The organism is Kribbella sp. NPDC051952 (genome assembly GCF_040680855.1).
Taxonomy (GTDB): domain Bacteria; phylum Actinomycetota; class Actinomycetes; order Propionibacteriales; family Kribbellaceae; genus Kribbella.
In genome coordinates this window covers 54,956-103,919 of the sequence record NZ_JBFAXQ010000024.1, presented here as the reverse complement: position 1 = coordinate 103,919, position 48,964 = coordinate 54,956, and the positions used below count along the sequence as shown (strand labels likewise).

The window sequence follows — 48,964 nt, the reverse complement described above, 5'->3', positions numbered from 1 at the left end:
TTGTCTCTGGCGTTGAGGGCGCGGCGCATCGCGGGGGTGACTAGGCGTTCGGCGCGGCCTACGTCGAGGGGCTCGGAGTTGGAGCCGAGGACTAGCGGGATGATCTTGGCGTCGCACGCTAGGCGCCGGATGGTGGCGGCGGAGAGGGCGTCGCCGTACATGACGTGGCCGACCGCGTCCGCCGTGGCCGCCTTGAGATCCTCGAAGTCGATCGTCACGGTGATGTTGGCCTTCGCCCCGACCCCGGGGACTGCGCCGATCTCGGCGGCTGCCGCTGCGGTGGTCAAGCTGGAGGTGAGGGCGTCGGCCTGGCGCTTCTCGCGGGACCGGGGATCCAGCTCACCATCCACCGTCTTGTGCGGGCGCGCACCCGCATGGATCGAGGCGCGGAAGAGTTCAGCGTTCTCATTGGCCAGGAAGCCCTTGAATGCGACACCGTTGTCGGTGTCGGTCATTGTCAGCGACTCCCGCTGATAGGCCCTCTCTTCTGCGGGCTCAGGGCCGTCGGAGTCCAGGAGATCGCGGATCTCCTTGCCGGCCTTGCGGAGCTCGGTCGGGGTGAGGTGCTGGGCGAGGTTCACCAGTTGTCGTTCGGCCACCACGACGTCCTCGACCGGCACCCGATCGGGAACCGACTCGAGGGCGAACACGATCGCCTGAGCCTGCGCCGGTCGCAACGCCGGAGTCTGCAGGGGACCTGCCGGATCCGGGAGAGCAGCAGCGACAGCCTCATAGCGGGGTAGGACGCGGGCCAGCTTGACCTCGCGGTAGGCATCGCGACGGTCGATCCGGTACCTCATCACGATCAGCTCGGCGGTATCACGGGCACCGAGCTCTTGAGCGTGGCCCATCTCGTCGAGCCGGGCGACCATCTGCATCCGCCGGGTGAGGAGCCGGGCGATCTCGGCGTCGTCCGTATCGAGAGCAGACAACAGTTCGTCTCCACTCATCGACCAGATCGGCCGCTCCCCCAGGATCTCCATACCCACAACGATAAACACCCCCACCGACAGTTTCCGAACCCCAGAACCCCTTATCTTCAAGGCACTAGGACTATCCACAGGAGTACGGTGGTTGTCCACAACAAGAGCACCTGTGAACAACCCTCGTTTATTTGCTATAGGCAACAGTTGGAGTTGCGCACTCCGAGTAGCTTGGCGGCCGACTGCTGGATGATGCAGAGATGCACACCCACCCGTGCACAGTCCGTCGCGCTCACCACGAGACGATCTCCCGCGATCCCCTTCCCGGGCACACCCAAACCACTTCCCACAAGTCGACCAACTGCCAGCCCCACGAACCCCCGCCCGCCAGGCTTCCTCGCGTCCACCACGCCAAGCTTGACACGAGATACACACCACCGAGGGCGGCCAAGGACTGTCGCCGAGAAGCGGAGTCCTTTGGCGTGCACTCACTCGCCCACAGCACCTGGCGCAATACGCCGGCACGGCGCACACACGCCGGCGGCGGCCGATCGGACTGCCGCCGCGAGCGGTGTCCTTTCCTGGAGACGGGTAGCGGGCCGTGGTTGTTAGGCGAGTAGTTCTAGTTCGCTTAGGGAGGGGGGTGTTGTTGAGGTGGTGATTGATAGGCGGTAGTGCTGGTACTCGCCGGGCGTGGCGACGGTGAAGGGGCGGGTTTGGCGGCGCCAGGGGAAGAGTTGGTTGGTGCGCTCGTCCAGAAGAGACCAGGTTGTGCCGTCCGGGGAGCCTTCGAGGCGCCAGGCGGTTGGGTCGCCGGGTGAGTGGCCCGATGTGAGGGTGTAGATGGTGGCGGTCACCGGTTCCGGGAGGGACCAGGTGATGGGCCCGTCGATCACCGTCTCGGTTGACGAGTCGTCGTCGAAGAGTGGGTGATCCTGCCGCGGGATCAGATCCACGAGTGGGCGAGCGACCGCGTCGTCAGTGGTGAGAGCCGGCGGCGGGGTGAGGGTGCCCCAGTCGGACGGTTCCGGGCCGAGGACGAAGTCGATCTGTCGGGCGGACCGCAGCTCCGCGTCACCGATGGATGCTACGGGCAACTGCTTCCCATCGACCAGAACGTCTTGCACGTAAGGGTGTTCGTGGTTGGCGGCCGTAATCACGATCGGCTGACCGCCGGCAGGGGCGACTGTGACGCGAGGGAACAGAGGAGCACCGACGGCGTACTCGGGTGCACCGACCCGCAACGGATAGATGCCCAGGGCACTGAAGAGGTACCACGCCGACATCTCGCCGTTGTCCTCGTCACCGGGGTAGCCCTGGCCGATCTCCTCGCCGACGTACAGGCGCTGCAGGACCTCACGGACGATCGCCTGCGTCTTGTACGGCGTACCCGCGTAGTTGTAGATGTACGGGATGTGGTGGGCCGGTTGGTTGCTGAACCCGAACTGGCCCATCCGGACCGCCTGCGCCTCGAGCATCTCGTGGATGACGATCGAGTAGGTGCCCTTCTTCACCGCGAGTTCCGGGGTCGCGAAGAACTCGTCGAGCTTCGCTTCCAGGCCGCGCGGACCGCCGTACAGGTTGGCCAGACCGCGGCCGTCGTGGGCGACGTGGAAGGCGAAGTTCCACCCGTCGGTCTCGGTGAAGTCACCACCCCACTCGCACGGATCGAAGTCCGAAGGCGTCTTCGCGAATCGGCCGTCCGGCCGCCGTCCCTGGAAGAAGTTGATGTCTGGGTCGAAGAGGAGCACGTAGTTCAGCGAACGGTGGTGCAGGTACGTCGCTTCCTCCCGCAACTGCGCGCGCCGCTCAACGGGCACCGACGGATCGTCCGCCAATCGCGAGGCCATCAGCGCCAGACCGAAGTCGTTCAGATACGCCTCGAGCGCCCAGGACACGCTCTCCTCGGTGTCGGTGCTGACGTACCCGGTGAAGAACCCGGTCGCCACGCCCTTCCGCCCGACCTCGGTCGCCTCGGGTGCGACGGTCGCGTTGCGCAGACCAGCGTCGTACGTCGCCAACGGGTCAGGCAGCGGTACACCCTTGAGATAGGCGTCGGCGAACGCGACGTCGGAACTCGTCCCGGTCATGCAGTCGGCGTACCCAGGTGACGACCACCGGGCGATCCAGCCGCCGTCGCGGTACTGCTGCACGAAGCCGTCGACCAGCTCGGCGGTCAGCTCCGGGTAGAGGAACGCGTACGCCGGCCACGCGGTGCGGTAGGTGTCCCAGAACCCACTGTTCACATACATCTTGCCGGGCTTCACGACCGCACACCCATCCTGAGCCGGCAGCACCGGACTGGCGTAGTGGTACGCCGGCTCGGCAAGAGTGCCCGTGTTCTCGAAGTGCGAGTTCGGGTAGAGGTTGAGACGGTAGAGGTTGCCGTAGACCGTGCGCAGCTGCGGCTCGGTCGCACCCTCGGGGCGAATCACCGCGAGCCGCTCGTTCCACGCCTCGTTCGCCGAAGCCTGAATGTCTGCGAAGCTACGGCCGTCGAGCTCGAGCTCGAGATTGTGGCGAGCCTGGTCGACGCCGATGAACGACGTAGCGATCCGCAGCGTGACCTCACCATCCGCAAACGTTGCCGCCCGTGCGTTCTCACGACCCCGCACCGCGGGGCCGAAGGCAACAACATCACCTGAGAAGACGCCGTAGCAGAACATTCGCGTCCGGCCGGTCTCCGAGCCGTTCTCGACCCATCCGGTCAGCGCGGTTCCGTCGTACTCGAAGGCGCCGTTCTCGTCGATCGTGTCGAACACGAGGTGCCGACCGACCGCGTCGTCCGGGAAGGTGAAGTGGAAGATCGCGCCGTGGTCGGTGGGCGCCAGTTCGGCGCGCACACCGTTGGCCAGGGCAACGGAGTACAGGTCCGGCCGGGCGATCTCGTCATCGTGGCTGAAGGCAACGGCTCGCTCGACCGGATCCCCGAGCGGCTCGGCCGCGGCCACCGGCATGATCGAGAGCTGGTCCCGGTCCCCCATCCAGGGACTCGGCTGATGCGAGAACGTCAGGCCCTGCAGCTCCGGCCGGTTGTCCGCGTTGTTCGCCCGCTGGTACTCGTACGGCCACCGATGCGTCGACGCGTCGGTCACCGGGGTCAAGAAGTTGAACCCGTTGGGCCAAGCGGTGATCGGCAGCGTGTTGCCGCGCGAGAAGCCGTGACTCGCATTGGTCCCCCGCCGCGTATCGACGTACGCGACCAGGTCCGACCCGTCGAGCCGCGCCGGCGCCGGACCGATCTGGACATCGTCGACCCACCCCTGGAACGCACCGGGCGCGTCAACCACGAGCAGCACCTGCTCGACGGTCTTCCCGGCCACCGCCGTCAGATCGACCTGTACGTCGTTCCATTGGTCGGCGTACAGGATCTTCGCGGCGCCCTGCCCGGCCGGGCTGAACGGCATCCCGTACTGATCCACAGCCCCGATCTCGGACAGCCGGGTCCCGTCACCAAAGACCAGATCCACCACCGCGTACGTCGCTCCGTACGTCAGCTGCTCATCGAGCTCCGGATAGATCTTGTACCGCAGCCGGTCCCCCGACCGCACCACAGCGTCGATCCCCGGCAACGCCGCCTCGTCCCCACCGGTCCCCGAATACCGGGTCCCCGCGACGCTGGTGAACCCGGCCGTCGTACTGGTAGGCCCACCCGGGCCGCCACCCATCTCGATGATCACGGCCGCAATGGTACGTATCAATGCGGCGGTGCGGGAGGAATGTTTCCATCGTGGACCCAGGCCACGTAATCGCGGGCGCTCTCCTCGTCCGCCCGCAGCCGGAGGCCGGCCGCGACGGCTCGCGTGGTGTCCAGCTGGAAGAGGCCGTCGTCGGTGAGGTGAAAGCGGTCCACGGCCGGCGACCAGTCCATCGGCGCTGGATCGGGTACGACGGAACGCCAAGCGTCGGCCAGCTCCGCCATGGTCTGGGTCGGGCTGACCGCGTTGAACGGACCGCTCACCCGATTCACGGTCAAGAGCAGCAGGAAGTCGGCCAGATCCCGGGCGTCGATGTACTGGATCGGCTGGTCGGGCCGGGCGGCGCACTCCATCCGGGTGCCGTGAGCCAGGGCGGAACCCCAGTTGCCGAAGTCCGGGTTGTAGGGCCCGACGACGAAGCCGGAGCGGACGGCGGAGGTCCGGGATCCGAAGACGTCTGCCAGGAGAGACTCGCAGCGGACCTTGGAGGGGCCGTAGAGGTCCATCGTGAAGTGGTCTTCGGGAGCACCGGGTGGCCAGGGCAACAACCGGGCGGATTCGGTCATGCCAGGTGTGGACTTACCGGCGTAGACCGCGATCGACGACATGAACGTGTAGTGCCCGACCCGATCCCGGAGCACGTCCGCGGTCAACCCCACGTCGCGGACGAGGAAACCGGACATGTCGATCACGCCGTCCCACTCCCCCGTCGCCAGTACGCCGGGATCCGCGCGCTCACCGGTCAACCGGCGTACCGAAGGAAACAACGAGGGATTGGTGCGGCCGCGGTTGAACAGCGTCACCTCGTGACCGTCGCGTAGCGCGGCCGAGACGACGTGGCGGCCGAGGTTCTTCGTGCCGCCGAGGACTAGGAGCTTCACGAGAGCTGCTTCACGATGCCTTCGAGCTCGGCCAGCAACGGGTCGATCCAGTCCTCTGAACCCGGGATCGTCCGGAGACCTTCGGAGACGACGAAGTCCAGTGCACGCAGGCAGAAGCAGCCGCCACCGACCAGCACCTGACGGTCGACGAGGAACGAGTCCGCGCCGGCGGCCTCGACGTACTGCGCGACGATCGGACCACGGTCGTGGCCGAGGGCAACGGCATCGCGGACCAGCATGTAGAGGTCACTGAGGTGCGGCGCGAGATAGGCGAGCGGCCAGTCGACCGCGGTCCACCGCGACCCGTCCGTGACGAGGTTCTTCGGTACGAAGTCGCCGTGCACGACCCGCACCGGTGCATCCCGGTGCAACCCGGCCAGCGCCTCGGCCAACGGGTCGAGCTCGAACCCGATCCGGCCGATCCGCGCTCCGAGTTCCTTCACCAGCTCCGCAGGGAACTCCGATGACCCCGAAACCGCGGTCCCCCGGATCCGGGCCAGCAATGACGCAGCCTCCAGGAACCCAGCCGCCGACGGCTCCTGCTCCAGCGTCAGGCGTCCTACGTCGGCCAGCACCAGCACACCGGCCGCGCCGTCACGGTGGCCGTGAATCAGCCTGGGCGCCGGCAAGTCCAGCGGTACGACGAAACGCGCGTACGCCGCCGCCTCGTCCGCCTGACCGTCCGTCCCGCGCTTCACGATCACGCTGCGCAGGCCGTACGACAGCCGCCACACCTCGGACGATCCCCACTGCCGCAGCAGCTCACCGTGCAATGCCGAGACCGACGGCGCCTCGGTCGCCTCGAGCACCGGACCGGAGGGAAGCCAGGCGGGAAGCATCAGACGAGTAGATCACAGCGAGCACACCCCGGAAACTCAAATACCGGTCGGGGTCAGGGCGCCGGACCCGCGTCTGGCAGGCTTGAGGCCATGACCGAGAACGCCACGCATGCCTGGGGCTTCGGCCTCGCGACCGTCACCGCCGCCGGCGCCGTCCTGGACGTCTGGTACCCGGCCCCCGAGCTCGGCGAGCAGCCGGCCGACGCGCAGGCGCCCGCCGAGCTGATTGCGGCCGAAGGCAACGACGACCTGCGGCAGGTACGGCGCGAGGTCGTGACGACCCAGATCACGCTGGACGAGGCTCCGGCCGGAACTGCGGACGCGTACCTGCGGCTGCACCTGCTGTCACACCGACTGGTCCAGCCGCACGGCCTGAACCTGGACGGCATCTTCGCCGCCCTCCCGAACAACGCGTGGACGTCGCTCGGCCCGGTCCCGGTCGACGAGATCGAGCACGTCCGCCTGCGGGCGCGAGCGGCCGGCCAGCACCTGTCGGTGACGAGCGTCGACAAGTTCCCGCGGATGACGGACTACGTCGTACCGAGCGGCGTGCGGATCGGCGACGCCGACCGGGTCCGGCTCGGCGCCCACCTGGCCGCGGGGACCACGGTCATGCACGAGGGCTTCGTGAACTTCAACGCCGGCACGCTCGGTACGTCGATGGTCGAGGGCCGGATCGTGGCCGGAGTCGTGGTGGACGACGGCAGCGACATCGGCGCGGGCGCATCGATCATGGGCACCCTGTCCGGCGGCGGTACGCAGGTCGTCTCGATCGGCAAGCGCTGCCTGCTCGGCGCGAACGGCGGCACCGGCATCTCCCTCGGCGACGACTGCGTGGTGGAGGCCGGCCTGTACGTGACCGCGGGCACCAAGGTCACGCTCCCGGACGGCAGTGTGGTCAAGGCGCGCGACCTCTCGGGGCAGCCCGGTCTGCTGTACCTGCGCAACTCGGTCACCGGTGCGGTCGAGGCACGTCCGCGCAAGGGTGAGGGCATCACGCTCAACGAAGCCCTGCACGCCAACGCGTGACCCTCCGAAAGTATGACTTCGCCAACCGACGTGAGGCTGCACACGTCAACCAGTTCGTGACCGATCGACCGGAACCCCGCCACCGCCCCCGCACGTTGGGAGCGGTATGCCGATAAAGCGTGGAGCGGTGGTGGCCGTCAGTGCCGTCGGCGTGCTCGCGCTGGCGGTCGGCGCCGGCATCGCGTGGATCGGCGGGAAGAACCTCGGGTCGATCCTGCCGCCGCCGGAGCAATGCGAGGCAACAGTCAGCGGCCAGACCGTCGTACTGGACCTTGAGCAGGCCGAGTCGGCCGCGATCATCGCGGGTGTCGCCGTACGACGTGGTCTGCCGGCGCGGGCGGCGACGATCGCGCTGGCAACGGCGTACCAGGAGTCGGGGCTGCGGAACCTGCCGCATGGGGACCGGGACTCGCTTGGGTTGTTCCAGCAGCGGCCTTCGCAGGGCTGGGGTACGGAGACGCAGGTCCGGGATCCGCACTACGCGGCCGGGAAGTTCTACGACGCGCTGGTGAAGGTGAAGAACTACCAGAAGATCGCGGTCACGGTCGCGGCTGACGCGGTGCAGCGCAGCGCCTACCCCAACGCGTACGCCGATCACGAAGCAGATGCGCGCGTACTGGCTTCAGCGTTGACCGGGCAGTCGAAGAGTGTCTTCAGCTGCACGGTGAACCCGGCGTCGGTGCCGGCGGAGCAGATCGGTAAGAACGGTCTGACGCCGCGGGCGGAGGCGGTGCGGAAGGATCTGATCAAGACCTTCGGCAAGCTGTCGACCGGCGGATACGCAGCGGGTGGGGTGTCGACCGGGCACATGGCGGGGTCGGCGCATTACGAGGGGCGGGCGGTCGATGTGTTCGTCCGGCCGATCTCCACGGCGAATACGACCAAGGGCTGGGCGATGGCGCAGTACCTGGTCGCTCGGGCGGACCTGCTGAACATCAAGACGGTCATCTTCAGCGACAAGATCTGGACCGCTGGTGGGCGCTCGGACAACGGGTGGCGGGACTACACCCCGCCGGAACGCTCCGGCGACCCAGCAATCCTCCGACACCTCGACCACGTCCACGTAGACGTCATCGAGAAGTAGACCTGAAACGGGGCGCCCGCCAGGACGCCCCGCCATCAGTCTGTAGCCAACCGCTTACTCGCCGCAGCGGCTTCCTGCTCCCCAGCTGTTATTCGTCGTGCTCCTGCGGGGGCAGCGCTGCGATTTCCGCCACTCCCCAGCTTTTGCTTTCCCTTTATTCGTCGTGCTCCTGTGGCGGCAGGGCTGCGATGAACGGGTGGTCCTTGTCGATCTTGCCCATCTTGGAGGCTCCGCCCGGGGAGCCCAGGTCGTTGAAGAAGTCGACGTTCGCGGTGTAGTAGTCCTTCCACTGCTCCGGAGTGTCGTCCTCGTAGTAGATCGCCTCCACCGGGCAGACCGGCTCGCACGCTCCGCAGTCGACACACTCGTCGGGGTGGATGTACAGCATCCTGTTGCCCTCGTAGATGCAGTCGACGGGGCACTCCTCGACACACGCGAGGTCCTTCAGGTCAACACACGGCTGCGCGATGACGTAGGTCACTGCTACTCCTCCTATATGGCAGGCAAGCGCAGCTGGGACTGGTGTGCTGCGATGCGGTGATGCTGTGTTCAATTCGGGGTCTCTAGTATCACGGTAGTCCTTCGACCACTCTGCCAGGAGTCCGCATCGTGTCAGGCCTGCGTGCCCGTGATATCGGCCACCGTGTCGTCGTCCGGCACCGCATTCCGGGCGGACTGACCGACATTATCGGCGTACTGGCGTCCTGGGACCCCCAAACGCTCGCCGTACGGCATGCCGACGGCAATGTGCACGAGATCGCGGCCAGTGACATCACAGCCGCGAAAACGATCCCTGAGATGCCACTTCGGCCCGTGGACGTCGAACAGCTGTTCCTGACCACCGCACTGGGCCGCCCGGCCGCGGAGACGGCGTACGTCGGTCAGTGGTTGCTGCGGGCATCGTCCGGCTGGACCGGGCGGGGGAACTCGCTCCTGCCCACCGGCGGCCCGGGGATGCCCGTCGCCGAGGCCCTCAAGCACGCTGAAGCCTTCTACGAGGAGCGCGGCTTGCCTCCGCAGGCGCTCGTACGGCTCGGTAGTCCGGAGGCGGACGAGCTCCGGGCCTGTGGGTGGGTGGACGCCCGGCCAGAGCAGTCCGACGTACTCGTCATGCACACCACGCTCGATCACGTGAACGCTGCGCCGGAGTACGAGGTACTGATCGCAGAGCGCCCCGGTGAGGCCTGGTACGCGGCCGCTTTCGACGGACCGGTGCCAGGGCACGCACCAACGGTGCTCGAGGGCGCACCGAAGGCCGTGTTCGCCTCGATCGCGGTCGACGGGCAGACGGTCGCGGTTGGGCGTGGGTCCATGACCGGCCACTGGCTGGCCGTGGACGCGATCCGGGTCGCCGCGTCACACCGTCGCCGTGGCTTAGGCACCGCGGTAGTCCAAGGTCTGGCCCGATGGTCCGGTGCGCTGGGTGGCCGCCGTACCTATCTGGAAGTCCTGGAGGAGAACACGGCCGCACTGGCGACCTACACCCGCCTGGGCTACCGGGAGGCGTACCGCTACCGCTACCTGACCAAGCGGTGAGCCGCACCCGCCCCAACTAGCGTCAGCACGACAAACCCCGCCAGTACGACGCTCAGCGCCCGGCCGGGGTCCGTGGCGAGAGCGGCGTACGTCGAGCCTGCTAGCGCGACACCGAGTGCGCCGGATAGCTGCGCGTTGGTGGCGACGACACCGGACAGGTCAGCGGCGTACTGCGGGGACATGCTCGAGGTGACAGCGCCGATGAGGGTGTTCGCGCTGATGCCGAGGCCCAGGCCGCCAATGCCCAGCAGTGCGAAGAGGAGCGGTCCGGTGTGGCCGCCGAGCAGTAGGTACGCCAGGACGGCCAGGTAGCCGGCTGCGAGGACCAGGCAGCCGATGACCGGCATCGAGCGGATCTCCCGGGGCAGTCTGGGCAGGATCGGGCCGGCCAGCCCGAAGGCTGCCACCCAGATCACCATGGCGAACCCTGAGTACGCCGGGCCCTTGTGGAGGCCGTCCTGGAGGTAGAGGGCGAGTACGAACAGCAGGGCGAAGTACGTGCCCGACGTGCACCCGTGAGCGAGGAGACCGGCCCGGACCGACCGGTTGCCGAGTACCTGGCGAGCGATGAGTGGGCGGCCACCACGGGCGGCTGTCCGGCGTTCGCCGTACTCGAAGAAGACTAGGGTCGGGATGCTGAGGGCGAGGCAGATCCAGGACCACGTGGGCCAGCCGCGTTCGGAGCCGAGCAGGAGCGGGACGATGACGAGCAGGACTGCGGTGGACAGGGTGAGTACGCCGATCAGGTCCAGGCGGTCGCGTTCACCGGTCGGGTCGGCGGGGAGGACGCGGCGGGAGGCTGCGGCGAGGGCGATCCCGATCGGGACGTTGACGAGGAAGATCGGGCGCCAGCTGGTACCGAAGAGGTCAGCCGCGATGATGACGCCGCCGAGGAGCTGGCCGACGACCGCGCCGCCGGAGAGGGCGATCGAGAAGTAGCCGAGGGCTTTGAGACGATCGCGGCCCTGGAAGTGCAGCTGGATGCCGCTGAGCACCTGCGGGACCATCAGCGCGGCGCCGGCGCCTTGGATGAAGCGGGCGACGACGAGGGTGATGATCTCGGGCGCGATACCGCAGGCCAGCGAGGCGACCGTGAACACTGTCAGGCCGAGGAGGAACGTCGTACGGTAACCGAGCGAGGAGCCGAGTCGGGCGCCGGTGATCAGGAGTACGGCGAAGGCGACGACGTACCCGGAGACGACCAGGCCGACGGCCCCCTCCGAGGCGTGCAGGTCGGCGCCGATCGACGGGCCGGCGATGTTCGCCACCGCGGTGTCGATGTTCGCCATGAACTGGCCGGTGAGCAGGACGGCCAGGATCGCGGTCCGGTTGGTGGTCTTGGCTTGCAACGTGATGGGCACGTGAGTGGAACGGTGTGAGGCGGGTGTGATGTGAGGGGTTTACGCTCAGGTGCCATGGCGGATCACACGGTTGAACGCCCCGAGTACGCGGGGGACTTCGAGGGAACGGTGCACGTCGAGTACACGCCGCACCCGGACGACGGGGTGGCGGATCCGGGCGAGATCGTGTGGACCTGGGTGCCGTTCGAGGAGGACTACACCCGCGGCAAGGACCGCCCGGTGCTCGTGGTCGGGTCGGACGGTGAGTGGTTGCTCGCGCTGATCCTGACCAGCAAGGACCACGACCGCGACGCCGCCGACGAGGCGCGCTGGGGCCGGGTCTGGATGGACATCGGCGGCGGCCCCTGGGACAAGGAAGGCCGCCCCAGCGAGGTCCGCCTGGACCGGGTCCTCCGCATCGACAAATCCCACGTACGCCGAGAAGGCGCCGTAATCCCCGAAGACCTCTTCACCCAGGTAGCCACCAACCTCCACCAAACCCACCGCACCTAACCAACGCAACGGATAACCCGCGAGAAGTGGGTCCTCCCCCTCCCACCCCACCGGACAACCCACCACGCCACGGGATAACCCCTCAGGGCACGGGTTCTCCCCCTCCCACACCACCCGACAACCCACCACACCAGGGGACAACCCCTCAGGGCACGGGTCCTCCCGTCCCACACCACCCGACAACTGACAATCGACAACGCCACCGGTTATCCCCCGGCAGGTCGTCAGATGCGGTGGACAGGTGATGCTGGGGCCGGGAAGCCATCCAGCAGAGCCACGGGTTGCGCCGAGGGCGGGAAGCACGACCAGCAGGGCCACGGGTGTACCAGGTCGGGAAGCACAGCTGGCAAGGCTGCGGGTGTGCCGAGGGGACCGCGAGGGGATAACCTCTCGCGTTGCCGGTTCTCCTCCTCCCACACCACCACAGAACCGACAACACCACCGGACATCCCCCGGAAGGATCCAAGCCAGAGCCAGAGCGCCAGAGCACCAGCCCGCTGATGGGATATCCCCTCGGCGCGTGGGTTCTCCCCTCTCACAACCATCCGATAACCCGCCACGCCAGGGGATAAGCCTCGGGGCGTCGGTTCTCCCCCACACCACCGGACGACCCGCCATGCCATGGGATAACCACTCGGGGCGTGGGTTCTGCCCCTGACACCATCCGACAACGCGGCACGTCGGGGGATGTCGCCCGGGCGGTTGTTAGCTTGGGGGGCGGGTGGGTTTGCCTTGGGCGGGTGGGGTGGTGGTGGGGGGTGGGGTGGAGCCTGGTTTGGGGCCGCAGCGGATGTCGTCGGCGGGGTTGTACTTCGTGGTGAACGACTCGGTCTTCTTCCGTACGCCGTTCTGCGCGAAGTACCGGGAGACCGTGATGTCGAAACCGACGCTCGGCGCCTGCGTACGGCATTTCGCCGAGGTGTCGTAGACCACGTTCGGCTGCCGGAAGTTGCTGCGCTCCGACTGTCCCGCGGTGATCTGCCAGACCTTCGTACCCCAGATCTTCACCGTGATGCTGCCCTGGTTACCCGGCGTGGATGCGTGGAAGATCGTCTGCACCAGGATCCCGTGACCGGAGTCGTTCAGGAACTTGAGATCGACCGTCGGCCACGCCACGGTCGCCTCCCGGCCGACCGGGTAGCGGTTGATGTAGACGCTGTGCGCCTTGTGCTCGACATCCTTCAGCCCGGCGAAGAACGCGGCGTTGAACGTCGTGGTCGCCGACTGCGACACCCCGCCACCGAGCTCGAGTACGAACACCCCGCCGCTGATGATGTTGCCCTCGGTGAACCCGTTCTCCTTGGTCCGCTCACCGACGATCTTGTTCAGGCTGAACATCTCGTTCGGCTTCAGCAGCGTGCCGTTGATCTTGGCCGCCGCGGTGCCGATGTTGGTGTTGCGGTACGGCGCATGCGGGAAGCGGGTCGTGAACTCCCCCATCACTTCCTTGATCCCGAGTGCGGCCGCCGCCTCCGTGGTCACCTTCGCCTTGCTGTGCGCGAGCCCGACCGCGGCCCGGCGCTCGCCGCTCGGCTTGTTCAGCACCGACAGGATGGCCGGCCCGACCTTGGTCCGGTCGACCACCATGCCGTCGACGGCCGGGATGACCTGCGGCTTCGTGCCGACGATCTGGACGGTCGCGTCCTTCGGCAGCGTCTCCAGGGCCTTGAACCTGGTCTGGAACAGCGGCTCCAGCGTCTTCGCGTTCAACGACGGCGTGATGTCGCCGTCCTTCGCGGTCAGCGTCAGCGCCGGCGCGAACTCGGCCGGCTGCAGGTCGACCGACTTGGATCCGACCGTCAGCCGGATCGGGCCGGACATCGCGGGCTCGGCGTACTCCTTCATCGCCTTCTCGATCGCGTCGGTCCCGGCCTGCGGCTGGGTCACGCTGACCGGGAGGTCCTTCGCGTCCCCGTCGGCCGGGTAGGCGGCGATCACGGCGTCGGTGGCCTTCGCGGTGTCGAGCTGCAGCCCGTCGGCCGGCTCGTGCTGGACCGGCTTCGCGTTCTTGAAGGTGATCGTGCCTTCGGTGGCCGGCCGGTTCACCTGGGTGGCGAGCTTGTCGATGGCCGCCTTCAGCTTCGCGTCGTCCTTGGTGACGACCGCGTCGACCTCGGCGCCGCCGGTCAGGGCGTGCCAGATCCGGCCCGGGGCCAGGCTGCGGCCCGCACCCGCGGCGGCCACGCTGGCGTCGGCGTCCACGGCCAGCCCGGCGTCGGCCGGCTGCACCTGGAACTTGGACTCGCCCGCCTTCAGCGCGATCGGCGCTGCGACCCGGTCCTTGAGACCGGCCTCGAGCTTGGCCTTTGCGTCCTTCTCGGAGAGGCCGCCGACCGGGACGCCGAGGATGGTGGTGTCACCAGGGATCTTGTCGCCGGCGAACGCGAAGGCTGCTCCATAACCCACCACGAGCACACCCAGCCCCGCCGCGGCGATGATCCCCGCGAGCTGCTTTCTCCCCACCGGACAGAGTCCTCCTGCTCGAAGCCATGGACAGGCCGCGCGCACGCGAACAGAGCGCGGGCACAAGGGCACATCCTACGGGACGGGGCAGGCCGTTCTGACCGTCGGGGCAGAGCGTGCCCGGGGCTCCCGGCGGCAGGATCACGGTCAGGCGTCGGGCAGCTTCCGGTAGTGACCGGAGTAGTAGATCAGCGCGCTCGGGTCGGCCGGCTCGCCCAGCCCCAGACTCAGTACCTCACCGACCACGATCGTGTGATCGCCCCCGTCGTACGTCGCCCAGGTCCGACACTCGAGCCACGACAGGGCGTCCTCGACCAGCGGGCAGCCGGTCTTCGGGCCTGCCGCCGTACGGATGCCGTCGAACTGGCTGTAGAGGTCGCGTCCGGACCGGGCGAACCGGTCCGCGATCGCGCCCTGGTCCGCGGACAGCACCGACACGGCCCAGTAGCCGCAGTCCAGTACGGCGGCGTGCATCCGGACACCCTTGTCGACGCAAACCAGTACGAGCGGCGGGTCCAGCGAGACCGAGGTGAACGCGTTCGCGGTCATCGCATGCGCCACGCCGTCCTGCAGCGTGCTCATGATCGTGATTCCGGCCGCGAACCGGCCCAGCGCCGCGCGGAACTCCGCGGGCGCCACACTCCCGCTCGGCTCGGTTGAGGACACCCCAGCAGGTTATGCCCGCTGGAAGGTTGATGCCTCAACCGAGCGTGTGGGAACAGTCACCTACAGACCAGCGAAGAGGTCGTGCTCGAAGCCGTCGGGGCCGGGCGCGGCCGTGCCCTTGATCAGCCGGTACGGCTCCGTGCTCCAGATCTGGTTGCCGTTGTTGTTCGACAGCGCGAAGAACGGTCCGTCGACGGTGATCTGGGTCGCGTGCGCCTTCATCGCGTTCATCTTGCGGTCGAGGTAGCCCTCACCGTCGATCACGCAGTCGATGAACCGGTCCGGCGTGATCATCGGCCCGAGCGGACCCTCGGGGTCCATCCCCTCGAACGTGGTGGTGTCACCGGCGTCCCGCAGCTCCCGCAACTGCGCCCGCATCCGGGACTCGGCCATCGCGGTCCAGTAGATCTTCGGGATGTCCCAGGCCTCGCCGAGGTCCTCCCGGTACGAGCGTGCGCCGGCCAGGGCAGCGGCGTACGTCGCGACCCGGTGGGCCTTGATGTGGTCCGGGTGGCCGTAGTTCCCGTACTGGTCGTAGGTCACCAGGACCTGCGGGCGGATCTCGCGGATGATCGGGATCAGGTCGTCGGCCGCGGTCACCAGGTCGGCCTGCCAGAAGCTGTCCGGCCGGGTGTCCGGTGGGACGTCCGCGTTGCCTTCGTCGTTGTAGATCATCCCGGTGTCGCGATACTTGCCCGCGCCGCCGAGGAAGCGGTGGTCGGTCACGCCGAGCTCGGACATCGCGTCGGCGAGCTCACCGATCCGGTGCGGACCGAGCTGGTCGGTCTGGTCCGCGGCCAGGTGCTCGAGGTCCGGGACCAGCACCTCGCCTTCCTCGCCGAGCGTGCAGGTCACGAGCGTGACGTGAGCACCTTCGGCCACATAGCGCGCCATCGTCACGCCGTTGTTGATCGTCTCGTCATCCGGGTGGGCGTGCACCAGCAGCAGCCGGCGCTCAGGAAGCTCAACCATGCCGAAAGCCTACGTCGACCCCCGGACAGAAACCGGAGGACCGCTCAACCGAAGGACCGCTCGACCGAAGGACCGCTCGACCGACGGGCATCAGCCGAAAGGCCGCTCAGCCGAAGCGGCGGACCAGCAGGCAGCCCGCCTGGAAGCGGGACTTGGCGCCGAGACCGAGGATCAGCGCGCTGATCTCCGCCCGCACGGTGCGTAGCGACAGGCCCAGCTCGCGGGCGATCGCGGCGTCCTTCGCACCGGTCGACATCATCCGGCCGATCGCCACCTGACGACTGGTCAGCTCCTTGACCGTGGCCGGGGTCTGCCGCCGCGACCCGAGCTCGTAGACCTCGCAGACGACGTCCGGCGCGAAGTCCTCTCTGCGCACAGCTGGAACGGCCTGGTGGACCGACATTCCACACTCCTCCCCAGGAAGTTTTCAGAGCAAGGATTCTGTCGGGTGGTCTAATCCGCTACCAGGTACAACCCATACAAACGACCCATACAGTTTCGCTGGGTGAACCCGTGATGGCTCTCCGCAGGCTCGGAGGCCGTGTGACTTCCGCCACTCAGAGCCGCTCGCGCAGTTCCCGGACGAAGGGCCGATCCGGAACCAGCCAGCCCACTTCGGTCAGCTCTGCCGCCCCGAACCACCGGAGCTCGGCGTGCTCCCGCAGTACTGGTTCGCCGGCCACGATCGAGGCCAGATAGACGCGCAGCTGGTAGCGCTCGGAGATCGCTACCGCCGGCCCGAGCGAGGCTCCGACCTTGATCTCCAGGTCGAGCTCCTCGCGGATCTCCCGGACCGCCGCCTCCTCTTCGGTCTCCCCCGGCTCGACCTTCCCGCCGGGGAACTCCCAACCGCCCTCAGCCCCTGGCCGGTACGCCGCCAGCACCAGCCCATCCCGTACGACGGCCACTCCCACCACAACCTGCACTCTTTCATTCCTTCCCCGCGGTCAGGGCGACTCTGCCAGAAACTGTCGGCGATCAAAGGCAAGATGACTCGCATGCCGTTGCAGAACAGGGTTCTCCCCACTCAAGAGATCGTCGCCGACCCCGGCCGCGGCCTCCTGATGGGCAACCGCGGCAGCCTGCACAGCCCGGATCGCCGCCTCGGCACGACCCGCTGGCGCTCGAAGGCGTGGATTTGTTGCGTCCTTGACTGGAAGGGCGTTCAGCGCGATCCGATGCCACCCGGACGCTGGACCGCACTGTTCTTCTTCGACGAGGCCGTCGCCCTCGCGGCCGGCCATCGCCCCTGCCATTACTGCCGTCGCAGGGACTTCCTCCTGTACGCCGGCGCCTGGGCGAAGGCCCGCAATCTCGACGAGCGCCCACGCGCCGCCACGATGGACGCACAACTCCACAGCGAACGCGTCGAGCCCCGAACCCGGCAGCAACGCACGACCATCCAGGACCTCGCCGAACTGCCCGACGGAGCGATGATCCGGTACGACGGCCGCCCCGCCCTCGTCCTCGACCGGCACGTCCTGCCCTGGTCATGGGAGGGGTACGCCGAACCTCGCCGGCCACCCGGCCTGCGCGAGGTCGCCGTCCTCACACCACCGGCGAATCTCGTTGTACTGCAGGCCGGATTCGTTCCATTACTCCACCCGTCGGCAGGTCGCAACTGAGGCAACCCTAACTGGGAACACGCCGTACCGAGGGGTCTTCCGTTGGGCGCCGCGCGAGGGCAAAGTGTGCCCATACTGACAGCTACAAAACCATTACTGGAGTCGGCATGGGTGAGGGCAACAACAGCGTTGCCGCGGTCGTCCGCGCGCTCGAAGGGTTACACGCTGCCGTCGGCAAACTCAGCCAGGAGTACGGTGACACCCTCGGCATCCGCCGCCTGGTGTCCGACGTGGCCCGGCTGAACGACGATCTCGCTGAGCTCGGCCAACCCGACCCCCGGCACAGACCCGGACCCGTTCCGGAGGAACTCGAGGAGATTCCCGACGTGGAGTATGACGCGTCCATGTGGACAGACGCGGAGCACGAAGGCTTCGGCGCGCCCGATAGGCACGCCCCGTGACCGAGCGCAGCGAGAGAACCAATAAGCAGAGTGGCCACTCGCCAGCAGAATCGCCCGCAGCGAAGCGAGGACGATTCTGATGGCGACCGGTATTGAGGCGCCCGGGAGGGCGCAGGTCGGACTGAAGACGGCACGTAGTGATCGGTGGTGGCTCGCGCCGCTGCGGATCGGCGTGATCCTGCTCTTCTTCATCGTCTACGCGACGGTCCGGATCTTCATGAACAAGTGGTATTGGGTCGACGAGCACCACTACCTCACTCCGCTGTACTCGCCGTGTCTGAGTGACAGCTGTGTCCCCGGCTCCAGCCACCTCGGCACCTGGTTCGGCGGATTCCCGCGCTGGCTGCCGTTGAGCCTGATCACCTTCGTGGTGCTGGCCGGCTTCCGTGGCACCTGTTACTACTACCGCAAGGCGGGCTACCGGTCGCTGTTCTTCGCACCGGCCGCGTGCGCGGTCCCGGAGCCGCACAAGAAGTACACCGGCGAGCGGAAGTTCCCGCTGATCGCGCTGAACCTGCACCGCTACTTCTTCTACGGTGCGCTGGTCTTCGGTCTGCTCAACGTCTACGACGGCATCCAGGCCTTCCACGGTGACGGCGGCGGCTTCGGTATCGGCCTCGGCACGGTCATCATCTGGGTCAACCTGGTGATGCTGTGGATGTACACGCTGTCTTGTCACGCCTGCCGGCACATCGTCGGCGGCCGGCTGAAGAACTTCTCCAAGCACCCACTGCGCTACCGCTACTGGACCTTCGTGTCCAAGCTGAACCCGAAGCACGGCACGTTCGCGATGGCGTCGCTGTTCACCGTGATCCTGACCGACTTCTACATCATGGCGGTCTCGGCCGGCTGGTTCTCCGACCTGCGCTTCATCAACTGACATACGGGATCTGAAGACTTCATGACTGAGCTGGAACGACACTCCTACGACGTCGTCGTGATCGGGGCCGGCGGCGCCGGTCTGCGTGCGGCGATCGAGGCCCGCGAGCAGGGCAAGCGCACCGCGATCATCTGCAAGTCCCTGTTCGGCAAGGCGCACACCGTGATGGCCGAGGGCGGCTGCGCGGCCGCGATGGGCAACGCGAACTCCAACGACAACTGGCAGGTCCACTACCGCGACACCATGCGCGGCGGGAAGTTCCTGAACAACTGGCGGATGGCCGAACTGCACGCGCAGGAAGCCCCCGACCGGGTCTGGGAGCTGGAGACGTACGGCGCACTGTTCGACCGGACGCCCGACGGCCGGATCAGCCAGCGCAACTTCGGCGGCCACACCTACCCACGGCTCGCGCACGTCGGCGACCGTACCGGTCTGGAACTGATCCGCACCCTGCAGCAGAAGATCGTCTCGCTGCAGCAGGAGGACTTCCAGGCGACCGGCGACTACGAGGCCAACCTCAAGGTGTACGCCGAGTGCACGATCACCGAGCTGATGAAGGACGGCGACGCGGTCTCGGGTGCCTTCGGGTACTGGCGTGAGTCCGGCCGGTTCATCCTCTTCGACGCTCCGGCCGTGGTGCTGGCCACCGGTGGTGTCGGCAAGTCCTTCAAGGTCACCTCGAACTCCTGGGAGTACACCGGTGACGGGCACGCGCTCGCGATGCGGGCCGGCGCGACGCTGATCAACATGGAGTTCATCCAGTTCCACCCGACCGGCATGGTCTGGCCGCCGTCGGTGAAGGGGATCCTGGTCACGGAGTCGGTCCGCGGCGATGGCGGCGTACTGAAGAACTCCGAGGGCAAGCGGTTCATGTTCGAGTACGTGCCGGACGTGTTCCGGGCGCAGTACGCGGACACCGAGGAAGAGGCCGACCGCTGGTACAAGGACGCCGACAACAACCGGCGCCCACCGGAGCTGCTGCCGCGGGACGAGGTCGCTCGCGCGATCAACTCCGAGGTGAAGGCCGGCCGGGGCACGCCGCACGGCGGGGTGTTCCTGGACGTGTCGACCCGGCTCCCGGCCGAGGAGATCACCCGGCGGCTGCCGTCGATGCACCACCAGTTCAAGGAGCTGGCGGACGTCGACATCACCGCTGAGCCGATGGAGGTCGGTCCGACCTGTCACTACGTGATGGGTGGTGTCGAGGTCGACCCCGACACCGCGCAGTCCGTCGTACCGGGCCTGTTCGCGGCCGGTGAGGTCGCCGGTGGCATGCACGGCTCGAACCGGCTTGGCGGTAACTCGCTCTCCGACCTGCTCGTCTTCGGACGGCGCGCGGGGATGGGTGCGGCCATGTACATCGACTCCCTGCAGGAGCGGCCGAAGATCGACGAGGCCGATGTCGATTCGGCGGCGACCGAGGCACTGGCGCCGTTCGAGCTCGAGGGCGGCGAGAACCCGTACTCGATCCACCAGGAATTGCAGCAGTCGATGAACGACCTGGTCGGCATCATCCGCAAGGAAGAGGAGATGGAGCAGGCGCTCGGCCGGCTGGCCGAGTTCCGCGGCCGGATCGCGAAGATGACGGTGGAGGGTCACCGTCAGTTCAATCCCGGCTGGCACCTGGCGCTCGACCTGCGCAACATGCTGACCGTGTCGGAGTGCGTGGCCAAGGCCGCGCTGCAGCGGCAGGAGTCCCGCGGCGGTCACACCCGCGACGACTACCCGGGCATGAACGCGGAGTGGCGCAAGAAGCTGCTGGTCTGCGCGCTGGACGCCGACGGTGGCGTGAACGTGACCGAGGAGCAGCAGATCCCGATGCGCGAGGACCTGCTCGAACTGTTCGAGCTCGATGAGCTGCAGAAGTACCTGACGGATGAGGAGCTGCCGGCCAAATGAGTTACACAGGCAAATTCCGCGTCTGGCGCGGGGACTCCGACGGCGGTGAGCTGAAGGACTACGAGGTCGAGGTGAACGAGGGCGAGGTCGTCCTCGACGTCATCCACCGGCTGCAGGCGACCCAGACGCCGGACATGGCGGTGCGGTGGAACTGCAAGGCCGGCAAGTGCGGCTCCTGCAGCGCCGAGATCAACGGCATGCCGAAGCTGATGTGCATGTGCCGGATGAACACGTTCGAAGAGGACGAGGTCGTCACGGTCACGCCGATGCGCACGTTCCCGGTGATCCGCGACCTGGTCACGGACGTGTCGTTCAACTACCAGAAGGCCCGCGAGATCCCGGCCTTCACGCCGCCGGCCGACCTGAAGCCCGGTGAGTACCGGATGCAGCAGGTCGACGTGGAGCGCTCGCAGGAGTTCCGCAAGTGCATCGAGTGCTTCCTGTGCCAGGACACCTGCCACGTGATCCGCGACCACGAGGAGAACAAGGAGAACTTCTCCGGTCCGCGGTTCCTGATGCGCATCGCCGAGCTGGACATGCACCCGCTCGACGCGGCCGACCGGCAGCACGAGGCGCAGGACCAGCACGGTCTGGGCTTCTGCAACATCACCAAGTGCTGCACCGAGGTGTGCCCCGAGCACATCAAGATCACCGACAACGCGCTGATCCCGATGAAGGAACGCGTTGCCGACCGCAAGTACGACCCCCTGGTCTGGCTGGGCAACAAGATCCGCCGCCGCCCGGCCTGATCCACCCCACGAACCCCCTGGCCCCACCCGGAGCCAGGGGGTTCGTCGTACCCTCCCTCCCGATCTCGGGGGTTGTGGCTGGGTCCGGGGGTGGTCACTCGCGTGGGGGAGGTGGGTGGGACCTTCGGGCGCCTAGGGTTTCGGGCATGGGCATCGTTGTGGCCGGGTTGTTCAGTCTTGCGATCTTCATGGGGATCTTCGTCCCCGTGTCGCAACGGCTGCTGGGTGTGCGGTTCGGGCTGGTGCGGCTCGCGCTGGGGGCCGCGCTGACGCTGTCGGTGTTCAGTCCGATCGCCAACGCACTGGTCGGCCGGCTGCCGTTCGAAGGGTCCGACGCCGCCGCCGTGGCGTTCCTCGCGTTGACCGCGATCTGCTCGATGCTGGCCGGCCTGGTGTTCCTCGTGCTGGCGGAGGCGCTCGTACCCACCGGTTCCTTGCCCAGGGCCCGTGATCTGCGCCGCGACCTGACCGGCCGGATCGCGCGAACCAGGCGCTACCTGCAGATCCTCCGGATCGCCATCAAGCACGGCCTCGGCCCGTACCTGCGCGGCCGCCGTCGCCCCGGCCGGGAGAACGCCGCCGGTCAGGCCGAGCTGGCCCAATCCCTGCGCCTCGCCCTCGATGAAGCCGGCGTCACCTTCGTCAAACTCGGCCAGGTCCTCTCCACCCGCAGCGACGTCGTCCCCGCCTCGGTCGCCACCGAGCTCAGCCGCCTGCAGGACCAGGTCTCCCCCGCACCCTGGCCGCAGATCGAGCAGGTCCTCACCGAAGAGCTCGGCTCCCCACCACAGGAGCTGTACGCCGACTTCGACAGCGAACCGCTCGCCGCAGCCTCGGTCGCGCAGGTCTACACGGCCCGACTGCCAAGTGGGCCGCGGGTCGTCGTCAAGGTCCAGCGCCCCGGTATCGCGAGCATCGTCGACCAGGATCTCGACATCGTCCGCCGGCTCGCCCGCCTGCTCGAGAAGAACACCGACTGGGGCCGCTCGATGGGTGTCCGCGCCCTCGCCGACGGGTTCGCGGACGCCATGCGGGAGGAGCTCGACTTCACCGTCGAGGCCGGCAACATGACCACGGTCGCGGCCGGCCAGTCCATTGCCAGCAGCAACGACCTCGTCGTACCCAAGCTGTATCCGGACCGCTCCACCGGCAGAGTCCTGACCATGCAGCGGCTGGACGGTATCGGCCTCGGCAGTGCGGCCCAGGCGATCGCGGAGCGTGGTCTGGACGCTGCCCGGCTCGGCCGGACGCTCTTCGAGTGCCTGCTCGGTCAGGTCGCGATCGACGGGGTGTTCCACGCCGACCCGCATCCCGGCAACTTCCTGCTGCTGGCCGACGGCCGGATCGGCATGCTCGACCTCGGGTCGGTCGGCCGGCTCGACCCCGCGACCCGAGAGGCGCTGCAACGCTTCCTGCTAGCGATCGACCACGGCGATCCGGTCGCCGCGACCGACGCGCTGCTGGAGATCGTCTACCGGCCGGACGTGATCGACGAGCGTGCGCTGGAACGCGCGGTCGGCCAGTTCATGACCAAGCACCTCGCCGCAGGCGTAGCGCTCGGTCCGGCCATGTTCAACGACCTGTTCAAGATCATCACCTCGCACGACCTCGGCGTTCCGCCCGAGGTGGCCGCGGTGTTCCGTGCGCTGGCGACGATCGAGGGCACGATCTCGCGGATCTCCCCCGGGTTCGACCTGGTCGCCGCGTCCCGCCAGTTCGCGGCGGCCCACGTCACGGACCGCCTCACGCCGGACTCATTACGCCGTACGGCGACCGAGGAACTGGCCACGTTGTTGCCGATGTTGCGGCGGCTGCCACGGCGGATCGACCGGATCGCGGCCGCGGCCGAGAGCGGCCGGCTGGGGCTGAACGTCCGCCTGTTCGCGGACGAGCGCGATCGCCGCCACTTCACCGGCCTGCTACATCAGGCGCTGCTGGTGATCCTCGGCGCGACCGCCGGCCTGATGGCGGTCCTGCTGCTCGGTACGCCGGGCGGCCCGAAGGTGACCGAGTCGATCAGCCTGTTCCAGCTGTTCGGGTACAACCTGCTGGTGATCTGCGCGGTCCTGGTCCTGCGCGTTCTCGTCCTGATCTTCCGGCTCCCGGACAACAGGTCTGCTTGACTTCAAGTTGGCTTTAACTCCGACGATGGCGGGCATGACCTCCACCGTGTCCGTCGACGCCCCTCGCCCGCGGCTGTTCAGCGGCAACCATCTGCCGCTCGTGCTCGGTGTGATCGGCCTCGTCACCCTCGCCGCCCTGGAGAACCGGGCCGTCGGTACGGCGTTGCCGACGATGGTGCGCGAGTTCGACGCACTGGGCAGCTTCGGGCTGGCGAGCGCTGCCCCGAACGCGAGCTACCTGATCTCGCTCGCGATCGCCGGGCTGTGGTCCGACCGGCGCGGCCCGATCCCGACGCTGCGTGCGGGGGCGATCGCGTTCGCCTTGGCCCAGCTGCTGGTCGGCACCGCGGTGGGGATGCCGATGGTCGTCACCGGACGGTTGCTCAGCGGGCTCGCGGAAGGCCTCCTGGACGTCTCGTTGATGGTGCTCGTCGCCCGCACGCTGCCCGCCGTACTGCGGCCGCGGATGTTCTCGTTGTTCGCGGCGATGTGGATTCTGCCGTCGGTTCTCGGTCCGCTGCTGACCGGTGTGGTGACGGAGCAGTTCGGGTGGCGGTGGGTGTTCCTCGGTGCGGTCGTCCTCCTGGTGCCGAGCTGGCTGCTGCTCGGTCCGGCGATGCGCCAGTCGCTGACGTCGCCCGCACCGGAACGGAGTACCGAGGATGCGGCAGAGCTGGAGGCCTCACGGTCCGCGCTGCCGTGGGCGTTCGCCGCATCGGTCGCGCTGTTCTCGATGACGCTGGCCGGGGACCAGCTCGAGGGGCATCCGGTGATCGGCGGGATCGCTATCCCGGTGGCGTTGGTGATCCTCGGGTTGGCCGCCGTACGAGTGATGCCGAAGGGGACCTTCGTGGCGCGGCGCGGGTTCCCGGCGGTGGTCGCCGTACGCGGGCTTGGTGGCGCTGCCTTCGCCGGTGTCGGTGCGTATCTGCCGCTGCTACTCACGTTGCAGCATCACTTCAGCCCGTCGCGGGCCGGGGTGACGCTGTCGATCACCGGTGTCAGCTGGGCGTTCGGGTCGTGGTTGCAGGGTCGCGAGCACGGGATCGAGCGGGTCAACGTACTGCGGGCCGGCCTTGCGTTCATGACCGGCGGACTGGCCGTCACGTCCCTGCTGGCCTGGTCCGACGCGACCACCTGGTGGGGATTCATCGGCTGGGCATTCGCCGGGGTCGGGATGGGCCTGAGCTCGTCGAGCCTCTCGGTGCTGACGCTGGACCTGTCCGACCACAACAACTCCGGCCGGAACAGCAGCGCGGCCCAGATGGCCGGAACCATGAGCATCGCCACCGCCTTGGCAACCAGCGGCACCCTGCTCGCGTTCAACGCCGACAACCCACATCCCTGGGTTTTCGGCACGATCATCACCGCCGGTGCGGCCGTCGCGCTCCTGGGCCTACTGAGCGCCGGTCGGGTCAGCCCAGCGGCAGCAAGCTGACATTCGACCGATCGGGATCAGCCCGCCGCTAGGCTCTGGAGGCATGAGCCCCACGGGACGACGGGTGATCGCAGTGCTGGCGGCGATCGCGGTGGCCGGGATCGCGTTCCTCGGCGGGATCGCGTGCGTGATCACCGGCGGGGCGCAGAAGTCCGACGAGATCAACACCTACACCGGCCTCTGGGGCACCAAACTCCAGCTGCTCGGCCTGGCGATCTTCGTCGTCGGTGCGATCCTCACCGCGCTCACCTACCGCCTGCTCGCCCGCAACATCCCGCCGCGGCCGACGCACGTCTACTTCCAGCCGCCGTCCCACTGATCACCACCCCTGACCGGATTTTGCTTGCATGAGCTAAAGTTTGCTTGTGCGAGCAAAACGGACGATGACCGAACAGGCTCGCCGTACGCAGATCGTGGCGGCGGCGATCGAGGTGATTGCCGAGAGCGGACCGCAGGCGAGCTTCAAGGCGATCGCCGAGCGGGCCGAGCTCAGTAGCACCGGCCTGATCTCGTATCACTTCGCCAACCGGCAGGAGCTGATCGAGGAGGTCGGCCGGGAGATCCTCGCGGTCTTCGGCGGCTTCGTGCTCGACCGGACCTCGGGGATCGAGGAGCCGGCCGAGGTCCTGCAGGCGTTCGTGACGGCCAACCTCGCGTTCCTCGAGAACCACCGCGCCCATGCGGCCACCCTGGTCCGGATCGAGCCGGACACCGGGGAGCTGGCCCGATCCGATCAGGCCCAGTTGGCCGACGTACTGCGACGCGGGCAGGCCGACGGGAGCTTCCGGGCGTTCGACCCGCACCTGATGGCCGTGTTCATCCTGTCCGTCCGGGACGGCATCATCCGGCAGCTCGAACTCGACCCGGCCCTCGACTTCGACGCGGTAGCGCGTGAGTTCGGCGAACTCGTGAGCGCGGCCACCCGAAAGCCCTGACATGCGCCGGCTCCTCCTCGCCGCCCTCCTCCTCTCCCTAGTTGCCTGTAGCAAGGATGTGACCCCTTCCGTGAATGCGACCGTCCACACCGAGTCCGGCACCGTCCGCGGTGTCGTGCACCCCGATCACCGAGCCTTCGAAGGCATTCCGTACGCCGCTCCCCCGGTCGGCGACCTCCGCTGGGCACCCCCGCAACCCGCCCAGCCATGGACCGGCGAACGCGACGCCACCAAGCCCGGCAGTCCCTGCCCGCAGCTCAAGAACGCCATCGCCGACCTCTCCGGTACGAACGAGGACTGTCTGTTCCTCAACGTCACCACGCCCGCCACCGCGTCACCCGAACACCGCAAGCCCGTGATGGTGTGGATCCACGGCGACGGCGCGATCGGCTCCGGCGATCAGTTCGACCCGACCCGGCTTGCGGTCGACGGCGACGTCGTGGTCGTCACGTTCAACTTCCGCCTCGGCGTCTTCGGCGCCTTCGCCCATCCCGAGCTGAAGGATTCCGGCACGATCGGCCTGCAGGACCAGCGCGCCGTCCTCCGCTGGGTCCAGCAGAACGCGGCCGCGATCGGTGGCGATCCCGGCAACGTGACCCTCTTCGGTGTCTCGTACGGCGCCACCGCCACCAGCGCACACCTGATGTCGAAGGAGTCACACGGCCTGTTCCACAAGGTGATCATGCAGAGCGGCTTCACCCTGATGGACATGCCGGCCGGCGTCGTCTACCCCGGGATCCCCGCGCTGCCGTGGTACGGCTGGACCACAACGGAAGGCGCCCGGACCCAAGGCGTCGCACTCGCGCAGCAACTTGGCTGTGAGGACCTGGCCTGCCTGCGCAAGCTCCCGGTCGAGAAGATCCTCGCCGCACCGCAGGTGATGAACATCTTCCAGCCGTACGCGCTCGGCAACGACCAGCTCCCCGCGGATCCGGCCAAGGCCCTCGAGACCGGCGAGTTCGCCGACGTCCCGGTGCTGTCGGGTACGACGCGGGACGAGCACACCACGTTCGTCGCATTCTTCCGCGAGCTGGCCGGGAACCCGGTCACCGCGCAGGACTACCCGGAACTGCTGCGGACCGCCTTCGGTGACCAGGCTGCGACGATTGCCGCCGAGTACCCGCTGACCGATTACCCGACGCCCGCGCTGGCCTGGGCGTCCGTGATCACCGACCGGATGTGGGCCCGGGCCCAGCTCCGGCAGAACCAGTTGCTCTCGGCAAAGAACCCGTTGTGGTTCTACGAGTTCGCGGATCGTCAGGCGCCCGCGGACATCCCGTTCCCGCAGGGATTCCAGCCCGGCGCGTGGCATGCCGGCGATGTGCAGTACATCTTCCGCAACGACAAGGATGCGCTGACCGAGGAACAGGTGGAGCTGTCCGACACGATGATCCGGTACTGGTCCACGTTCGCCCACAACGGAGATCCCAACGCCGACGGGCTGCCGGAATGGCCGAAATTCAGTACTCCCGACACCGTCCTGTCACTGGCTCCGAAGGCGATCCGCACCGTCGACTACGCGCAGGAGCACCGGCTGGCGTTCTGGCAGCGGATTGGGGTCTAGAGTGAGCTCCATGGCTGAGCTGCTGACCGACGACCAGATCGACCTTGCGATCCGCGACCACCTGCCGGAGTGGAAGGTCGTGGAGAAGGAACTGGTCCGCAGCGTCAAGAAGGACACGTTCCTGGACGGCATCCGGCTGGTCGCGACGGTCGCCCAGCTGGCCGAGTCGATGAACCACCACCCGGACATCGACATCCGCTACACCACGATCACGTTCCGGGTCAGCAGCCACGAGGCCGGCGGCATCACCGAGGACGACCTCGTGCTCGCCCGGCACATCGACACTGCAGCCGGCTAACTGGCTTCTTCCCGTCATGGCGGTTGTCTGCCAGCGCAAGTGCTGGCAGACAGGCTCGGGAGGCCTTTTCACTTGAGGGCATGACCTCACGCCGCCTCGCCCTCGGTACTGCCGCCGCCCTCGTGATCGCTCTCCTGCCACTACCAGCCCAGGCCTCCGACCCAGGCTGGTTCTGGAACCGCCCACACTGCGACACCGTGTACGGCGATGGGTCCGTCACGATCACCGAGACCGACGGCGCGACGCTCGCGCCGACGACCGGCAAGCTGCGGCCGGTCACCTACGCGAAGGTTGCCGCACTCGCCGAGCCGAACACGCTGATCACGATCGGCCGCCAGTCGATCCAACGCTCGAGCGATGCCGGATGCAGCTGGCAGCTGCTCGACAAGGCCCCCGACGATCTCAGCACGTACGACGTCGAGCCGGGACCGGGCGACTCGGCGTACATCTACAGCGTGAACGACCAGCCGATCCACCGCGTGCACGGAAGCACCGTCACCACCGTCCAGGGACCGGTCAAGGACAGGGGTCTCGCCACGCTCGCGACCCGGCCTGGTCGGCTGCGGGTCGTCGCGGGCGGCGGGCAGGTGTACGACTCGTCTGACGACGGCGTGAGCTGGCAGCGTGCCGGCGTACCGGCGGATCCCAATCTCTTCCTGTACGACGCTGTCGTGGACCCGCGCAACCAGGACCACATCGTCATCGGCGCGTCGTCGAACGGCGTCTACGTGACGTACGACGGCGGCCGCAGCTGGACCCGATCCCGGCCCGTCGAGCGGGTGAACGCGTTCAGCCTGGCGATCTCGCCGACCGATCCGTCGAAGGTCTGGATGGAGGGGTACGACCGGGACCGGGCGACCCGGTTCATCTGGGAATCGAGCGACGGTGGGCTGAAGTTCCGCGAGGTACTCGACCAGAGCCGTGCCACGTTGATCAACGGCAACAAGATGTGGGCCAGCCCGGCCGACCCTGACCTGCTGTACTTCAGCTACGGCACGTCCTTCGCCAACTTCGGCGCCGACCTCTACCGCTTCCGCCCGTCGACCGGCGAGCTCAGCAAGCAGCACAACCGCAACGACGGCATCCCGTCGCTCGCCTTCAACCCGTCCAACCCGTCGATCCTCTACCTCGGGCTGGCCGAGGAACGCTGACGCAGTCCGATCAGTACGTCTTCGGTGTCGCGGACGTAGCAGAGCCGCCCGATCCCGGGCAGCTCTTGGACCTCGCCGACCTGGCCGCCGCCTGCCGCGCGGACGGCGTCCAGTGTCGCGTTCAGGTCGTCGACCTCGATCCACGCGATCGTGGGCTGCGATCCTCCAGGGCTTGGGCTCGACGCCGGCGTAACTCGACTACGTCACGCAGTTCCTCCGGTGGTGGAAAACGCTGGTAGCCCACGGAGTAGATCGTAAGTCTCTGGCACGGGACGATCGGTTACGGTTGACGAGTGACGACTGCTGATGAGTACCGCCTGCTGGGTTTCGCCGACGCCGACCGGGAGGCGGCCGAGGCATTCACCCCGGATCCGACCGTCGTGAAGAACCTGGCCGATCAGATCCGCGCCGAGATCGGGAAGCTCGGCCAGGAGCCGAAGCTGACGATGCCGGACGATCCGCGGAACTCGGTGCAGGCGTTCCTCGACACCCTGCCGGACATCCGCCGGTACCACCAGGAGCGCGGGATTCCCGACGACATCAGCTGGGCCAGCCTCGCGGACCTCGGGCAGCAACTGAAGGTGAGCCGCCGGACGCACGGCGAGTACAGCCTCGAGACGCACTGGTGGGTCACGATCGCGTGGACCGGGCAGCTGTACGCGCTCGGCCGGCTCCAGTACCTGCTCCACCAGGTCCCGGCGGACAACCCCGTGCCTGGTACTGAGCCGGGCGAGTGGATCATCGGCGTACACATCCCTGAGACCGGACCGCTGACGCCTGCGCTGGTGGACGACAGTCTGGCGCAGGCGCGTGAGTTCTTCCCGCGGTACTTCCCGGAGTTCCCTGTGAAGACGGCGAACCTGTGGTCCTGGCTGATCGATCCCTACCTGCTCGACAACCTGCCGCAGGACTCGAACATGGTGCGGTTCGGCCGCCGGTTCACGCCGTACGGCGAACCCACCGACAGCCAGGACGGCGCCATCTTCTTCACCTTCCGCCGCCACGGCACCGAGCACCTCGACGAACTCCCCCAGGACACCACCCTCCAACGCCTGGTCGTCAACCGAATCAAGTCCGGCGGCACCTGGCAAAGCGCCTTCGGCTACCTGCACCTGTAGCAGGCGGGGAGGATTCTGGTCCGCTTCGGGAGGAAGATCCTCCCCAGGGGCCGTCAGGACGGGCGGTTGCGGCCGGTTGGGGGGCCGTTCTTGGCTAGCCAGGTGGCTAGTTCTATGTTGCTTACGCAGCGGACGTCTTGCTGGGTGCAGGTTTCTTTGACGAAGGTGGTCAGGGCGTCTGAGTAGACGCTGTTGTTCCAGCGGTTGAAGTGGTTGCCCAGGAACAAGGGTGGGTTGCCGTTGGCTCGGGACTTTGCGAGGGCTTGACGGTAGGTGGCTAGGACCTGGGCCTTCAGCGCGGGGACCTGAGCGACTGGCGCGGTCTTGGCACCCGTCTGGCTGAACCACAGGTTGTAGTCCATGGTCAGCGTCGACTTGCTGGTGCCGGCGAGGTTGACCGACTGCAGCGGGAAGTTCCAGAGACCGTCGACCTTCTTCGGCCAGGTGATGTACCCGGTGGCGGACGCGTCGTACAGCATCCCGCGCTGGACCATCACCTGTCGGTACGCCGGTCGATTGCCCTCCAGGCACGGCGTACGCATGCCCTTCACAGTCGCCGGGTCGAACGGTGGCGCAACCGTCTTTCCCGCGGCCAGCGAAGGACCGGTCCGCACCATTTGGTCGAACGCGCCGAGTTCCGCAGCCCACTGCGCCGAGGTCCACCCGCCGATCCCGGTCCTGCCGCAGAAATGGCCGTTCGCGTGGGTGCCGATCTCGTGGCCCTCGGCGATCGCCTGCCGGAGGACCGTCGTACGCGCGAGGACGTTGCTCGGATCGCCCCACCCGATATCGGAGGCGCCGGGCTTGTGCAGCGGCGGCTTGTAGTCGGTGCGATGGTCGCCGGGGTAGAGGTACGGGCCGGAGAGGAAGAACGTCATCCGCGCGTTCACCTGCTTGGCGACGGCCCGCCAGCGGGACCAGAGCGCGAGATCGCCGGCACCGTCGAAGGAGACGACCACGAAGAGCGGCGGCTTCCCGCTCGGCAACCGCCCCGGGAACGATCGTGTCACCGGCGCGGCCGCCAACAGCTTCCCAGAAGGCGCAGGCGGCGCAGGCGTGGGCGTAGCAGAAGGCGTAGCAGAAGGCGTAGCAGAAGGCGTAGCAGAAGGCGTCACAGACGGCTTGACCGACGGCGAAGACGACGGCGACGGCGACGCTGACGGCTTACGAGTGGTAACCGTAGCGCTAGGACCAGGAGCACCTTCAAGGGGTACGTCGGCACACCCGACCACCACCGCCGCCACGACAAGCACGACGGCCACGAGGTTTGCCCCAGGCCTCACCACGCCTCTACTGACGCATGCGGGACCGGTCAGGTTGGCTCGGGACACGCAACCGGGCCGAAACCCGGGGGCCGATCGTTAACCGGCTGTGATCTTGGCAGCCCGGCGCTTGACCGCGATCCGGCGGGACGTCTCGATCGCCAGCCCGATCACCGCCGCGAGGCTCAGGCTGAACGCGAGCGCCTTCAGCGAGTCGTGCGCGAACGCGTCGCCACCCAGATAGCCGAGCAGAGCGACGTACGTATAGGCGATGGTCACGCCGGCGAAGGTGAAGACGATGAACTTCTTGAACGAGTACCGGGTCGCGCCCGCAGTCAGCGTCGCGACCATCCGTGCACCGGGGATGTAGCGGACCGTCATCAGGATCAGTCCGCCGCGGGAGTGCAACGCGCCGGACACCTTGTCGTACATGGCCTGCCGACGTTGCTGCCGCTTCATCCAGCGGTGCAGCGCCGGGCCGGAACCGCGGCCCAGGAAGTAGCAGGTGGTCTCGCCGATGACAGAGCCGAGCGTCGCGACCGCGATCACCAACAGCAGATTCTGGTGGCCGACAGCGGCGGCCATCCCCGCGGTCACGACCATGCCTTCGCTCGGTACGACGGGAAACACAGCGTCGATCGCGGCGGCGGCGAACAGGATGAGCAGCAGCCAATGCGAGGCCATCGCCACGGCGAGCAACTGTCGCGCGACCTCCATCAACTCTGTCATCTGGGCAAGGATGCCACCTCCGGGCGGATCCTTTGCAATCCCATGGGTGTGATTCGACCGTGATTCACCCGATGTTCAGCCCCAACCGCAGGCTGCACTCACAGCACTACGGGCAGTTCGCGGATCGCATTCATCAGCAGCCCCGGCGTCCGAGCCGGATCCCGCTCCGGCTCGGCCAGCCGCAGATTCGGGAAGCGTTCGAACAACAGGCCGAGTGCGATCCGGCCCTCCAACCGGGCCAGCGGCGCCCCGAGACAGTGATGGATCCCGTGCCCGAACGCGAGATGCGCGTTCTCGGTCCGGGTGATGTCGAGCTCCGCCGGCCGATCGATCCGGCGCGGGTCCCGGTTGGCCGGCAGCAACGCGAACACGATCACCTCACCGGCGTCGATCCGCTCGCCGGCAATCTCGATCGGCGCCTGGGCGATGTACGGGATCGCGGCCTGGAGAGGTCCGTCGTACCGCAGCAGCTCCTCGACCGCGGCCGGGAGCCGATCGGGCTCGGCCTGGAGCAGGGCGAGCTGGTCGGGATGCCGCAGCAGCGCGTGTACGCCGTTCGTGATCAAGCTGACCGTGGTCTCGTGACCGGCCGCGAGCAGCAGGAAGATCATCGAGGTGAGCTCGTCCTCGCTGAGCCGATCGCCGCCGTCCCGGGCCGTGATCAGGCCGGACAGCAGGTCGTCGGCCGGCGCGGCCGCCTTCTCCTCGATCAGGTCGTGCACGAAGCCGAGCATCAGCGTGGTCGCCTCGACGTACTCCTCGGCGGTGTGCATGGTCGCGTTCACGAACACCGAGGACCACTGCCGGAAGTCCTCGCGGCGGACCGGCGGGATCCCGATCAGCTCGCAGATCACCGTGATCGGCAGCGGGTAGCTGTAGGCCTCGACGAGATCGGTGCGGTCGCCGGCCGCCATCTCGTCCAGCAATCCAGAAGCGATCTCACGGATCCGAGGCTCGAGCGCCTCGATCCGGCGCCGGGTGAAGGCGGCCGTGACCAGCTTGCGCAGGCGGGTGTGGTCGGGCGGGTTGGCGCCGAGCATGTGCCGCTCGGTGCGGCTGATCAGCTCGTCCTCGACCGTGTCCCGGTGCGGGCCGTCCATCGGCGAGCGGACCACGTCCGGATGGGCGAGGAGTTCGCGGGTTTCGGCGTACCCGGTGACGAGCCAGACCGGGACGCCGGTGAACAGGGTGAGGTGCTGCAGCGGGCCCTTCGCCGCCAGGTCCTCGAAGCCCCAATGACGAGCGATCCCACTGGTTTCGGTGAACGGCTGCCTCATGCTTGCCAGCTTACGTTCGCAGGTGTTCAGCCAACTCGGCCCGCGAATGGATGCCGAGCTTCGCGTAGACCTTGCGGAGGTGGTACTCGACGGTCTTCGGACTGAGGAACAGCCTGGCCGCGGCCTCCCGGATGCTCTGTCCATCGGCGAGCAGTACGGCGATCTGCCGCTCCTGCGGCGTCAGCTCATCCACTGTGCTCGGCACCCTGCGGCGTGCGGTCTCCCCTGTCGCCTTGAGCTCCGCAGCAGCCTGATCCGCCCAGTCGGCTGCGCCTAACGCGTCAAACGCCGCCACTGCCTCCCGCAACTGCAGTCGCGCATCCACCCGTCGCCGTTTGCGGCGCAGCCAACCGCCGTACGCCAACCGCGTCCGGGCCAGCTCAAACACATCCAGCGTCTCCGCATGCCACAAGAGCGCTCGCTCGAAGTCCGTCTCGCTCTCGTCGACCAGCGCACGTGCCCGCGCAGCCCGCGCGAGCGACCACGGCTGCCCCTTCGCCTCCGCGAGTACGGCGTACTCCCGGGCCGTCTCGTCCGCGTCGTCAGACCGCCCCAACCGCAGGTACACCTCGACCAGCTCCGGTGCCGGCGACAGGTCCGCATCCTTGAGCCCGTTGGCCAGCAGTACGTCGACCAGCGCCTCGTACTGCGGTAGCGCGCCAGCCGGATCGCCACGCCCCAACTCGAAGTCCCCAAGCGCGAACAGCGACCAGACCGTGCCCAGATGGATCTGCCGCTCGGTGCAGATCCGCAGAGCCTCCGCTGCGAGCGTCTGACACTCCACACGCCCCTGGTGCGCAGCCAACCAGGCCTGTCCGGCCAGATTCATCACCAGCTCGCTCGTCTGACCGGTCTCCCGGGACAGCCGGATCCCTTCGTCGTACGACGTCGCCGCGTCGGCCCACCGGTCCGTAGTGGCATCGTCACGAGCCAGCACGAACAGGAGGCCCGGCAGCGCGCCCAGAGCAACCTCCTCACGCCGTTCGAGCATGACCTGCTGCAGCATCGCCCGACCGGCGCCGCTCTGCCGCAGGAACAGCACGGCGAGCACCATCCACACCTGCCTGCGCCGGTCCCGATCCAGCTCGTCCGTGGGCGCCAAAGCGATCGCCGTACGGATCTGACTGGTCCCGCCCTGGCCGGCCAGGATCTTGGCGACCCCACTCGCCAGCATGCCGATGATCCGCGGACCGGGTCGTTCGACGCTGGGCAGCAGCCGATCGATGTCGTGGGCCACCTCGAGGCCCGCAGCCGTGTCGCAGAGCCGAAAGCACGCACCTACCGCGTCGGCGAGCAGCACAGTGGCGACGGCCGGGTCCTCGCACTCGGCGGCAGCCGCGACCAGGATGTCGCGCGCCTGCGCCGGTGATCCACATTTGACCGCGATGTCCGCGCGGATCTCCTGCGCGCCGATCCGGACCGGCAGCGGCGGATCCAGGGACAGCGCATCGTCGAGCAGTGCGTCGGCCCAGTCGGCCAGGCCGGCCGACCACGCCGCCTCACCTGCGGCGACCAAGCGCAGCGCCCGATCCTGCACTCCCTCGCTGAGGCGCGCCGCACGTTCAAGGGCAGTCGCTGCGACCGCGTGTGCGCCACGATCGGTCGCATGGTCGGCCGCGACCACCAATCCGGCCGCCACCTCGTCGTCCGTACCCAGCACCGCCTCTGACAGGTGCCAGGCGCGCCTGTCCTGGTCCGGCGTGACCCGAGCCACGGCCCGGTGCACAGTACGACGCTCTGCGGGCTCAGCACTCGTATAGATCGCCGAACGGACCAGTGCATGCCGAAACTGCACCTCACCGTCGCGAATGGCCACCAGCCCAGCCGACTCGGCCTCTTCCAGCACTGCGACCGCTACGTCGAGCACTTCGCACGCTCTAGCCACTGCGCCGAGTTCGCAGTCGTCGACCGCAGCCACCAGCAGTGCCGTCCGCGCATCCGCACTGAGCCGGTTTGCCCTGGCAATAAAGGCGTCCACGAGCAGAGCCGGAACAGGAAACGGTACGCCGGGCGGCATCCGGTGGAGCTGGTCTGGATCGTCGGCAAGCTCCAGCAACGCCAGTGGGTTGCCCGCGACAGTCTGGTGCAGCCTTTCGACCAGGTCGCCCGGAAGGTGGTGGACGATCTGCCGGGCCGCGTCCAGCGTCAGTCCGTCGAGCTGGAGGGTCGGAAGATCCGCATCGGCCAGTGGATGCGGCTCATGCGTGCGGGCTGCGATCAACAGCACGATGGGGTCAGCCACCAAGCGCCGCGCCGCGAACAGCAGGGCTTCTGCGGACGGACGATCCAGCAGGTGTGCGTCGTCGATGATCAGCGCGAGTGGTGCCTCTTCGGCGTACCGGCAGATCAGGCTGAGTGTGGCCGCACCGACGGCGAAGCGATCGGCCGGAATGTCCGGACCGCCTTGGAGCGCCAGTGCGGTCGCGAGTGCCGCCTGTTGTGGGCCGGGAATGCGGTCGAGGTTTGCGAGGGCTGGACGGAGTAGCTGGAGCAATGCGCCGAAAGGGATCTCCCGCTCGGCCTCCGTGCCACGAGCTCGTAGAACTCGCAGTCCGCCGGCATGAGCCGCCGCCTGGTCGAGGAGAGCGGTTTTGCCGATGCCGGCTTCGCCGGTGACGAGCAGCACGCCGGCGGCACCGACCCGCGCCCCCGCGACCAGTTGCTCGATCACCCGGCGCTCCGTCTCCCGCCCGATGAGCATGTTCCGCAGTGTGCACCAGGTGACCCACCTGATGCGACGGTCGAGCGCGCCTACCTACGTTCGGCGTACAGAAGGGCACGAAAACCTAGGGGGAACAAAGCAAATGACTGTTGCAATCGATGGCGACAAGCTGATGGGTTTCGTCTTCCGGGCAGTGGACGAGGTGGGGGCAACGTTGAACGCGGCTCTGGTCGTGATGGGCGATCGCCTCGGCTATTACCAGACACTGGCCGACCACGGCGCGACCACTCCGGCCGAGCTGGCCGAGCGGACCGGCACCAGCGAGCACTACACCCGCGAATGGCTCAACGCACAGGCAGCAGGCGGCTTCGTCGAGTACGACGCGGAGTCCGGCCGCTACACGCTGCCGCCCGAGCAGACCGTTGCGATGACCGACCCGAACAGTCCGGCGTACCTGCCAGGCTTCTTCCAGATCGCGCTGGGCACGATCCAGCACACCACGCAGACGATCGAGGCGGCCCGCAGTGGCGCCGGTATCGGATGGCACGAGCACACGTCCGACGTACACGTCGGTTGTGAGCGCTTCTTCCGGCCGTCGTACAACGCGAATCTGCTGCCGAGCTGGTTGCCCGCGCTTGAAGGTGTCGTGGCCAAGCTGGAGCGCGGTGCGACGGTGGCCGACATCGGCTGCGGCCACGGCTCGTCCACGATCCTGATGGCGTCGGCGTTCCCGCAGTCCAGCTTCGTCGGATCGGACTACCACCAGGAGTCGATCGAGACGGCGCGGTTGCGAGCAGCCGAGGCAGGTGTCGACGACCGCGTCCGGTTCGAGGTAGCGCCGGCGACCGAATTCAGCGGAACCGGCTATGACCTGGTCACGACCTTCGACGCGCTGCACGACATGGGTGACCCGGTCGGTGCGGCCCGGCATGTCCGGGACGCACTGGCACCGGACGGCACCTGGATGCTGGTCGAACCGATGGCCGGCGATCACGTCGAGGACAACCTCAACCCGGTCGGTCGCGCGTACTACGGCTTCTCCACGTTGCTCTGTACGCCGGCATCGCTCTCGCAGCCGGTAGGCCTGGCACTCGGGACGCAGGCCGGTCCGGCCCGGATCCAGGACGTCACGACGGCAGCCGGGTTCACCCGGTTCCGCACGGTCGCGCAGACGCCGTTCAACCTGGTGTTCGAAGTTCGGCCTTGACAATCAGTTAACCAATTGGTGAAGTGTTGGCGTGCTGACGTCGACCTTCGGAGCGCTCGCGGACCCGACCCGGCTGGCCATTGTCGGCCGGCTGAGCCGGGGCGACGCGACGATGGGCGAGCTCGCCGAGCCGCACCGGATCACCTTGCCGGCGATGACCAAGCACGTGGGGGTGCTGGTCGACGCCGGCTTGGTGAGCCGGCGGAAGGTCGGCCGGACCGTGGTCTGCACGATCCGGCCCAAGGCCTTCGCCGAGGTCGAGGAGTGGCTCGGCGACCTCACGTCGTACTGGAACAGCGCCGTGGACCGATTGGAAGAACTGTTGCGAGAGGACGACCGTGGACGCTGAGATCCGGATCGACCGAGTGCTGCCGGCAACGATCGGGCGGGTGTACGACGCCTGGACCCGGGCCGACCTGCTCGCCCGGTGGTACTGCCCGAATCCGGCCTTGGAACTGAAGGTCCAGGCCGACGTCCGGGTCGGCGGCGACTACGTCGTCGAGATGGGACCGCATGTTGTCCGCGGCACCTATCTCGAGGTCGAGCCGCCCCACCGGCTGACGTTCAGCTGGAAGTGGGACGGCACCGACGACGAACCAACCAAGGTCGAGGTCGAGCTGTCCGAGGTCGCCGACGGCACCCGCATGCTGCTCACCCACACCGGGTTCGCCGACGCCGAGGATGCCGCGAACCACCAGCTGGGCTGGGACCCGGAGGTGCTCCGACTGGTCGAACTGCTCAGCGTTCGGCAGCCCGACCCCGCAGCCGATCGAGGCTGATCACCAGTACGACGGTTGCCACCAGCAACACCACGGCCTCGGCCGCCGCGGTGAAGGCCTGACCCCTGTCGGTCAACGCGAAGATGCTGACCGGCAGGGTCCGCCACGATGCCGGGTAGACCATGATCGTGGCACCCACCTCACCCATCGAGAGCGCGACCGACAGTCCGGCCGCGGACGAGATTGCCGGCAGCAGCATCGGCAGTCGGATCCGCCACAGCACCCGCGCCGGTGATGCGCCCAGCGATGCCGCGACGTCGGCGTACGACGGATCGATCCGTTGCAGTGCGGCGCCGACCGTTCCGTAGCTGAAGGCAACCATCAGGACGAGGTGCGCGATCACCACGATCCACTTCGTGCCGTTGAGCAGGATCGGTTGCCGGGAGAACGCAACCAATAGGCCGAGGCCGACCACGACGGACGGTACGGCGATGGGCAGGTTGTGCAGCGCGTCCGCGACGCGAGCCCATCGGCTCTCGTGCGCGGCCAGCACACCCCAGGTGCCGACCGTCACCGCCAGCAGCCCACCGAGGAACGCAGTCTGCAGACTCACCGACAACGAGGCCAACTCGTCACCCGACAAGGCCTCGCGGAGATGAGTCCCGGTCGGATCCGACGGCAGTACGCCGTTCCACGAGCCGGCGAACGCGGCCGCGATCACCACCAGAAACGGCGCGAGGACGAGGATCCCGAACACCAGGGCGAACGCGGTCCAGGTGACCGCCTTCCCCGTTCTAGTCCAGACGAGCACGACGACCTCCGAGTGCCGTTCGCAGTACGGCGTACAGGCCGAGCGACAATGCGATCTGTACGACGGCGATCACGCAAGCGCCCGGGTAGTCGAACATCACGATGCCCTTCGTGTGCACGAGCATCGGCAGTGTGGTCGTGCCTTTCGCACCGAGGAACAGCACGATGCCGAACTCGTTGAGGGTCAACAGCAACGTCAGACTGCCGCCGGCAACCAGCGCCGGCCGAACCTCCGGCAGCACGATCTGCCGCAGCACCCGCCACGGTCCGGCACCCAGACTGGCTGCGACCTCGAGCTGGGCTCGTGGCAACCGACTCATTGCCGCCAGCAACGGGCGCATCACGAACGGCGTGTAGAAGGTGACCTCGGCCAGGACGACCGCCCACGGCGAAGTCAGGAACCCACCGGCCCGCAGGATCCCGGTGGAGCCGTAGATGAAGGTGAACGACAACGCCACCAGGAACGACGGCAGCGCGAGCATCGTGTCGACCAGACCGGCAACAACTCGCGCGCCGGGAAAGTACACGAAGCTGATCACGACGGCCAGGAACGTTCCGACCACCAAGCACCCGGCGGTCGAGCTCACTGCGATCTGCACGGTTCGCACCAGCGCGTCCCGGAACTCTGCGGACCCGATGACCGCGCCCCAGGCCGGAACAGACTGCACGGCCACGAGAACCAACGGGTAGACAACCAATGTGCCGATCAACAGCAACGGCGGCAGCAGCCACAACGATCTGGCGTCGCGATGCTTTTGATTGCTGATAGCAACAGGTGCCGTCAGCGCCTCGACCGCCATCAGCGCGTCTCCGCCGGAACCAGACTGCACGCCTCCGCCGGCAACACCACAGACACCGGCGATCCGAGCTCCGGCACCCGGCCGTCCGCCGGTAGGTCGATCCGCACCGGCACGTCCGGCAGACCATCGATCATGCAGGTGAGTTGATTCGAGGCCCCACGCCACTGGGCCGCGACCAACCGTCCGGGCAGTCCACCTTCAGCCAGCTTCACCGCATGCGGCCGGATGCACAGCAGCTCCTTGCCCGGCACCGCCTGAACACCGGGAAGCACGTGACCAGCAACCTTGATGCCGTCGCCGATAGGTTCCACCGGCAGCAGGTTGGCACCACCCAGGAATGACGCGGTGAAGGCTGACGGCGGAGCGGCGTACAACTCGGTGGCGGGCGCGATGTCGACCAGCCGCGCGTCCCGCATCACGGCGATCCGGTCCGCGAGCGCGAGCGCCTCGGACTGGTCGTGCGTGACGTAGACGATCGCGACGTCGGGCACCTCGCGACGAAGCTTCTGCAGTTCGCCAAGCATGTCCGCCCGCAGTTGCGCATCAAGCGCGGCCAGCGGTTCGTCGAGTAACAGGACCGGTGGCCGGATCGCGAGCGCCCGCGCGATCGCGACCCGTTGCTGCTGGCCCCCGGACAGTTCCCTCGGAAACCTCCGCGCGTACGCCGTCATGCCGACCATCTCGAGCATCTCGGCGACCCGCTGGGTCACCTCCGCCTTCGGTTTGCGGGCTGCCCGCAGACCGAAGGCGACGTTGTCGGCCACGCGCAGATGCGGGAACAGCGCGTACTGCTGGACCACCACCCCGATCCCCCGCTTGGCCGGCGGGAGATCGGTGACGTCTTGACCGGCCAGGCTGATCCGGCCGCGCGTCGGCCGAACGAAGCCGGCCACCGCCTTCAACGCGGTCGACTTGCCCGAGCCGGACGGCCCGAGCAGCGCGACCGTTTCACCTTTGGCGACGGTGAGGTCCAGCCCTTCCAGCGCGACCGTGCGGCCGAAGTGCACCGTCACGTCCTCGAGCTGGACAGTCATCCGACGGCCTTCGTGTACGCGGCGACGTCCGCGTCCAGGTCCGTGAGGACAGCACTCCAGTCGGCCTGCCAGACCTCAACTCCGGTCATCGCCTTCTGGACCGAGGCGAAGTTCGCGTCGGTCGGCTTCACGTCGTCGCGGGCCGGAGTCCCGTACGCATCGCTCGAGACGGTCTGCTGTGCGTCGGTGGAGAGCAGGTAGTCCATCAACTGCTTGCCCCCATCGGCGTTCGGAGCGCCCGCGGTCAGACCCATCACATAGGGAAGCCCGAGGGTGGTCTTCTTGCCGTCCTGACCGGTCGGGAAGAACACCCTGAATGCAGATTTGTCGACAGCGATCGACGCGAGGTTCATCTGGATGTCGCCGTTCGCGACCAGGAGTTCGCCCTTGCTGACCTTCGGCTGCAGCTTGCCGGTCGACGCGGACGGCCCGACGTTGCTGGCTTCCAGCTTCTTCAGGTAGTCAAGCGCACCCTGCTTGCCGAGCAGGTGTTGCAGCAGGATCAGGACCGCGGTGCCGTCACCGGCCTGGCCCGGGGTCGAGTACTGCAGCTTTCCCTTGAAGCGCGCGTCGAGCAGGTCGTCGAAGGTCTTCGGCGTACCCGCCTTCTGGTTGGCGATGAAGCACAGGTAGTTGTCCACGACCGCCACGTAGTCGTCACCCTTGACGCCCTGCACGTGGTCGCTGCCAGGTACGTCGTACTTCTGCAGGAGGCCGTCCTTGGACGCCTTCTGGATGAACGGCGGCAGCGTGACGAGGACGTCGGCCTGCGGGTTGGACTTCTCCTTCTGCAGCCGCGACACCACCTCACCGGAACCGGCCTCGACCGTCTGGACCTTGATCCCGGTCTTCTGGGTGAACGCGTCGAAGCGAGTCTTGTACCAGTCGGCCAGACCGTCCGCGGTGTAGACGGTCACGGTCTTCGTTCCGTCGGTGGTGGAAGCGGCGCCGGTGCCACCACAGGCAGCGGTACCGGCGAGCAGCAGGGTGGCGGCGAGCAGGATCTTGAGTGCCTTCACTTCTCCAGCTTTCGATCGAGGAGCAGGCCGGGCAGGTCCCGGACCGACTCGAGAACGTGCGTGGCGCCGGCGGCAGCGAGCTGTTGCTTGCCGTGGGCACCGGTGAGGACGCCGGCCACGATCCCGGCACCGGCCCGGATCCCCGTCGTCATGTCGTAGGCGGTGTCGCCGGCCACGGCCACGTTGGCGACCGCGTCGGCTTGGAGGTCGAGCAGGGCCTTGAGGACCATGTCCGGGTACGGTCTGCCGCGGCCCGCCTGTGCCGGGCAGAGAGTGAGGTCGGCCAGGTCTTCCCAGCCGAGGGCGGACAGGATTCGGTGTTGGGTGGTCTCGGCGAAGCCGGTGGTGAGGCAGACCTTGATGCCTTCGGCTTTCAGTTGCCTGATCGCGTCTTCGGCGCCGTCGATCGGGCTGCAATGCCCCTCGTCGACGAGGCTTGCATAGGCGGTCTCGAAGGCCTTGTTCGCCTGCTGTGCGGTGTCTTCGGTCTCGACCAGTGCATGGAAGACGGTGATCTTCGACTCGCCCATGGTGGCGCGCACGTAGTCGATCATGCGGTCGTACTCCGGCATACCCTGATCGATGCCCTGGGCACCTATCGCCGCGGTGAAGGCCCGTTCCACGAGCCCGTCGTCGGTGACCGTCGTACCTGCCATGTCGAGCACGGCCAGCTGGATCATGAGTGCTCCTCGAAGGTCTGCTCGGCGATGGCCGGTGCCATGGTCATCCCGCGACCGCCCGGACCGGTGACCAGGTGGACGCCGGCGGCGAGCTCGCGGCGGAGGACGACCTCGTCGTTGGTCGTCTGGGAGTACACGCCGGCCCAGCGGCGGACGATCTTCGGCAACGACCGGCCGAGGATCCGCTCCGCCGTCTCCTGGAGGTAGTCGTACGAGTCCGTCTGTACGTCGAAGCCGAACGGCTCGGCGTACTCGTGGGTGTCGCCGATCGTCAGCCCGCCGTGCGTGCGCTGGACCATCAGCAACTGCATGGCGTTGTCCGCGGCAACAGTTGCCTGCGGCTCCAGTTCTTGCACGGCAGGACCTGTGTACGCCGGGTAGTAGCGGAAGCTGTCCGCGTCCGCGACGGCGGTGGAGAGAGTGTCGTCGAGCGGCGCCGTCTGCAGCATCTGCAGGCGAACCCGGCGGACCGGAAGGTCCTGCGTCAGCTCGCGGATCAGGCCGCTGTGCCAGGCACCGGTGCAGAGCAGGATCAGATCACCGTGGTGAGTTTCCTGGTGATCGTCGACAATCCGACCGGACTCGACTGCCCGCACCTCCCTCCCACCTCGGAACTCGTAGCGGCCACTCTTGGCCAGCTCGTCGCGCAAGGCCGCGAGCACTTCGCGCGGCTCGACGATCGCGTCCCGGTCGCACCAGAGCGCACCTTGCAGCTCACCCTTCAACACCGGGTTGCGGTCACGCGTCTGTTCCGCATCCAGGACCTGAAACCCGCGCTTGGTGGCGTCCGGCCGGGCGGCGGCCTCCTTCGCGACCGCGAGTTCGGCCTCGGTACGGCAGACCGTGAGCGATCCGGCCGGCCGGAAGCTGATCCCAGGCACCTGCTCCCAGAGGTCCCGGGCGCGTTGCGCGAGTTCGATCTCGGCACCGTCGGCCCGGCCGCTGACCCAGACCAGGCCGAAGTTCCGCACACTGGCGCCGCGCGCCTCCAGCTCACGTTCCACCTGCAGCACTTCGTGCCCTCGCCGTACCGCCTCCCAGGCGTGCATCGTGCCGAGCACTCCACCACCGACCACAACCACCCGCACGGGCGTCTCCCTCGCTTGATGTGACTCCAAGATTGGTCCGGACCAATGAAGAGAACGTGCGGGGAGATCGACCGGCGGGTGAACCGCCAGGAAACAGTTACTAGGTGCGTATTAGGGACGCAGGGTGGCGCGGAAGCCGACGCGGTCGCCGCGGAACAGGGATCGGACCGCCTCGATCGGCTCACCGTCCGTATCGCGGCTGGTCCGGTGCAGGAGCAGCATCGGCAGCGATTGCGTGGCCTTCAGCAGCTCGGCCTCGCGGGGTGTGGCGATCACGGTCTCGACCAGTTCCTCGCCCTCACCGAACCGCACGCCGAGCTCGTCGGTCAGGCACCGGTACAGCGATCCCGTCGGCTGCAACACCTCACGCAGGGTCGGAAAGCGCTTCGTGGACAGGTACGTCGTCTCGAGCCCGATCGGCTGCCCGTCCGCGAGCAACACCCGCTCCAGCCGATGCACCGGCTCACCTTCGCCGACCTTCAACTGCCCCGCGAGTACGACGTCTGCCGCGATCTCGTCGAACACCACCAGCTCGCGGCTCGGCGTGTGCCCCTGCGCGCGGAGCGCCTCGGTGTAACTCACCAGCGCCAGCGGCTGCACCAGCTTCGGCGTCGCGACGAACGTGCCCTGCCCCTGCCGGGCTCGCAACCGGCCGTCCGCGATCAGCTCGCGGATCGCCTGCCGCATCGTCCAGCGGGAGACCCCGAACTCCTTGGCCAGCACCCGCTCCGGCGGCAGCGCCGCGCCCTCCCCCAGCCGCTCCACCACCTCGATCAACCGGGTCTTGACCACGAAATGCAGCGGCACACTCACCCGACCGACTCTAGACGAGCGCGGGTCCCGTTCCCCTGTTGTTGCCCCGGACAAAAGTCGAGCCCCGGGCGGTAACCCGGGGCTCAGGCGGACGGATGGACAGGTGTGGCTGACTTCAGCTGCCGGACTTGCGCCGGAACTGGCGCTTCTGCTTGTCGTTGTGCGCCTCGCCGACACCCTCGCGCTTGTTCCCGGATCCCGGGTGCGCGTGGTTGCCCGCGTTCTTCTTCTCGAGCGCTTCACGGAACTTCTTCTGCAGATCGTCCGCCGGCTTGCTGGACTTGTCGCTCATACCGTCTCCTTCACAAACCGTCAGGCGTACGAACCAAAGCTAACGAACTGTGACCATAACCCGCGACTGGAATTCCGCTGACGGCGGCGCTCAGGCGTGGACAGCGTCCGCACGGCGGGACTGTTCGGCGCGGACGCGGTAGCGGTAGCGCAGCGGCGACTCGCCGACCTCCCGCTTGAACGCGGTGCTGAACGCACCCTCCGACCCGTACCCGAGCTCGACCGCCAGTTCCCCGACCCGGACATCGCCGACCCGGACATCGCCGTCCCGGAGCGCGCGCTGGGCGAGCAGCATCCGCCAGTGGCTGAGATATGCGAGCGGTGGCATCCCGGCCACGGTCCGGAACCGCTCGGCGAACGACGTACGCGCGGAGCACTTCGAGCAGAAGGAGCTGGCCATGTTGCCGGCTCGCGAAGGCGGAGCCCATCCGGTTTCCGGTCACCTCGTCGAACAGCCGGTGCAGGCTGCCGCGCAGGTTCGCCGTCCCGGCCGACTCGCGGACGTGACCCACCGGCGGGAGCGCCTGCAGGAGCAACGCCCGGCCGGCCGGGTTCAGGTCGACGTGACCTCCGACGACGATGTCGTCCCCGCCGACTTGGCGCAGCGAGGCGAAGTCCGGGTCCGGCTCAACCTCGCGCGGCAGCCCGTCGCCAATCCCACCTTCGAGCCGCAGCCACGAGCGACCGTTCAGGATCGCCACGTCGCCCGCCTCCAGCTCGATCGGCCCATCAATGCCATCCGTGGTCAGCCTCGCCCGCCCGGACACCATCGCGATGAACTTCAGCCCCGCGAACTTCGCGATGGGACTGATCGACGAATCCGGCCGGCCGATCATCGACCCCGAACGGGAGAAGAAGACCGCGCAGCAGGGCGCCAGTACGACGGTCTTCGCCGCGACCAGCCCACTGCTCGCCGACATCGGTGGTGTCTACCTGAGGAACAACGACATCTCGGCCCTCGACGAGGACCCGCAACCGATCGTCTTCGGCACCGAGGAGGTCATCACGACGGACGTCGTCGCGTACGCCGTCGACCCGGAGTCGGCCCAGCGGCTCTGGGACCTGAGCGAGCAACTCATCAAGGCCTAGGCGGCAATTGGGGTGCGGTGACCTGAGGGGACCCGGATACTGCTGGGCGTGGCGATGCATGCTGGGCAGTTGGACGTGACGACGGAGCTGGTGACGGGGCTGGTTCAGTCGCAGTTCCCCGAGTGGAGCGAGTTGCCGATCCGGGTGGTGCCGTCTCCTGGGACCGTCAACGCATTGTTCCGGATCGGCACCGAGCTCGTCGCGCGGTTCCCGATCCTGCCCGGCGATCCAGCTGAGATCCGCAAAGAGCTCGAGGACGAGGCCGACGCAGCGCGCCGGTTGCGGACGATGTCGCCGTACCCGACGCCTGCACCGGTCGCGATCGGCGCGCCCGGCCTCGGCTACCCGTTGCCCTGGGCCATCAACACCTGGCTGGACGGTAAGAACGCGTACGACGTGGACGTTGCCGGATCGACCGCATTCGCTGAGGATCTGGGCCGGTTCGTGCTTGCGTTGCGGGCGGCACCGACCGAGGGACGGGTGTTCACCGGCACCTGGCGCGGCGGCGTACTGACGTCACAGGACGAGTACGTCGGCGACGGGCTGGAGCGCAGTCGCGGCATGATCGATGTCGACGCCCTGGCTCGCTTGTGGGCCGAGCTGCGTACGACGCCGCGCACCGAACCGGACGCCTGGACGCATCGTGACCTGATGCCGGGCAACCTGCTCGTGGCGGACGACCGCTTGGCCGGAGTCATCGATGTCGGCACGTTCACCGTCTCGGACCCGGCGATGGATCTCCAGCCGGCCTGGAATCTCCTCGACCCTGCCGCGCGATCGGTGTTCAGGGCAACGATCGGCAGTGACGAGGACGAGTGGCGCCGCGGGATGGGCTGGGCGCTCGCCCAGGCGGTCGGATGCCTCTGGTACTACGTCGAGACCAACCCGGTCATGTCCCGCACCGCCCACCACACGTTGACCGCGTTGCTCACAGCCGCGTAGCAACGAACACGAACTCCTTACCCGGCCGATCCGGCGCCTCGCGCACTTCGTCGACGCGGAACCCAGGGAGCTCGACCTCGTCCCGCTCGCGGAACCACAGCGTCGAATCCGACGTGAACACGGCGCCGTCGGACTCGAAGACATACGTGCCCCGGAAGGACACGTACGGCAACTCCACGCCGGTCAACTCACCCCAGGTCTCGACCGACTCACCGTTCACCGTCTTGACCTCGCGAGTGTTCTCGCGCGTCCACTGCCCCCATTCCTCCCACACTCGATGCGCGGGATCCCGCGTCTCGAACACGAACCGCCCACCTGGCTTCAAGGCCTCGCGTACGCCGGCCACCGTCGCCAACCAGTCGTCATTGGTCAGGAACACCTGCGCCACGTTGCCCGTCATCACCGCCAGGTCGACCTGGAGTGGCGGCAAGCTCGTCGCGTCACCGTGGATCCACCGCACCCGATCGGCGTACTCCTTGCCCTTGGCAACCTCCAGTGACGCCTCGGCCGGATCGACACCGACCACATCGACGCCCTGGCCCGCCATCAGGCAGGCGAACTCACCGGTCCCGCAACCCACATCCAAGATGTGGCGGGCACCGAACTCCGTCACCATCGCGGCATAGTGCTCCAGATCGCTGCGATCCGAGTCGAACGCGTCGTAGACCGCCGCCAACCGGGGCTGCCCGAACTTTGCATCAACCATCCCGCGACGCTAGCCCGGGTACGCGGTCCGCCGCGACTGCATTTACGACGTGGCACCGGTATAGCGGCGCAGCCCCGCCTGCCATGCCAGCCTGGCCAGCACCGCAGCACCACCCGCCGCCGCCACTCCAGCCACCAGCACCCCGGCCCGCGGCCCACGCAGCAGCGCAGTGGTGGGGACCGAGGCGATCAGGGCCATCGGGAACACGTAGGTCAGCAGGACCCGGATCGGCCGCGCGAAGACGTCGATCGGATAGCGGCCGAGCTGCCAGGCCGAGTGGTAGAACACGTCGAGCTGCAACTTCGGCGCCCAGAACGCGAGGCACGCCAGTAGCACACTGAGCGCCCAGGTCACCACCACCGCTGCGACCAGCAGCAAGAGCCAACCCAGTACGCCGGTGAGACTCGGCGGCTCGTCAGCGATCCCGATCCCCCAGCCGAGTACGCCGATCCCCAGCACGAACTGGATCAAGGCCAGCGGCGACGACAGCGACAGGCTCGCCAGGAACAAACTCGATGCCGGCTGCAACAAATACCCGTCGAGCTTGCCGTTGCGGATCCCGGTGTCGGGGAACCAGGACAGATTCGGATCGATGAACGCCGCCCGCAGTCCGGTGATCAGCTGGTACGTGCCGATCAGGACCAGGAACTCCGCCTTCGACCACCCCGCCAGCGTGTCGGCCCGGGTGAACAGGATCAGGACGGCGGCGATCGCCGTACCCAGACCGGTGAACGCGAGCAGCACGTCGAAGACGAGGTTGATCCGGAACGCGACGCTTCGCCGTAGCGACATCGAGAACCCTGCACCGAACAGTCTCAGCAGCTTCACGATCCCACCGCCGTGTACCGCCGTACGCCCGCTCGCCAGACCGCGGAGACGATGACCACGAGTAACACCACCCAGACGAGTTGATACCCGAGCGCGCCGGCCAGTGAGCCGCCGTCCCGGGTGCCGGCCGCGATCTCGGCCGGGAGACCGTTCATGCCGTAGAACGGCAGGACCCGCGCGATCCGGCGCAAGGCATCCGGCAGCACGTTGATCGGTGCCGCCGTACCGCCGAAGAGGAAGATCAGCTGGCCGCCGAAGCCCACGACCGCGTGCACGCGATCGGTCCAGAACGCGGTCAGCGACAAGAGGAATGTCCACAAGAAGACAAGCGCGGCGGCAAGGATCACGCACGGCAGACTGAGTACGACGGACCTCCAGTCGAAGCCTGCATGCAGCGAGAAGCCGGTCAGCAGCACGATCGGCGCACCGAGGAGAGTCAGCCACGCGCGGATCGCGAGGTTCTCGCCGAGTACGCCGATCACCACAGGCTGCGGGCGGAGAAGTTCGTGGCTGAGGGTTCCGTCGTAGATCCGCTCGGAGAAGGTGTGCTGCTCGAACGACTCGGTCATCAACGTGACCAGGATGATCGCGACGTAGTACCGCGCGATCGCCGGGTCGTCCGGGTAGACCGCGGACCAGACGAACAGTCCGATCAGCGGTGCGATCACGGCTTGGATGACGAGCGTGAGCAGGAACCACCAGGCGCCGGACCAGTCCAGCACCTGCTGACGGATGCGGAATCCGAGCAGGACCGTGGTTCTCATCGCAGCCCTTCCCGGTACGCCCGGTCGATGACCTTCTCCAGCGGTGGTTCCTCGACGGACAGATCGACGACGTCGAGAGCCTGCAGCAATCGCCCGGTCGTCTGCGCGACCTCGTCCCG

Annotated in this window: 50 protein-coding genes and 1 pseudogene (1 of these 51 only partly in view); 22 read left to right on the top strand and 29 right to left on the bottom strand. The window is 67.7% G+C overall.

Translation table 11 applies throughout. The features are described from left to right. The 4 genes from AB0L70_RS33590 to AB0L70_RS33575 form a co-directional block, all read right to left on the bottom strand. The coding region (locus AB0L70_RS33590; RefSeq protein ID WP_363690818.1) for a DUF222 domain-containing protein at positions 1-983 on the bottom strand (983 nt) is incomplete at its 3' end. A gap of 548 nt (positions 984-1,531) precedes the next feature. Beyond that, positions 1,532-4,603 carry a GH92 family glycosyl hydrolase gene (locus tag AB0L70_RS33585; RefSeq protein WP_363690817.1) on the bottom strand — a complete coding sequence of 1,024 codons (3,072 nt, stop codon included), beginning with the start codon at positions 4,601-4,603 and terminating at the stop codon, positions 1,532-1,534. A 17-nt stretch (positions 4,604-4,620) separates the two neighbouring features. After that, a complete protein-coding gene (locus AB0L70_RS33580) occupies positions 4,621-5,502 on the bottom strand; it encodes an NAD-dependent dehydratase (protein WP_363690816.1) in 882 nt (293 codons plus the stop codon). Beyond that, positions 5,499-6,341 (bottom strand): phosphotransferase, encoded by an 843-nt coding sequence (locus AB0L70_RS33575; RefSeq protein ID WP_363690815.1) that lies wholly within the window; start codon positions 6,339-6,341, stop codon positions 5,499-5,501. The genes AB0L70_RS33580 and AB0L70_RS33575 overlap by 4 nt, the downstream gene beginning before the upstream one ends. 90 nt (positions 6,342-6,431) lie before the next feature. Here AB0L70_RS33575 and dapD point away from each other — a divergent pair, with 90 nt between their 5' ends. Together dapD and AB0L70_RS33565 are read left to right on the top strand one after the other, a co-directional pair. Then, positions 6,432-7,370 carry a 2,3,4,5-tetrahydropyridine-2,6-dicarboxylate N-succinyltransferase gene (gene dapD / locus AB0L70_RS33570; RefSeq protein WP_363690814.1) on the top strand — a complete coding sequence of 313 codons (939 nt, stop codon included), beginning with the start codon at positions 6,432-6,434 and terminating at the stop codon, positions 7,368-7,370. Positions 7,371-7,500: 130 nt separating this feature from the next. Next, complete coding sequence (locus AB0L70_RS33565; RefSeq protein ID WP_363690813.1) at positions 7,501-8,454, top strand: hypothetical protein; 954 nt, start codon at positions 7,501-7,503, stop codon at positions 8,452-8,454. Between the two features lie 154 nt (positions 8,455-8,608). Here the strand turns inward: AB0L70_RS33565 and fdxA are convergent, their stop codons facing one another. Further along, a complete protein-coding gene (fdxA, locus tag AB0L70_RS33560) occupies positions 8,609-8,935 on the bottom strand; it encodes a ferredoxin (protein WP_131285641.1) in 327 nt (108 codons plus the stop codon). A gap of 128 nt (positions 8,936-9,063) precedes the next feature. Here fdxA and AB0L70_RS33555 point away from each other — a divergent pair, with 128 nt between their 5' ends. Next, positions 9,064-9,990 (top strand): GNAT family N-acetyltransferase, encoded by a 927-nt coding sequence (locus AB0L70_RS33555; protein WP_363690812.1) that lies wholly within the window; start codon positions 9,064-9,066, stop codon positions 9,988-9,990. Here the strand turns inward: AB0L70_RS33555 and AB0L70_RS33550 are convergent. After that, complete coding sequence (locus AB0L70_RS33550) at positions 9,972-11,351, bottom strand: MFS transporter (RefSeq protein ID WP_363690811.1); 1,380 nt, start codon at positions 11,349-11,351, stop codon at positions 9,972-9,974. The two genes, AB0L70_RS33555 and AB0L70_RS33550, sit on opposite strands and share 19 nt — an antisense overlap. Positions 11,352-11,405: 54 nt before the next feature. On the opposite strand from AB0L70_RS33550, the gene AB0L70_RS33545 reads away from it, so the two are divergent. Then, positions 11,406-11,843, top strand: a complete 438-nt coding sequence (locus AB0L70_RS33545; RefSeq protein WP_363690810.1) for a type II toxin-antitoxin system PemK/MazF family toxin — start codon at positions 11,406-11,408, stop codon at positions 11,841-11,843. 705 nt (positions 11,844-12,548) lie between these two features. Here the strand turns inward: AB0L70_RS33545 and AB0L70_RS33540 are convergent. The 5 genes from AB0L70_RS33540 to AB0L70_RS33520 all read right to left on the bottom strand — a co-directional run bounded on the left by AB0L70_RS33540 (position 12,549) and on the right by AB0L70_RS33520 (position 16,870). Further along, a complete protein-coding gene (locus tag AB0L70_RS33540) occupies positions 12,549-14,306 on the bottom strand; it encodes a VanW family protein (protein ID WP_363690809.1) in 1,758 nt (585 codons plus the stop codon). 147 nt (positions 14,307-14,453) lie between these two features. Further along, on the bottom strand, positions 14,454-14,972 hold the full coding sequence (locus AB0L70_RS33535) for a flavin reductase family protein (RefSeq protein WP_363690808.1): 519 nt from the start codon (positions 14,970-14,972) through the stop codon (positions 14,454-14,456). A gap of 60 nt (positions 14,973-15,032) precedes the next feature. Then, on the bottom strand, positions 15,033-15,944 hold the full coding sequence (mshB, locus tag AB0L70_RS33530; protein WP_363690807.1) for an N-acetyl-1-D-myo-inositol-2-amino-2-deoxy-alpha-D-glucopyranoside deacetylase: 912 nt from the start codon (positions 15,942-15,944) through the stop codon (positions 15,033-15,035). Positions 15,945-16,050: 106 nt separating this feature from the next. Then, the gene (locus tag AB0L70_RS33525; RefSeq protein ID WP_363690806.1) at positions 16,051-16,347 is read right to left on the bottom strand and encodes a LuxR C-terminal-related transcriptional regulator; all 297 of its coding nucleotides are present in this window, start codon (positions 16,345-16,347) and stop codon (positions 16,051-16,053) included. A gap of 154 nt (positions 16,348-16,501) precedes the next feature. Beyond that, positions 16,502-16,870 carry an NUDIX domain-containing protein gene (locus AB0L70_RS33520; protein ID WP_363690805.1) on the bottom strand — a complete coding sequence of 123 codons (369 nt, stop codon included), beginning with the start codon at positions 16,868-16,870 and terminating at the stop codon, positions 16,502-16,504. Positions 16,871-16,942: 72 nt separating this feature from the next. Here AB0L70_RS33520 and AB0L70_RS33515 point away from each other — a divergent pair, with 72 nt between their 5' ends. From AB0L70_RS33515 to AB0L70_RS33455, 13 genes are all read left to right on the top strand, one after another. After that, on the top strand, positions 16,943-17,569 hold the full coding sequence (locus tag AB0L70_RS33515; protein WP_363690804.1) for a hypothetical protein: 627 nt from the start codon (positions 16,943-16,945) through the stop codon (positions 17,567-17,569). A 107-nt stretch (positions 17,570-17,676) separates the two neighbouring features. After that, complete coding sequence (locus tag AB0L70_RS33510; protein ID WP_363690803.1) at positions 17,677-17,970, top strand: hypothetical protein; 294 nt, start codon at positions 17,677-17,679, stop codon at positions 17,968-17,970. A 79-nt stretch (positions 17,971-18,049) separates the two neighbouring features. Then, positions 18,050-18,850: a hypothetical protein gene (locus tag AB0L70_RS33505; RefSeq protein ID WP_363690802.1), complete on the top strand. Its 801-nt coding sequence runs from the start codon at positions 18,050-18,052 to the stop codon at positions 18,848-18,850. Positions 18,851-18,871: 21 nt separating this feature from the next. After that, positions 18,872-20,749, top strand: a complete 1,878-nt coding sequence (locus AB0L70_RS33500) for a fumarate reductase/succinate dehydrogenase flavoprotein subunit (RefSeq protein ID WP_363690801.1) — start codon at positions 18,872-18,874, stop codon at positions 20,747-20,749. After that, positions 20,746-21,498, top strand: a complete 753-nt coding sequence (locus AB0L70_RS33495; RefSeq protein ID WP_363690800.1) for a succinate dehydrogenase/fumarate reductase iron-sulfur subunit — start codon at positions 20,746-20,748, stop codon at positions 21,496-21,498. The genes AB0L70_RS33500 and AB0L70_RS33495 overlap by 4 nt, the downstream gene beginning before the upstream one ends. A gap of 146 nt (positions 21,499-21,644) precedes the next feature. After that, positions 21,645-23,621, top strand: coding sequence for an AarF/UbiB family protein (locus AB0L70_RS33490; protein ID WP_363690799.1), 1,977 nt, complete (start codon positions 21,645-21,647; stop codon positions 23,619-23,621). Positions 23,622-23,655: 34 nt separating this feature from the next. Beyond that, the gene (locus AB0L70_RS33485) at positions 23,656-25,059 is read left to right on the top strand and encodes an MFS transporter (RefSeq protein WP_363690798.1); all 1,404 of its coding nucleotides are present in this window, start codon (positions 23,656-23,658) and stop codon (positions 25,057-25,059) included. Positions 25,060-25,102: 43 nt separating this feature from the next. Further along, positions 25,103-25,378: a hypothetical protein gene (locus AB0L70_RS33480; protein ID WP_363690797.1), complete on the top strand. Its 276-nt coding sequence runs from the start codon at positions 25,103-25,105 to the stop codon at positions 25,376-25,378. Between the two features lie 46 nt (positions 25,379-25,424). Next, on the top strand, positions 25,425-25,994 hold the full coding sequence (locus tag AB0L70_RS33475) for a TetR family transcriptional regulator (protein ID WP_363690796.1): 570 nt from the start codon (positions 25,425-25,427) through the stop codon (positions 25,992-25,994). A 70-nt stretch (positions 25,995-26,064) separates the two neighbouring features. Beyond that, a complete protein-coding gene (locus AB0L70_RS33470; RefSeq protein ID WP_363690795.1) occupies positions 26,065-27,558 on the top strand; it encodes a carboxylesterase family protein in 1,494 nt (497 codons plus the stop codon). Positions 27,559-27,568: 10 nt separating this feature from the next. Further along, entirely contained in the window at positions 27,569-27,856 is a 288-nt protein-coding gene (locus tag AB0L70_RS33465; protein WP_363690794.1) for a 4a-hydroxytetrahydrobiopterin dehydratase, read from the top strand. Positions 27,857-27,936: 80 nt separating this feature from the next. Beyond that, positions 27,937-29,007 carry a hypothetical protein gene (locus AB0L70_RS33460; RefSeq protein ID WP_363690793.1) on the top strand — a complete coding sequence of 357 codons (1,071 nt, stop codon included), beginning with the start codon at positions 27,937-27,939 and terminating at the stop codon, positions 29,005-29,007. A 293-nt stretch (positions 29,008-29,300) separates the two neighbouring features. Continuing rightward, on the top strand, positions 29,301-30,125 hold the full coding sequence (locus AB0L70_RS33455; RefSeq protein ID WP_363690792.1) for an acyltransferase domain-containing protein: 825 nt from the start codon (positions 29,301-29,303) through the stop codon (positions 30,123-30,125). 53 nt (positions 30,126-30,178) lie between these two features. On the opposite strand, the gene AB0L70_RS33450 is transcribed toward AB0L70_RS33455, so the two are convergent. The 4 genes from AB0L70_RS33450 to AB0L70_RS33435 form a co-directional block, all read right to left on the bottom strand. Further along, positions 30,179-31,135, bottom strand: a complete 957-nt coding sequence (locus AB0L70_RS33450) for a hypothetical protein (RefSeq protein WP_363690791.1) — start codon at positions 31,133-31,135, stop codon at positions 30,179-30,181. A gap of 351 nt (positions 31,136-31,486) precedes the next feature. Further along, complete coding sequence (locus tag AB0L70_RS33445) at positions 31,487-32,116, bottom strand: DedA family protein (protein ID WP_363690790.1); 630 nt, start codon at positions 32,114-32,116, stop codon at positions 31,487-31,489. Between the two features lie 98 nt (positions 32,117-32,214). After that, positions 32,215-33,393, bottom strand: coding sequence for a cytochrome P450 (locus AB0L70_RS33440; protein WP_363690789.1), 1,179 nt, complete (start codon positions 33,391-33,393; stop codon positions 32,215-32,217). Between the two features lie 10 nt (positions 33,394-33,403). Next, positions 33,404-36,094: an AAA family ATPase gene (locus AB0L70_RS33435; protein WP_363690788.1), complete on the bottom strand. Its 2,691-nt coding sequence runs from the start codon at positions 36,092-36,094 to the stop codon at positions 33,404-33,406. A gap of 103 nt (positions 36,095-36,197) precedes the next feature. Here AB0L70_RS33435 and AB0L70_RS33430 point away from each other — a divergent pair, with 103 nt between their 5' ends. From AB0L70_RS33430 to AB0L70_RS33420, 3 genes are read left to right on the top strand one after another with little or no spacing between them, the layout of a single operon-like run. Beyond that, entirely contained in the window at positions 36,198-37,262 is a 1,065-nt protein-coding gene (locus AB0L70_RS33430; RefSeq protein ID WP_363690787.1) for a class I SAM-dependent methyltransferase, read from the top strand. A gap of 31 nt (positions 37,263-37,293) precedes the next feature. Next, positions 37,294-37,611: a metalloregulator ArsR/SmtB family transcription factor gene (locus tag AB0L70_RS33425; RefSeq protein WP_363690786.1), complete on the top strand. Its 318-nt coding sequence runs from the start codon at positions 37,294-37,296 to the stop codon at positions 37,609-37,611. Next, positions 37,601-38,041, top strand: a complete 441-nt coding sequence (locus AB0L70_RS33420; RefSeq protein ID WP_363690785.1) for an SRPBCC domain-containing protein — start codon at positions 37,601-37,603, stop codon at positions 38,039-38,041. Before AB0L70_RS33425 ends, AB0L70_RS33420 begins: the two co-directional genes overlap by 11 nt. Here AB0L70_RS33420 and AB0L70_RS33415 read toward each other — a convergent pair. From AB0L70_RS33415 to AB0L70_RS33370, 10 genes and pseudogenes are all read right to left on the bottom strand, one after another. Continuing rightward, complete coding sequence (locus tag AB0L70_RS33415) at positions 38,001-38,792, bottom strand: ABC transporter permease subunit (RefSeq protein ID WP_363690784.1); 792 nt, start codon at positions 38,790-38,792, stop codon at positions 38,001-38,003. The two genes, AB0L70_RS33420 and AB0L70_RS33415, sit on opposite strands and share 41 nt — an antisense overlap. Then, on the bottom strand, positions 38,776-39,621 hold the full coding sequence (locus tag AB0L70_RS33410) for a 2-aminoethylphosphonate ABC transporter permease subunit (protein ID WP_363690783.1): 846 nt from the start codon (positions 39,619-39,621) through the stop codon (positions 38,776-38,778). Before AB0L70_RS33410 ends, AB0L70_RS33415 begins: the two co-directional genes overlap by 17 nt. Then, entirely contained in the window at positions 39,591-40,625 is a 1,035-nt protein-coding gene (locus AB0L70_RS33405) for an ABC transporter ATP-binding protein (protein WP_363690782.1), read from the bottom strand. The genes AB0L70_RS33410 and AB0L70_RS33405 overlap by 31 nt, the downstream gene beginning before the upstream one ends. Beyond that, complete coding sequence (locus tag AB0L70_RS33400) at positions 40,622-41,644, bottom strand: 2-aminoethylphosphonate ABC transporter substrate-binding protein (RefSeq protein ID WP_363690781.1); 1,023 nt, start codon at positions 41,642-41,644, stop codon at positions 40,622-40,624. The genes AB0L70_RS33405 and AB0L70_RS33400 overlap by 4 nt, the downstream gene beginning before the upstream one ends. Further along, positions 41,641-42,324, bottom strand: a complete 684-nt coding sequence (locus AB0L70_RS33395; RefSeq protein WP_363690780.1) for a phosphonatase-like hydrolase — start codon at positions 42,322-42,324, stop codon at positions 41,641-41,643. The genes AB0L70_RS33400 and AB0L70_RS33395 overlap by 4 nt, the downstream gene beginning before the upstream one ends. Next, positions 42,321-43,412, bottom strand: coding sequence for a TIGR03364 family FAD-dependent oxidoreductase (locus AB0L70_RS33390; RefSeq protein ID WP_363690779.1), 1,092 nt, complete (start codon positions 43,410-43,412; stop codon positions 42,321-42,323). Before AB0L70_RS33390 ends, AB0L70_RS33395 begins: the two co-directional genes overlap by 4 nt. Positions 43,413-43,523: 111 nt before the next feature. Beyond that, the gene (locus AB0L70_RS33385; RefSeq protein ID WP_363690778.1) at positions 43,524-44,225 is read right to left on the bottom strand and encodes a GntR family transcriptional regulator; all 702 of its coding nucleotides are present in this window, start codon (positions 44,223-44,225) and stop codon (positions 43,524-43,526) included. Between the two features lie 115 nt (positions 44,226-44,340). Next, a complete protein-coding gene (locus AB0L70_RS33380; protein WP_363690777.1) occupies positions 44,341-44,517 on the bottom strand; it encodes a DUF5302 domain-containing protein in 177 nt (58 codons plus the stop codon). Between the two features lie 90 nt (positions 44,518-44,607). After that, positions 44,608-44,916, bottom strand: a complete 309-nt coding sequence (locus AB0L70_RS33375; protein WP_363690776.1) for a helix-turn-helix transcriptional regulator — start codon at positions 44,914-44,916, stop codon at positions 44,608-44,610. A gap of 19 nt (positions 44,917-44,935) precedes the next feature. Beyond that, positions 44,936-45,286, bottom strand: a pseudogene (locus tag AB0L70_RS33370) (cupin domain-containing protein); the annotation flags it as partial. Here AB0L70_RS33370 and AB0L70_RS33365 point away from each other — a divergent pair. Both AB0L70_RS33365 and AB0L70_RS33360 read left to right on the top strand, forming a co-directional pair. Next, positions 45,258-45,605 (top strand): hypothetical protein, encoded by a 348-nt coding sequence (locus AB0L70_RS33365; RefSeq protein WP_363690775.1) that lies wholly within the window; start codon positions 45,258-45,260, stop codon positions 45,603-45,605. The pseudogene AB0L70_RS33370 and the gene AB0L70_RS33365 sit on opposite strands and share 29 nt — an antisense overlap. Positions 45,606-45,659: 54 nt before the next feature. After that, the gene (locus tag AB0L70_RS33360) at positions 45,660-46,547 is read left to right on the top strand and encodes an aminoglycoside phosphotransferase family protein (protein ID WP_363690820.1); all 888 of its coding nucleotides are present in this window, start codon (positions 45,660-45,662) and stop codon (positions 46,545-46,547) included. On the opposite strand, the gene AB0L70_RS33355 is transcribed toward AB0L70_RS33360, so the two are convergent. The 4 genes in view from AB0L70_RS33355 to AB0L70_RS33340 are tightly spaced (at most 42 nt apart) and all read right to left on the bottom strand, a layout consistent with a single transcriptional unit that may run on beyond the window. Beyond that, complete coding sequence (locus AB0L70_RS33355) at positions 46,534-47,253, bottom strand: class I SAM-dependent methyltransferase (protein ID WP_363690774.1); 720 nt, start codon at positions 47,251-47,253, stop codon at positions 46,534-46,536. The two genes, AB0L70_RS33360 and AB0L70_RS33355, sit on opposite strands and share 14 nt — an antisense overlap. A gap of 42 nt (positions 47,254-47,295) precedes the next feature. Then, positions 47,296-48,081 carry an ABC-2 family transporter protein gene (locus AB0L70_RS33350; RefSeq protein WP_363690773.1) on the bottom strand — a complete coding sequence of 262 codons (786 nt, stop codon included), beginning with the start codon at positions 48,079-48,081 and terminating at the stop codon, positions 47,296-47,298. Continuing rightward, a complete protein-coding gene (locus tag AB0L70_RS33345) occupies positions 48,078-48,845 on the bottom strand; it encodes an ABC-2 family transporter protein (RefSeq protein WP_363690772.1) in 768 nt (255 codons plus the stop codon). Before AB0L70_RS33345 ends, AB0L70_RS33350 begins: the two co-directional genes overlap by 4 nt. Continuing rightward, on the bottom strand, positions 48,842-48,964 hold the final stretch of the coding sequence (locus tag AB0L70_RS33340) for an ATP-binding cassette domain-containing protein (RefSeq protein ID WP_363690771.1). 852 nt of this gene lie beyond the right edge of the window; only the last 123 of its 975 coding nucleotides appear in the window; its start codon lies off the right edge, out of view; its stop codon occupies positions 48,842-48,844. The genes AB0L70_RS33345 and AB0L70_RS33340 overlap by 4 nt, the downstream gene beginning before the upstream one ends.

Bases quoted from the DNA above. Each gene is read 5' to 3' on its own strand.
- AB0L70_RS33495 (WP_363690800.1), top strand. From the start codon at position 20,746: ATGAGTTACACAGGCAAATTCCGCGTCTGGCGCGGGGACTCCGACGGC.
- AB0L70_RS33525 (WP_363690806.1), bottom strand. From the start codon at position 16,347: ATGTCGGTCCACCAGGCCGTTCCAGCTGTGCGCAGAGAGGACTTCGCG.
- AB0L70_RS33375 (WP_363690776.1), bottom strand. From the start codon at position 44,916: ATGGCCAGCTCCTTCTGCTCGAAGTGCTCCGCGCGTACGTCGTTCGCC.
- AB0L70_RS33445 (WP_363690790.1), bottom strand. From the start codon at position 32,116: ATGACAGAGTTGATGGAGGTCGCGCGACAGTTGCTCGCCGTGGCGATG.
- AB0L70_RS33460 (WP_363690793.1), top strand. From the start codon at position 27,937: ATGACCTCACGCCGCCTCGCCCTCGGTACTGCCGCCGCCCTCGTGATC.
- AB0L70_RS33435 (WP_363690788.1), bottom strand. From the start codon at position 36,094: ATGCTCATCGGGCGGGAGACGGAGCGCCGGGTGATCGAGCAACTGGTC.
- AB0L70_RS33485 (WP_363690798.1), top strand. From the start codon at position 23,656: ATGACCTCCACCGTGTCCGTCGACGCCCCTCGCCCGCGGCTGTTCAGC.
- AB0L70_RS33430 (WP_363690787.1), top strand. From the start codon at position 36,198: ATGACTGTTGCAATCGATGGCGACAAGCTGATGGGTTTCGTCTTCCGG.
- AB0L70_RS33440 (WP_363690789.1), bottom strand. From the start codon at position 33,393: ATGAGGCAGCCGTTCACCGAAACCAGTGGGATCGCTCGTCATTGGGGC.
- AB0L70_RS33405 (WP_363690782.1), bottom strand. From the start codon at position 40,625: ATGACTGTCCAGCTCGAGGACGTGACGGTGCACTTCGGCCGCACGGTC.
- AB0L70_RS33505 (WP_363690802.1), top strand. From the start codon at position 18,050: ATGGCGACCGGTATTGAGGCGCCCGGGAGGGCGCAGGTCGGACTGAAG.
- AB0L70_RS33480 (WP_363690797.1), top strand. From the start codon at position 25,103: ATGAGCCCCACGGGACGACGGGTGATCGCAGTGCTGGCGGCGATCGCG.
- AB0L70_RS33515 (WP_363690804.1), top strand. From the start codon at position 16,943: ATGCCGTTGCAGAACAGGGTTCTCCCCACTCAAGAGATCGTCGCCGAC.
- AB0L70_RS33545 (WP_363690810.1), top strand. From the start codon at position 11,406: ATGGCGGATCACACGGTTGAACGCCCCGAGTACGCGGGGGACTTCGAG.
- AB0L70_RS33465 (WP_363690794.1), top strand. From the start codon at position 27,569: ATGGCTGAGCTGCTGACCGACGACCAGATCGACCTTGCGATCCGCGAC.
- AB0L70_RS33575 (WP_363690815.1), bottom strand. From the start codon at position 6,341: ATGCTTCCCGCCTGGCTTCCCTCCGGTCCGGTGCTCGAGGCGACCGAG.
- AB0L70_RS33380 (WP_363690777.1), bottom strand. From the start codon at position 44,517: ATGAGCGACAAGTCCAGCAAGCCGGCGGACGATCTGCAGAAGAAGTTC.
- AB0L70_RS33510 (WP_363690803.1), top strand. From the start codon at position 17,677: ATGGGTGAGGGCAACAACAGCGTTGCCGCGGTCGTCCGCGCGCTCGAA.
- dapD (WP_363690814.1), top strand. From the start codon at position 6,432: ATGACCGAGAACGCCACGCATGCCTGGGGCTTCGGCCTCGCGACCGTC.
- AB0L70_RS33345 (WP_363690772.1), bottom strand. From the start codon at position 48,845: ATGAGAACCACGGTCCTGCTCGGATTCCGCATCCGTCAGCAGGTGCTG.
- AB0L70_RS33395 (WP_363690780.1), bottom strand. From the start codon at position 42,324: ATGATCCAGCTGGCCGTGCTCGACATGGCAGGTACGACGGTCACCGAC.
- mshB (WP_363690807.1), bottom strand. From the start codon at position 15,944: ATGGTTGAGCTTCCTGAGCGCCGGCTGCTGCTGGTGCACGCCCACCCG.
- AB0L70_RS33355 (WP_363690774.1), bottom strand. From the start codon at position 47,253: ATGGTTGATGCAAAGTTCGGGCAGCCCCGGTTGGCGGCGGTCTACGAC.
- AB0L70_RS33490 (WP_363690799.1), top strand. From the start codon at position 21,645: ATGGGCATCGTTGTGGCCGGGTTGTTCAGTCTTGCGATCTTCATGGGG.
- AB0L70_RS33360 (WP_363690820.1), top strand. From the start codon at position 45,660: ATGCATGCTGGGCAGTTGGACGTGACGACGGAGCTGGTGACGGGGCTG.
- AB0L70_RS33500 (WP_363690801.1), top strand. From the start codon at position 18,872: ATGACTGAGCTGGAACGACACTCCTACGACGTCGTCGTGATCGGGGCC.